The following is a 42,655-nucleotide window of genomic DNA, read 5'->3' on the forward strand; positions in this document are numbered from 1 at the left end:
AGCTTTTTTTGCCTATTAAACAACCAACATATGAGCAGTTAAACTACGTGCATACATAAAACTACAATATTAGGTGCTGTTAGGCTAAGCCAACTACATTTTTTAGTTGGCGTTTAATAAAGTATTACGTATGCAGTTAATTAAAAACTATAATTAAAGCCTGCGTAATAGCGTCGCCCTGAATAGCTTGAGTTAAGTAATCGTGCATCTGTATCATCACCTAAACGCGTTACCGATTCCGACTTAGTTAAATTAATAACAGCAGCTGTTAAGCTTAGCCCTTCATACAAATTAACCGATGCATTAACATCAACTTGCTCGTACGGGTCTTGATATACATTTAACCCACTATTAAGGCCTAATACTGTCTCCCCTCGTTTGTTATATGAAGCACGTATATTAAAAGCGTCACCTTCATAATAAACAGAGGTGTTGTACTGATACTTTGCACTGCCTATTAATGCCGACTGACCAAACTCTTCACCATTTACTGTTACATCTGCTTTATTGGTTTTGTTATAGGTGTAATTTGCGTAAAAACCAAAGCCATTATCAAAGGCATGCTGGATAAATACTTCCGCGCCTTTAGATATTGCATCGGTACCATTACCTACAGTGCTATACGGAGCTATATTAATGGTTCCTGCATCTACTATATTATTTTTACCGGCAAAGTTTTGCTCTACATCAATTACCAATGGCACAACAAAGTATCTACTTTCTTATGAAAAAGTGCCAATCCAATAGCAGAACCCTCGCTGTAATAATACTCAATAGATAAATCAGCTTGCACCGATTCAAATGGCTTCAAGTTTTTATTACCACCACTGCCGCTAAAACCTGGCTGTTCATTAAATGCAGCTCTATCATTTGCCCATTCATCCGATACAAACGTAATACGCTGCTGCGCACCTAAATCGCTGTAATCAGGACGAGACATTACTTTTGCTATTGCCGCCCGAATAACTAAATCGTCAGTTGCATCCCACGCTATATTAAAGCTTGGTAGTATTTGAGTGTCTTCGTTTTCTTGAGTGACTAATTGATAGTCTTCTACAAAGCGTGCGTCACCAGTTACTGGCTCGCCTGTTTCGTCATTTGTGTGATCTAATTGGTAGGTATATAAGTCAGTAGATGAAGTAAGTGTTTTTGTTTGCACAACACGCACGCCCAAATTACCTCTTACTTCACTAAACTCAAAATCACCTTGAATATAAAAAGCAGATATTTTCTCTTCAATGTCGTAAACAAAGTTATCTTCAATACGTGTATAAGGTACATAGCTAGCAGTGACCATATCGCGATATTTATCCCAGTCGATACTTGGCATTTGGTTTATACCAAAACCACCAACAATATTACTCTCACTAGTAAATACATTTTGAGCTAATGGCATTCCACCATTCCATTGGTAGCTGTCGAAACGCGTAATACCTTGCTCGCTTGCTTCGCCCGCAGTAATATCAAAATTAGGATCTAAAAAGAAGGTATTGCCAGTTTCACGATGAAGCGTGGAGTTACGATATTTGACACCGGTTCTAATTGTTTTTAAAAAGCCCCAATCAACATAAAAATCCACATCAGCTTGGTAATAATCTTCTTCTAACTCACTGCGTACAAAACTTGAGTTTGAAGAGCCCGCATCACGACCGCCTCCAATTCCACTTTGCAAGTTAGCTAGTGTATTAGGGTCAATATTAAGTGATACATTATTTTGGTTGAGTGACCAGCCTGCCATTTGAGCAGCATTTTGAATAGCAGTGGCGTTTTCGCCCGCGTTTGAACTTTTATATGCAGCTTCCCAGCTTTCTTCCGGCCCCCCTTCTGATTTTGTATTACCCACAACAAAACGCGCTTTAAAATTATCGCCTTCATAAGTTAAATTAAAATCAAAGGTATCGGAGGTGGATTCTTCACGTACATAACTGCCGCGCATCCACGGAAACTGCATATCACTTTCAATACCGCTTGCCATCGCATCGTATTGCATACCTGTAACAATACTTCCCGACTCATCAAGATTTACATCAGTTAAAAAATCAGAATTTAAAGACCACTCAGGTATATCAATCACAGATTCAGTTCTGTCTTGGCCGAGTGTAAAGCCAAAGTAATTAAATCCAAGCTCTAAACGATTTGTTGGTCGCCACTGTGTACTAACTTGAATTCCTTCGCGCTCACGTTTTTCGTTAAGAACTGAACCTCGCACAACTTGTGGAAACCAAACTCCATCGTAACTGTTGCCGTTTGCATCATTAATAGTATCCCAACCATTATTGTTATTAACTGCGTTACCGTTTATATCTGTAGGTTGTCCACCGCCAGTGTAGCGCCATACATTTGCATCAGTTCCGCCCGAAAGTGTCCTGTTTATTCGTTCCTGATACGTATAGCCAACTAATACACCAAAGTTTTCGTTGTCGTTTTTCCATGAATATAAACCCGTAAACTGTGGTTCATACTCTTTTGTAACATCAGCGTAAGTACTCTCTACATTAAATACACCCGAGTTTACATCCATACTCAAAGGTTTTCGGCTATGCATTAATACAGTACCACCAACCCCTCCTTCATCTAAGCGTGCCTCTGGCGATTTATAAACCTCTACACTTTCAATCATCGAAGACGGTAACAAAGCATAATCAAACGAACGGGAAGGTTCACCCGGAGAAGACGCAATAAAATTACCATTAAGCTGTGTAAAAGTTAGCGCCGACGACAAACCACGAATACTGACTGATGAACCTTCTCCGCCGTCACGCTCAATTACCACACCAGGTACACGCTGAAGAGAGTCGGCAACGTTTTTATCAGGGAATTTTCCAATATCTTCAGCGGTAATTGCATCAACCACAGAGCCTGACATACGTTTTACATCTAAGTTTTCGGCCATGCTTGAACGGATACCACGTACTTCTATTACTTCCATATCTTTTGTGTGCTGCGAGTTTTTGTTTTCTTGCGCTGCAAAAGCATACGTAGAACCCAAAGCAGAAAAAATTGATACATAAAGTGACGACTTACAAAACGTTGAAAAAGGGAAAGGGTATATGCTTGCTAATATCATGTGAGAGGCTGTTCCATTTAAATCTGCTCATAAAACTAAAGCGAGAAGTTAGTCCTTTTACGCAAATTATTCACGTAATGGCAAAAATTGCTCCCAATTCTACACAGCCAAACTTAACCGTTTGTTAACCAACAATATTAAATTAAATAAACGTCTCTTTTAACTGTATTTATACCTATTAAATGAAAGTTAAAACCCAGCCCACACATCAAATCCGCTCTCAATTAACAAACTAAGAGCGGCTTTGTGGTATTTAATAGCTTAATGAAATAATTACAGTGCAAAAATCATCATAAAGTGTATACAAAAAAACGAAGGGGATAATTAGATGAGGTAGTCAGCAGTTTATACTTTAAAAAGCAAAACTGCCGGATGATATTTGAAAGAAGCAACAATTGCTAAATAGCGCTTGGTTAATCAAGCGTAGTAATAACCTCTGAAAGCTCGAGTAATGTCGGCTTTCCACCATAATAATTGGTATCTATGTGATAGCTATTACCCACCCAGAAAGGTGCTTTAGTTGAGTTATGTCCATGTATTGAAAAGTCGACTCCATGACTTTTAACTACCTTATTTTGTTTAACCACTTCGCGATCCCACAATAAAGATTGCACAATCACCGATTTATCATCAGGGTAATTTTCCCAATCCCACGATTGTGCAAATGTATGAGACAACCCAACTTTATAACCGCGATATTCAAGTACTATTGAAAGAGGTTTAGTTAGTAACTCATCGCACATAACATTGAGCTTTTCACTCGATACCGACTTGTGCCAATTGCCACCATTGTCAGTCCATAATTTAAAAGCCGCTTTATCATTACTTAATAATGATTCCAACATTAAATGCTCATGATTACCTAATATCATACATGCCCTAATGGCTTGTAAGTGTGTAAATAAGTCATATGTTTTATCCCCGCGATCAACAAAGTCGCCTAGGCAAAACAAAGTATCTCTTTCAGGGTTAAAATTTACGTTATTAAGTGCGTTTTTTAAGGCAGGTAAATCACCATCAAGATCGCCAATTACAAATACTCGGCACTCATCATTAATAAATATTGCTTGTTTTGAAGATACAGCCTGAATAGCGTTAATACCTATATGCAAAATAGACTCCTATAGAATGCAATCTAAAACTTAGATTAATACTTGAGTTTATAAAGCCTTAAGGTAACACAATATAATTGATAATTAATGAAGGTAATAAAATTTGATTGAAACTAAAAATGCATGACGGCGGACTTTAGCTACAAGCTAAATAAGTAATGTAGATAGTTTTTAGCCGATAGTAAAAAGCGGCTTAGCAAAATACCTGAACAAGTTATAAGTTCGTTAGCAGCACAAACTTATCAGCCAGCTCACCTAAACTTTCACGCTTATTAGGATCGGGCTTTATACAGTCAATAGGGCAAACACTTACACAAGTAGGTTTATCATAATGCCCTACACACTCAGTACATTTACTAGCATCTATTTGGTATATTTTAGCGCCCATATAAATAGCCTCATTAGGGCACTCTGGGTCACACATATCGCAGTTAATGCATTTACTATTTATGAGTAGAGCCACTTTTTAGCCTTTCCAATTAAAGTCCTATAAAACAAAAAATGAAAAAATAGAGCATTTACTGCTTTATTTTAAATTATATGATTAACAGCGTTAAATTATGCATTTTATTGACTTTTTCTTTGTTGATCTTTATCAATAAAAACTTCTGGCTTCTCTAATGAAATTTTAAAGCGTCGCTGTTAATATTGTCTACATCCTAAACAATAAAGTAGTTCTGATGGCAGCTAATTATTCTCTCGATGATTTACGTTACTTTTGCACCATAGTAAAACTAGGTAGCTTTAAAAAAGCATCAATAAGCCTTGATATGTCACTATCAACTTTGAGCCGTAGAATACGTTTATTAGAGCAAGCTCTGCAATTAACGTTACTAAATCGAGATGCCCATCGAGTTACACTTACGCATACTGGCGAGTTATATTACGATCGCTATCGTAAACTGTTCGATGAAGTAGAGTGTATAGAGCAAGCACTTTGTGATGAGAAAGACCAACCTAAAGGGAAAATTAGGATCTGTGCACCCATTTACATGGGTAAACATTTTTTAAGTGCTATTTTTTGTGATTTTTTACTGCAGTATCCCGATATTCAACTAGATTTACGCTTTTCAAATAACCTTATTGATATTGAAAAAGAAGGGATTGATATAGCGTTTAGAGTAAGAAATCCTGCCATTGATAATTGGGTTATTAGGGAGCTTAAGCTTACTCATAATGTATTGTGTGCTCATCCTGACTATGATTATCAATCCATCACTCATCCTGAGCAATTAGAAGAGCAACCAAAAATTACGTGCGTTGGGTTGGTACCGTGGCAATTAAAAAATCAGCACACGAACGAGGAATATAGCTTCAACCCAAACACACATGTTCGATTAGAAGTTGATGAAATTCAAATGATGAAACAAGCAGTTGAGTCTGGTGTGGGTATTAGCTACATCCCTGATTATATAGCATTACCACTTATTAAAGCCGGAAAGCTTAAACACATTCTTCCTGATTGGCAAAGCAAAGGGCAGCCATTTTCTATGCTTTATCGCGACAGAAAACAAATCCCTTATCGAGTGCGATTACTTATAGAGCATACACTGCAACACTTCACTAAAATGTAGCAGTGTAGGCTTTTCACAGCAAAGTAATTAAGCTAATTCATCTTTTAAAAACTAAGCCTTAGTACGATTACACCTAAAAATGCCGTTGTTAATCCTATAACTTCTTGGCGTGTAAAAGACTCTTTTAGAATGATGCGTGAATACAACAAAATAATTAAAATATTCATACCTGAAATCGCTGAAACTAGCCCTGTATTACCAATAGCAAAAGCCGATATTATTGCAACCATGCCAGCTACATTTGTTAAACCAATAAGTAACCCGCACGAAAATGTTTTACCGGCAGACCAATACGCTTGAGAAGAGCCTTGCTCTGCTAGCATTTTTTTACGCTTTACTAACCAACTAACGGCAAAAAGAAAGCTACCAAAACCAAACATAGACGTTAAAGTTGCAAACGTATCAGCCTCAAGAAGCGTTGATTGCTTCCCCATTAAATCATTAAATGCAAAAGACAGTGCCGCGAGTAATCCCCATTGCGCGCCTTGTAAATTACTTAATGAGATATCGCTGGAGTAGCGAATAATATAAAGGCCGCCAAAAATAATAAAAAAGCCGATTAATTGAATAACAGTTAAGGTTTCTTGCCATAATAAAAAGGCAAATAAAAGTACAAATAAAGGCGTTAACCCCGACAGGATGCTAATTAAAGACGCTTTCCCAACCGAAAACCCTTTGTGCAAAAACCCATTAGCCGCAAAAGATCCAAAACCTAAAGCGAGCCCAACCGTAATATCAGCCCAGCCGTACCATGTGTGCTCAAACACCACAGTACCTAGCGCACTAATTATAAATCCCACAAAAAAAACACCGAATAATAATAGATTACGATTAATCTTTTTTTGTGACGTCCATTGGTACATTATTCCTCGCGCACCAAAAAAAACAGTGGCGAGTAATGCAAAAATTATCCACATATAAGTGAGACCCTTTATAATTTACTTTGATAAACCCGAATAAAAAGTGGTTATTTAACATTGTTGAATGCAATGACTATTACATAAAGGTTCAACAGTAAAGCACCTAGCCACTACAAGAGCGTTACCCGATACCTAGCTTCTACTCTATAAAATAAGCAGCTTAGGCTTCACATAATAAAATACTAGCCACACAATTACACTTTAATAAACAACAACACCAGTATATTTAATCTATAAATATTATAAACAGGCATAAGTGGCACTATAGATCCCATAAATAGCATTTAACTATTTAGTCGCTTAGCTTCAATCACATAGTGAGCAACTAACACACAGAGATAACAACAATTTAGTGAAAAAAACGAATTTATAAAAACATAAAAAACAGTTTTAAACTGTCATTTTATCGACAATATATTTTTAACCTAAAACTCAATTGACTTTATTTTTAAACTCAATATGATTGATTTAAACAAAGAGGATAATATGTTTACTTTAATCACATACCTGCTAAAAACAAATACCACCTTCGGAATTTAAGCCGAGTGTAACCCTTACACTCGGCAGTTACACTGTACCTTTATATATTTAAATTCGATTTAGTTTTTGTGGGGATTAGTCCGTGCTTTCTTTTCTGTTCGAGCGTAAAAAATCTTTCCTGTCTAAAAATAACTTCACAGACGCAGCGGTACTATTACAACCGCTGAAGCTTGCGTATTTACTACAAGAAGTCGAGTATTCACAGCGGCCTTGGTCAAAATTCAATCCGCATGTACAAATTAATAGCACGGTGGTTATTAAAAATATAACCACCGGTTTTAAGCGCCGCATAACTTTAGTGCCTCCAAGCCAACGAAGGCACTTTATTAGTGACGTATCATTTCACTCTCCTCTTGGGGTCGCTCTTTTAGGGCATAAAATAAATCATATTATTGAATATAAAGAAGCTGGGGAATCCCACCTTTGGGAAATAATAGCCATTAATATTAAGGAGGAAATATAGAGTAAATTATTTCAATTTTTATTTATTAATTTTATATATTTAATTGGAGTTATTTGTAATGAGTAAAGAAAAACCTAAAAAACATGCAAGCAAAACATTAAAACAAAAACGTAAAGAGCGAAGAGATAAGCTAAAGCAACTTGAAAAATAATTAATATTATTTTAAATAAAGTCGCAAACTCGGGGTTTTTATAACCCCGAGTTTTTTGAAAAAACTATATTCAGCTGTAGCTAAACAGCTTGTTTAAATGGATTACGAGTATCTTGTTGTTCCTCAAGATTACGCATTAAAATAGCGTGCGCTAAGTTGATGCCTTCATTTAGCGGTATTTTTACAATGTGACCAGAGCCTTTAGCATCGCTAATAGTTTCCCCCTTTTTGTTTTCCATATATTCAAGCTTAAAAGTAATGTTACCTTGTGGTGTCATAAGCTCTAAGGAGTGACCTGTACAAAATTTATTTTTAACGTCTATTTCAACTAATCCATTTTCGCAGCGCTCAAGTACTTCTCCCACAAATTGCTGCTTAGTTGATACCGAATGACCGTATTCATAATTTTGATAATCTTGATGGGCATGGCGTTTTAAAAAGCCTTCGGTATAACCACGATGTGCTAGATTTTCGAGTGTTTTAAATAAGTTAGTATCAAATGGTTTACCCGAAGCTGCGTCGTCTATTGCTTTGCGATAAACTTGTGCTGTGCGCGCTACATAATAAAATGACTTAGTACGCCCTTCTATTTTTAAACTATGTACACCCATTTTTGTTAACTGCTCTACGTATTGCACAGCGCGTAAATCTTTTGAGTTCATAATATAGGTGCCGTGCTCATCCTCGAATGCAGGCATGTACTCACCAGGGCGGCCTTGTTCCTCTAGCATAAATACATCGTTACTTGGCGCGCCTTCACCCAGTGTAGGAATCACCTGTTTGGGGTCAATTTTATGCACCATTTCGCCGGTTTCGTTCTCAACACCAGGTTTTACATCGTAATCCCAACGACATGCATTAGTACACGTGCCTTGATTTGGATCGCGCTTATTTATGTAACCAGAGAGCAAACAACGCCCCGAATACGCCATACACAGTGCGCCATGTACAAATACTTCAAGTTCGGTGTCTGGGCAGAGTGTGCGTATTTCGGTTATTTCTTCGAGCGACAGCTCCCGCGATAAAATAACGCGTTCAATTCCCTGCTTTGCCCAAAATTGCACGCTTGCGTAGTTAACTGCATTTGCCTGCACTGATAGATGAACCGGCATAGTCGGCCACTTTTCACGAACCAGCATAATTAAACCAGGGTCTGACATAATTAGCGCATCGGGTTTCATCGCAATAACCGGTTCTATATCACGTAAATACGATTTAACTTTGGCATTATGCGGCGCAATATTAGACACCACATAAAACTTTTTATTTTGCGCATGCGCCTCACTAATGCCTACTTTCAGAGTGTCTAGGTCAAACTCATTATTACGCACACGCAAACTATAACGAGGCTGCCCCGCATAAACCGCATCTGCGCCATAAGCAAACGCGTAGCGCATGTTTTTTAAACTGCCTGCGGGGCATAATAATTCAGGAATAAAAGGCATTGAAGAAATAACGGGTGACATGTGCGCTCCATACATCAAACTGGGTTTAAGCCAGTTGCATAAGTAGTTAACCTAAACTCTGAAAAATAAATCTATCCCAAGCAGAATTCAGATTAGTCATTAACAAATAAGTAAACAGAAGCGCGGCAGTATAAATGCGGTCAATAATTTGCGTTTGATCGAGATCACAAAACGGCAACCAAACTGGTTTTTAATAAAATTAGGATTTTTCACTTAAAACGCGTATAATTCGCGCCCGTTAATATTCACACTTTTACTTAAAATTATTGGAGCATAAAGATGGCTTTAGAACGTACTTTTTCAATCGTAAAACCTGATGCAGTTGCTAAAAACCACATTGGCGCTATCTACAACCGTTTCGAATCTGCTGGCCTTAAAATCGTTGCAGCTAAAATGGTTCACCTTTCACAAGAGAAAGCTGAAGGTTTCTACGCTGAACATAGCGAACGTCCTTTCTTCGGTGCTTTAGTATCTTTCATGACATCTGGTCCAGTAATGGTTACAGTTCTTGAAGGCGAAAACGCTGTTCTTAAAAACCGTGAAATCATGGGTGCTACTAACCCTGCTGAAGCACTAGCTGGTACTTTACGTGCAGACTACGCTGATAGCATCGACGAAAATGCTGTTCACGGTTCTGACGCTGTTGAATCTGCTGCTCGCGAAATCGCGTACTTCTTCGCTGACGAAGAGCTTTGTTCACGTACTCGTTAATTCGAATTCGTTAACATATTGAAAAGGGCTTTCGGGCCCTTTTTTAGTCATTACGTAAAGTATTAATCAGAAACTCATGATGTTTTACTTAATGATTAAAGTGAGTGAATTGTGTACAATTCGTCCTCGTAAATTTTATCTCCACCGTCACCGATTGAGGTTGTTTCATGACCGAGCAAAAAAAGATTAACTTATTAGATTTAAACCGAGAAGCAATGCGCGAGCTATTTGCATCGTTCGGTGAAAAGCCGTTTCGTAGTGACCAGGTGATGAAATGGATTTATCATTTTGGCGTAGATAACTTCGACGATATGAGCAACGTAAACAAAAAGCTTAAAGAAAAACTTAAAGCTGAGTGCGAAATTGTAGCGCCAGAAATCACTGTGCGCCAACAAGCAAGCGACGGTACTATTAAGTACGCACTTATTCTGGAAGGCGGCCAAGAAGTAGAAGCCGTTTGGATCCCTGAAAAAGAGCGCGCTACGTTATGTGTATCATCACAAGTGGGTTGTGCTCTTGAGTGTACTTTTTGTTCTACCGCTCAACAAGGCTTTAACCGTAACTTAAAAGTATCTGAAATTATTGGTCAAGTTTGGCGTGTAGCTAAAGATATAGGCCTTGATGGTCATAGCGAAAAGCGCCCAGTAACTAACGTTGTAATGATGGGTATGGGCGAGCCTTTACTTAATCTTAAAAACGTAGTGCCAGCAATGGAACTAATGATGGACGATTGGGGCTTTGGTTTATCTAAGCGCCGCGTAACATTAAGTACTTCAGGCGTTGTACCTGCACTTGATTTACTAAAAGAGAAAATTGACGTAGCACTGGCTATTTCACTTCACGCACCCGATAACGCACTGCGTGACATTTTAGTGCCAGTTAATAAAAAGTACCCTATTGAAGAATTTTTAGCCTCGTGTCGTCGTTATATCGATGGCTCAAAAGCAAATAAAGATGTAACGGTTGAATACGTGATGCTTAACGGTATTAACGACAGCACCGATCAGGCGCATGCATTAGTGCAAACGTTAAAAGGCACACCTTGTAAGGTCAACCTTATTCCGTTTAACCCGTTCCCGGGTAATGAATACACGCGCTCAAGCAATAGCCGTATTGACCGTTTTTCAAAAGTATTACAAGCAGCAGGCGTTACCTGTATTGTGCGTCGTACTCGCGGTGACGATATTGACGCTGCTTGCGGACAGTTAGTAGGTGATGTAGTTGACCGTACTAAACGTTTAGCTAAAAAGAAAATGCGTGACGATAACGCAATTAGCGTTAATATCCACCAAGCATAATCTGTAACCACCCTATGTGAATTAGTCATGTAGGGTGGTTAAGTTGTTTATTTTTAAATAAATGATGCAACAACAAAGGTTTTAGGTAAGATAGGCGCCATGGACTAAAAATAAAGAGATAAGGTAATGCGATCTATACTTGCTATAACACTATCAACACTTGCCTTAAGTGGCTGTGTTAGCGAAAGTAGTTATAACGGCAGTAATAAGCCCGTCGTCGAAAATAAAATTAATAATACTGGCGCAGCACGAACACGAATTGCTTTAGCCTTACAGTATTTAAAAACGGGTAATAACTCTCAAGCCAAATACAATTTAGAACGTGCAGCTGCATTTGCTCCTGACCTGCCTGAAGTACATTACTCTCTTGCTTATTACTATCAACAAGTAGGCGAGAACCCGCTAGCTGATAAAGCATACCAAAAAGCACTCGAAATAAAGCCTGACGACCCTAATACGCTTAATAACTACGGCGTGTTTTTATGTGGCATTGATGAATACGATCGTGCAACTGATCAATTTTTAAAAGCCATTGAAGTACCAAGTTATATTCGCGTTGCCGAAAGTTACGAAAATTTAGCCTTGTGTGCTATTGAATTTGATGATTTCGAAAATGCAGAAAGTTATTTTCAACAGGCACTTAATCACAGCTCTCAGCGTACATCTACGTTAATTAGTTTAGCAGCGCTGTATTACGCAAAAAGTGACTTATACAAAGCCAGTGAACTTTTAAAACGCTACGAAAGCACAGGTCGAGTATCTTCTCGCGCATTAATGCTTAGCTACCTTGTAAAAAACAGAATGGGCAGAATAGAAGAGGCTGAAAAAATTTCCAGCACTATTTTACAAACTTACTCTAGCAGTAACGAAGCCTATGCATTAAAAGAGAAAAGAACACGTTTTAATGAGTTTGAAATACTGCGAGAAAAATACCGCAAAGCGCAGTTAAAAGAACTAAAAAACGACGAAAGCGGCGCGCACGTTAGTTCAAAACCAAAAATAAAAGTAATCAGAAAGAAACGTTCACTACAAGACGGTTTAACAAGCTTGGTAACAAACGACGAGCAAAAAACAGATAAAAAGATCGCAATAGCAAATAACCAAGATGTAAATCCAGTTATAGTAAGAGAAAAGCAAGCTAAGGCGGTACAAAACACGGTCAGTAAGCAAGCCGACGAAGCAACCGTAATAGCAAAACAAGTAACAACCCAAAAAGAAGAAGCTCCTAAAGTCGTCGCACCAAGCAACCCTACCGATACATCGGCTGTTATGCTTGCACTTACTACTGAGCACGACTCTGCAGATTCCGTAGTAGCTGCACCTAAAAAAGCTAAGTCCGTTTACGAACCTCAAAAAGAAGTTATAGCAACAAAACAACCAGCTAAAGCCGATGACGAGGTAACAATAATTTCGTTTGGCGCACCTAAAACAGGCCAGTTTAATTCGCAGCAAACTAGTAACTATAGTAATTCAGTTCCTGCAGTTACCGCTCAAAAAAATAGTAGTGACGTGGTATTCTACGAAGCGACTAAAAATACAACTGTATTTGAAAATAGCAGCTATCAAAATGATGCCGATATTGAATTTAAAAGTTACGAAGCAGTACAAAAAACAGAGATCCCAATGCTTAACCCTAAAGTATCGCCTTTACGCGTGCCATTTCACGTAATTGCTGTTGGCGAAAACCTATTTAGCATTTCGGTGCGATACAATGTTAAACTACAAAAGCTCCTGCAATGGAATGGTCTAAAAGAGTCGGATCGGGTAATGAATGGAAGTAAAATATACCTAAACGATCCAAATATTTATTACGAAATTAAAGCTGGTGATTCCCTTTACGATATAGCTACCCAGCGGCATGTATTAATTGATGAATTAATGCGATGGAATAAATTAAGTCCTGATATAGCACTAAAACCAGGGCACAAACTTTTACTAGTGGATCCAGACTCATACACATTATGAATGAAGAAAATACGCAAACACAGAGCGAACAGCCAACTGTAGGCCAGATATTAAAAAATCACAGAGAACAAGCGAACGTTAGCATAGCGACTATTGCTGCACCGTTAAAGCTGTCTGAACTTCAAATTAAGCGCCTTGAAAATGATGAATTTACATTACTCGGCCCTATTACTTTTGTTAAAGGCTATATAAAAAACTATTGCCGTGAATTAAAAGTAGATAGCGCACCTATATTAGCAATGATGCCAGCCCCACCGGAGCCGGCTAAACCCGCTAATATGCAGAGTTTTTCACGCCGTACAGAAAAAGAAGCAAACGACAGCCGTTTAATGTTTTTTAGCTATTTAATTTTAGCGATTGTTATTGGCTCATCTGCTTTATGGTTTTGGCAAAACGCGACACCTATTGAAGAGCAAACGAGTAACATAAACGTTGCCAACTCAAAAATGAGCGAGCGCCAAGCCGCTCAACCCAGTATTTCAGAGCAACAGCAACAAGCCGAAATTGACGATGAATCATTATTAGAATCACAAAGCACGTCTAGTGAAACATCAACAAGCCCAGAAATAGTTAAAGAAACGGCTCCTATTGCTTCTAACAATGCAAGCCAAGAAGATGCTAGCAGCACAATTGTCATGAACTTTAATGGCGAAAGTTGGGTTGAAATTTACGACGGCGAAGGCGAAAAAATAGCATTCGGCGTTAAAAAAGCAGGCTATATTATGACCGTAAGCGGTACGCCTCCTTTTTCAGTTGTGCTTGGTAAGCATGACGCTGTAGACATTACTTTAAACGGTGAACCTGTAGATGTTTCTGCATTTCCTCAAAACCGTTTAGCCAAATTTACATTACCACTAGCAGAGTAGTCGCTATGTTTTCAGAATCTCCAATTAAACGCAGAAAATCCACCCGAATCAATGTAGGTAACGTCCCTATTGGTGATGGTGCCCCTATTGCAGTGCAATCAATGACCAACACCGACACCATGGATGTTGATGCAACTGTTGCACAAATACAGGCAATACAAGATGCAGGTGCCGACATAGTCCGTGTATCAGTACCAACAATGGATGCAGCCGAAGCGTTTAAAAGTATAAAAGAGCAAGTAACGATTCCGCTAGTTGCAGATATTCACTTTGATTACCGTATAGCCTTAAAAGTAGCAAAATACGGTGTAGATTGCCTGCGTATAAACCCGGGGAATATAGGTAGTGAAGAGCGTATAAGAGCTGTGGTCGATTCTGCACGCGAGCACAACATTCCTATTCGTATTGGTGTAAATGGCGGTTCACTAGAGCGCGACTTACAAGAAAAATACGGCGAACCAACACCAGAAGCCTTATTAGAATCAGCAATGCGCCATGTAGATATCTTGCGCCGCCTTGATTTTGACCAATTTAAAATATCAGTAAAAGCGTCTGACGTATTTTTAGCTGTAGGTGCATATCGCTTACTCGCTAAAGAAATAGACCAACCACTGCATTTAGGTATTACCGAAGCGGGCGGCATGCGCTCAGGCTCTGTTAAATCTGCAGTAGGTTTAGGTATGCTTCTTGCCGAAGGTATTGGCGATACCCTGCGTGTATCACTTGCTGCCGACCCGGTACAAGAAATTAAAGTAGGCTTTGATATCTTAAATTCATTGCGCATTCGTTCGCGTGGAATTAACTTTATTGCCTGCCCTAGCTGCTCACGCCAAGAGTTTGATGTAGTAAGCACCATGAACCAACTTGAAGAGCGCTTAGAGGATATTATCGAACCTATGTCAGTTTCGGTAATTGGTTGCGTTGTAAATGGACCAGGTGAAGCGCTTGTGAGTGATATAGGGCTTGCCGGTGCAAATCGTCGTTCTGGTTTGTATATAAATGGCGAACGCCAAAAAGCGCGCATTGATAACAACAACATTGTTGACCAGCTTGAAGGTTATGTACGCGACTTTATAGAAAAAAAGCAGAACCAAACACCGATTGACATAAAAATAGTCGAATAAATACCGCATAAAGCGCCAAACAGCGGTGTTTGGCGTTTACCTTTATAGCTAGTGGATACCCAAACGACCCCAAGATACAGAATTCAGCGTTTCACAGGCTCTTAATATCAAGGCGTTACTTTGCAAGAATGGCAATCCCTTTTAAAAAGTAACAACGATGAGAGTAAGTGTCTGTGAAACACCCAACGGGTTGGTTTAAAAGCGATTTATACTGCGTTATTGATTTTAACAATAGAACCACTATTACTTTCAATCAATGCCTTGCCTAAATCGCTTTTAATTCCAACTGAAACTCGCATCATGGGGTCATTTGGGTATATAATGACGGGTCAATTTTTAGCATTCTTGTTGTGTAAGCATTTTTCATTACACAAAAAAACAGCATTTAGGATTTATCAGTGGCAAAACAAATTCAGGCAGTTCGCGGTATGAACGATTGTCTGCCGGGCGATACACAAGTTTGGCAGAAAGTAGAAAACATTTTACGCGAGACAGTAGCATCGTTCGGTTATCAAGAAATTCGTTTTCCTATTGTAGAATCAACCGACTTATTTAAACGCTCTATTGGTGAAGTTACCGATATAGTAGAAAAAGAAATGTACACCTTTGCCGATCGCAATGGCGACTTATTAACACTTCGCCCAGAAGGCACCGCAGTATGCGTACGTGCTGGCAACCAAAATGGCTTACTATACAACCAAGAACAACGCCTTTGGTACATGGGTCCAATGTTTCGTCACGAGCGTCCGCAAAAAGGTCGTTACCGTCAGTTTCACCAATTTGGTTTAGAAACATTTGGTATTGCTACAGCAGATATAGACGCAGAAGTTATTTTATTAACAGCGCAACTATGGGAAGCCTTTGGTATTACTGACCACGTTCGTTTAGAGCTAAATTCTTTAGGATCTAACGAAGCGCGTGCAGATTACCGTGATGCTTTAGTAGCCTACCTTGAGCAACACATTGATGTGCTTGATGAAGACTCAAAACGTCGTATGTATTCAAACCCATTACGCGTACTTGATAGCAAAAACCCAGACGTACAAGCAATTTTAACTGATGCACCTAAATTGTCTGAAAATTTAGATGCTGAATCAAAAGAACATTTTGAAAATTTATGTGAACGTTTAGACGCTGCTGGCGTCTCATATACGGTTAATGAAAAGTTAGTACGTGGTTTAGACTACTACAACCGCACTGTATTTGAATGGGTAACCGACAGTTTAGGTGCACAAGGCACTGTATGTGCTGGCGGACGTTACGATGGCTTAGTTGAACAACTTGGCGGCAAAGCAACGCCAGCAGTTGGTTTTGCAATGGGTCTAGAGCGCTTAGTATTATTACTACAAGCACTTGAGTGTGTAGGTGACATTCGTCGTAATGCTGATGTATATTTAGCAGCAATGGGCGACAAAGCAAGCATTCAAGCTCCTGCAATTGCAGCGCAACTACGTAAAGACGTACCGGGTTTACGCGTTATGGTACATGCGGGCGGCGGAAACTTTAAAAAACAATTAAAACGTGCTGATAAAAGCGATGCACTTGTTGCAGTAATTATTGGTGAAGATGAATTAGAAAAAGGCGTTGTGACCATCAAGTATTTGCGCGAGCGTAAAGAACAAGTCACATTAGAATTAGAACAAGCTAAAGCGCTATTAGCTGAGCTTATTAACGGCTAAGCGAACATTAGAGGTAAGAATGGATATTTATTCAACAGAAGAACAACAAGCAGAAGCCATTAAACGCTTTTTCCGTGAAAACGGCATTTCACTTGCGCTAGGTATACTTGTTGGCCTAGGTGGCTTATATGGCTGGAAAGCATATAACCAAAACCAAATTACTACCGCTGAAAAAGCATCAGATTCATATACAGCGCTTGTTGAAAGCGACGATGTATTATCTTCAGCTGATGCGTTTATTAGCGAAAATAAAGACACAAACTACGCAACACTTGCTGCATTCGTTGCTGCAAAAGACGCAGTAGAAGCGAAAAAACTAGACGTAGCAAGCGAAAAGCTAAGCTGGGTTGTGTCTAATACGCCAAATACAGAATTAAAAGCAATTGCGATTACACGTTTAGCACGTGTTCAAATTGCGCAAACTAAATATGACGATGCATTAACGACATTAAATGCACCATTACCTGAAGCGTTCAATGCAAACGTGGCCGAGCTTAAAGGCGACATTTACACTGAGCAAGGTAATAAAGATCAAGCACGTACTGCATACCAAGCAGCAATAGATGCGGGTGGATTAACAAGTAACCCACTATTACAAATTAAGTTAGATGACCTAGCAGTAACTAGCCCAACGGCATAAGGTTTTAGGCATGAAAAAATTTACAACAGCAGCCCTTGCCCTATGTATGGCAACATTGATGGGTTGTTCATCAAGTGATGATGAAGATGAACTAGTACTTCCTGAAATTGTAAACCAATTTGAAACTGACGTTGTTTGGCAAGAATCTGTAGGTGATGGCGTAGAGCATTATTTTTCTCGTTTAACACCCGCAGTTTACAAAGATACTGTGTATGTTGCTAGCCGCGAAGGCCAAGTAGAAGCGCTTTCACTTGATAATGGCGATACAAAATGGGAAACCGATGTACGCCAAGATTTATCGTTTTGGCCTTGGGCTGACAACGGTAATGCAAAATTATCAGGTGGTATTTTGCAAGCCTATGGTAAAATTTATATTGGTTCTGAACACGGCTTTATTATTGCTCTTGATCGCGAAACTGGTGAAGAAGTTTGGCGTAAAAACGTACCAGGCGAATCTCTGTCTAAACCAACAGCAGGCGATGGCTTAATATTTGTAAATTTAGGCTCTGGTAAATTGTTAGCCCTTCACCCAGATACAGGCGAAGAGCGTTGGAGCTTTGAACAAGAAGTTCCACCACTAACATTACGCGGACAAAGCTCGCCAACCGTTGCTAACGGTGGTGTATTAGTAGGCCTTGAAACAGGCAAGCTAAGCGTATTAATTTCAGACAGTGGTTACTCAGCATGGAGCGCAGAAATTGCGGTTGCTAAAGGCGCATCAGAATTTGAACGCCTAGTTGACGTAGACACTCAACCACTTATTAGCGGTCCATACGCTTACGCTATAGCTTACAACGGCAACTTAGCCGCTGTAGATATTCGCTCTGGCAATGTTGTATGGAAACGCGAGTACAGCAGCTACCGCGAAATTGCGATGGATGCACAAACAATTTATTTAGTAGATAGCGATGGTGTTATTTACGCATTAGATAAAAATTCAGGTATTGAACGTTGGAGCCAACCCGCTCTACGCGGTTGGTACCTAACAGGCCCTGCAGTTGCAGGTAGCCACTTAGCTTTAGGCGACCAAGAAGGTAACCTACATTGGCTAAATAAAGAAACTGGCGAGCTAGTATCTCGTGAAGACTTTGACAGCTCGGGCTTTTTTGTTGAGCCAGTTGTTGCCGACGATAAGCTAATTTTATACACCCGTGATGGTGAAGTTAGTATGGTAAAAATACCAAACTAAGTTACTAATAGTCATATGGTTTTTTTAAGGCTTCGCACTGCGAAGCCTTTTGTTGTTTTTTAAAGAGGTAGTTTATGCTTCCCGTGATCGCTCTAGTTGGGCGACCCAATGTGGGCAAATCCACATTATTTAACCGTTTAACACGTACTCGTGATGCACTCGTAGCCGATTTTCCAGGTTTAACACGAGATAGAAAATATGGCCAAGCTAGTTACGATGGCTATGAATTTATCGTGGTAGACACGGGCGGTATTGATGGCTCAGAAGAAGGCATCGAAATCGAAATGGCAGATCAATCTCTGCTAGCTATTGAAGAAGCTGACATTGTTCTGTTTTTAGTAGATGCTCGTGTAGGTATGACCGTAGCTGACCAAGCAATTGCTAATCACTTGCGTAAACAAGATAAAAAGTGTTTTGTTGTTGCCAATAAAACCGATGGTATTGATGCAGATTCAAACTGTGCTGAATTTTACCAATTATCATTAGGTGAAATTCATCACATTGCTGCATCGCATGGCCGTGGTATTACGTTATTACTTGAGCAAACACTTCAGCCGCTTATTGCTGAATTAGCTGCACAAGACGAAGACGTAACAGGCGATGACGAAGAGCTTATTAATCTTTACGAAGAAGATGAAGACAGCGATACCGATCACCAGGCATTTGCAGACAAACCTGTAAAGCTTGCAATTATTGGTCGTCCTAACGTTGGTAAGTCAACGCTTACAAACCGCATACTAGGTGAAGAACGAGTAATTGTATACGACATGCCAGGTACAACACGTGACTCTATCTACATTCCGATGACGCGAAATGAAAAAGAGTATGTGTTAATTGACACCGCCGGTGTTCGTAAGCGTAAAAAAGTAAGCGACGTAGTTGAAAAGTTCTCTGTAATTAAAACGCTTCAAGCAATCGAAGATTGTAACGTTGTGTTATTGATTGTTGATGCTCGCGATGGTATTTCAGATCAAGATTTAAGCTTATTAGGCTTTGCGCTTAACTCAGGTCGTTCATTGGTAATTGCTGTGAACAAATGGGATGGCTTAGACGATTACGTTAAAGATCGTATTAAATCAGAACTCGATCGCCGTTTAGGCTTTATTGACTTTGCACGCCTCCACTTTATATCTGCACTACACGGTACAGGTGTTGGTCATTTGTTCGAGTCTGTTGACGAAGCGTATGAATCAGCGACTAAACGTATAAGTACTGCAATGTTACGTCGTATTATGGACATGGCTCAAGCCGATCACCAGCCGCCACTTGTTCGTGGTCGTCGTGTTAAGCTCAAATATGCGCATGCCGGTGGTTATAACCCACCACGTATTGTTATTCACGGTAACCAAGTTAAAGATTTACCAGATAGTTATAAACGCTACCTGATGAACTACTACCGTAAAGCGCTTAAAATTATGGGCACACCTATCAAAATCGAATTTAGAGAAGGTGAAAACCCATTTGCTGGTCGTGTTAATAAAGTAACACTGTCGCAAAAGCGTAAAATACGTGCATTTGCTAAAGAAAACCGTAATAAATAAACTTTTCAAGAGTTAGTTTATTACAATAAAAACGGCGTACTTTTTAGTACGCCGTTTTTGTTTTAATATGTTATTAAGAGTTACAAACCAAGTAAAGCTAAGCGAACCAAGTTCTCAACGGTGGTTTCATGCGCACTTTTATTTTTATTAGTTGGCGTAAACCTAGAAGTAGGTGATTTAATAGTTATAAACCCATGATTGGTGGCCATTTCGTGGGCTAACAACTTTCGCTCTCGGGGTGTTAGGTGGTTTTCGTGTATTTTTGCCAGCTCGCCGCTATCAAGCCATATTCCTGCACAGCCTGGGCATTCATCTATTTCGACAGCCTTAACTGGCGAAAAATACCTGCGCATCATCACAATACTTTTGCACTGTGGGCAGTTTATTCGTAGCGATACATCGTATTCACTCTCGATATGATCACTCAAATATTTTAGCAATACCTGACCATGTTTTAATGCTGGTGAGCTAAATTTAAAAATTTGGCTGTTATCAAAAAATACGCCGCCTTGCACTGAAGTGTAAACAGTAATACCGCCAATTAATAATGGCTCAAGAGAGGCATTTGTACGTGGGCATAACATTCTAAAAGTCCTTTTTATTATAATACCTAGCTTACACTACTTTACTCAAGCGCTTTATGAATAAGCCCAACAAGCGGCGTTGGTAATGTAATATTACCTGCAAGTACAAACTCATGCGCTTCATCTGACATTTTTTGCCATGTACGACGAATAATACCAATCCATTTTTCTTCATTGTAATCTGGTTTTGCATTGGCAAACCCAAGCATGTAGTGTTCAATAAACACCAAACTTGCTACATCTTCAACTAATTGGCTATCTGGATTGCGCTTAATATCTTTTTTAGCAACAGCGTTATAAACACGGTTTTGGTCCGTATCGTTAAACCCAGCCTGTTTCATTAATTCAACGGCTAGTGACGCATGAAAAATATAAAGTGCGCTACGCCATTGATGATAACCCTGCTTGTTCATTTCAAAGTCGCTACGTGGCGACTTCCAACGCTGAATATGCTGTGCACGCGCTGCAATTTGCATGAGTGCATCGGCATCAGGTTTAAAACGAGTTAGCATTTCGCTCATACGCTGTGAGTATAAATACTCTTTTGGAAAACTTTCTCCATTGTGCTGCTCAGTATTAGGATCTTGGTTATTAGCTTCATCAATCAGCGTTATTACTTTATTAAACATGACGGTCATTTTTTATAATTAGTTTTAATCATTCTAAACGCTGATAAAACAATAAACTAGTGGCCCACTCACTTCAGCGGTGAAATTTGTTCAATCAAAAAGTAAAACCAATAGATACAGGTATAAAATTAAGCGCATTAATAAAGTTAACTTGTTATTATCTTAGAAACAAAAATAACATATGTGCGTAAACTAATAAAAATTAACGCGCTAAAAATGAGAATTATATGTTTAAAAAGACAATTTTAGCTATTTGCTTAGCTGTAGCTTCACTGCCGAGCGCAGCCGATAGTAATGCAGATTTAAAAACCATTATTGATAACCATTGGCAAAATGCAAAAGCCGAAAAAATATTTTTTCGTACCGACCCTGATGGTTGGAAACCCAGTGGTACATTACCAAATTGGACCGAGCAAGCCATTGCAAACCGCCAAGCATATAATAACAGCGTATTAAAAAGCTTAAATAAAATAGACTCTAAAACGCTGAGCAGCTCGCAACTAATGAACTACCGCTTATTTAAATATGAGCGAGAAACAGAGCAGCAAAGCTACCTTTTTCAAGATAAGTATTTTCAGGTTAACTTTTTAAGTGGCTGGCATACCTACTTTGCCGAAGCACCAGCTAATATGGCATTTTTAACAACCGATGATTACAACGCATTTTTAGTAAGCCTTGCCGACTACCCTCGCTTTAATCAAGAAAACATTAACTTGATGAAGGAAGGGATTGAACTAGGGTATACGCACTACTGCAAAACATTTGAAAATTACAGCCAGAGCATTAACGCTCATATAGTTAAGCAACCTGAAAACAGTGCCTTATACGAGCCCTTTACACGTATACCAAATACGTTTACAGCAGAGCAAAAGGCCACATACCAAAACAAAGCAAAAGCCTTAATTAGCTCAAAAGTAGTCCCGGCTTATCAGCACTTTTACGACTTTTTTGAAAACGATTACATGCCTAACTGTAGAGCAGAGCCAGGTATTTCAAGCGTTAAAGACGGGCTTGAGTATTACAAATATGCAGTTAATTACTACACCACAACCAATGCCACACCAAAGCAAATTCATGAGCTTGGCTTAAAAGAAGTGGCGCGTATAAAAACGCAAATGCAAAACATCATTGATAAAGTAGGTTTTGATGGCACGTATGCTGAGTTTTTAGAATTTTTAGCGACCGACGAGCAATTTTACGCAACAGACGCGCAAGACTTGCTTGAAAAAACAGCCTTTATTACACAAAAAATGTATGGCAAGTTACCCACCTACTTTGACCATTTACCGCGAAACACCTTTACTATAAAAGGCTCAGCGAGTCGCGGCGCGTTTTATATGCCACCTGCTGATAACCGATCCCCTGGCACTTACTTTTTAGCCTCAACACCTAAACTACAGCCTTTGTATAATTTAGAAGCTCTTAGCCTGCACGAGGCAATACCAGGTCATCATTTACAAAACGCTATTGCAATGGAGTTAGATGTACCCCAGTTTAGACGCACACTTAGCCACTCAGCATTTGGCGAAGGTTGGGCACTTTACACCGAACGTTTAGGAAAAGAAGCCGGCTTTTATCAAGACCCATACAGCGACTTTGGTCGTTTAGGTTACGAAATGTGGCGTGCCGTGAGGCTTGTTGTTGATACCGGTATTCATGCATTTGGTTGGAGCCGCCAAAAGGCAATTGACTACTTGGCAGATCACACTGCTTTGCCACAAAGTGCGGTGGAGGATCAAATAGATCGTTATATATCATGGCCAGGCCAAGCGCTTTCGTACAAAATGGGCGAAATAAAAATACGCGAACTGCGTGCAAAAGCCGAAAAAGAACTCGGGGCTAAGTTTGATATACGCAGCTTTCACGACACCGTAATCGGCCAAGGATCACTTCCTATGGAAGTGCTAGAAGACGTAATAAACGATTGGATAGCAAAACAAAAATCAGCGAGTTAAAACAATACTTTTACAAACTAAGGGGCGGTAAGTTTGTCGCTCCTTTTTAAAACCTTATTAAACACCTCAAAACTAATCCCTACCCGCTTTTGCTTCGTAAACTTAATGATTACAAAAACCAGAGCAAACCTATGAGCAAACGCATTTTATATTGGCTACAAAACGATTTACGAATAGACGACAATCCTATTTTAAGTGAACTTGCTACTGGGCAATGTACGCTCGATATTGTATTTGTAATAAACCCACACTGGTTTAAAAATAATAACTACCAACAAAAGCCATATGGTGTGCATAAACAACAGTTTTTAATGCAAAGCTTGTATGAGCTGCAACAAGAGCTTATTGAGCGCGGGCAAACACTGCACGTACTTGAGGGCGAACCTGTTAGTGTTTTAAAGCAGCGCATAGCTGAGCAACACATTGATGAAGTAGTGTGCAGTGAATTCGTTGGAACCTATGAGCAGCGCCAACTCGCGCGACTAAAAGCACATTGCCCACATGTCATATTTAAAACAACTCAACAAGACACCTTATTTCAACAAAGCGACCTCCCTTTTGATTTAGACGAGCTGCCTGAAAGCTTTACCCCATTTAGAAAAATGGTAGAGGCGATAAACATACCTATAACAATCTCAGCTCTACCTAAAGGTTTACTCCCTCAGCCTATAACATTATGTGCTGCAAAACCAATTGAGCTTAATGAGCATACTAATTATAACAACGCAGTAATGCATGGCGGGCTTAAAAGTGCGCAAACACATTTAAAGCAATACTTTTCAGGTTTACTACCAAGTACTTATAAAATAACTCGAAACGAGCTTGATGGCTTTAACAACACCACAAAATTTAGTACCTGGCTTGCTTTTGGCTGTGTAAGTGCGCGGCAAGTTTATAAAGCCGTTGAGGCGTACGAACATAATCAAATAACAAACGAGTCTACCTACTGGATTAAATTTGAATTGCTATGGCGAGAGTATTTTAAATGGCATGCACTTAAAGCAGGCAACAGCCTGTTTAGTTTTAAAGGTCAAAAGCAAACAAAACCCCTTACAACGTTTATGCCAAACAGATTTGCTGCGTGGTGTAATGGCTCAACACCCTACCCATTAGTCAATGCCATTATGAATGAGCTTAATGAAACCGGTTACATATCAAATAGAGCAAGGCAAATTGCAGCGAGCTGCTTAGTTAACGAACTTGGCCTTGATTGGCGCTATGGCGCAGCTTATTTTGAACAACAATTGATTGATTACGATGTAGCCGCTAACTGGGGTAATTGGCAATATATAGCAGGTGTAGGCGTAGATCCGCGTGGTGGTAGGCACTTTAATATTGAAAAACAAACGTTACAATTTGACCCGCACGCTTTTTACACTAATAAATGGCAAGGCAATGAAAATACCAGCAAACAGCTGGATACTTTAAACGAAGTTGATTGGCCGATTTAAGCCGCCAATCAACTTTTACCAAGTAACGTTTAAAACAGCTCAGCAATGCCTATATTAATTACGTAACCGCCTAACGTTAAAAACAAAAACAAGCACAGCGCCAGTAACAGCGGTTTAATACCCGCTTGGCGAATTGCCCCAACATGTGTGCGTAAACCTAAAGCCACCATCGCAATGGTTAGTAATATATTATCAAACCAAACAACTGCGCTTGTAGCCACTTGAGGAATAATAGAGAGTGAATGTACACCACTTGCCACAATAAATAACACTGCAAACCAAGGGATGCTAATACCTGATTTATTATCCTCATTACTTATAGTATTACCTGCCTTTGCTCTTTTTTTACTTTGCCAAAACGATAAAGCGACTAAAAATGGCGCAAGCATCATCACGCGTAGCATTTTTTCTATAACGGCGGTATCTGCAGCATTGGCGCTTACGGCTGTACCCGCTGCAACCACTTGCGCTACTTCATGAATAGTTGAGCCTACAAAAATACCATATGCGTGCTCACTCAGCCCCATATACTCAAACATGATTGGGTAGGCAAACATACTCAACGTACCAAATACCACCACCGTTGCTACAGCTACCGATACTTTATGCGCCTGCGCTTTTATTACAGGCTCGGTTGCCATTACAGCTGCTGCGCCACAAATAGAGCTACCTGCACCAATTAATATTACTGTTTGCTCATCAAGTTTAAATACACGTTTACCAAGCTGCATTGCTAATATAAACGTACCGCTGAGCATAACAATGTCTGTTAGCAATCCACTCCAGCCAACGCCTGCTACCTGTGCAAAGGTAATTCTAAAACCAAATAAAATAATACCCGCTTTGAGTAAAATACTTTTAGCGTAATCAACACCTATATCGGTTTGCGTAGCAATACGCGAAAACACACTGTTACCCACAATAATGCCAAGCACTATACCAATAGTTAAAGAGCTAAACTGGGCACTTTGCATTACCGGCAACTTACTCAGCGCAACAGCAACACCCGCTAAAACAATAACCAATAGCATTCCTAGCCACCAACGCGAGTTGGTATACTGCTTAGTATTAATACTAAAAAGCTGTGGCATATCTTTAATTGCACTAAGCATAGTCATCCCTTAATAAAGTCATCGTGATTAATTGACTTCATTTTAAGAAAGCGCAAAATATAACTCCAATACATTAAAATCATGATTCGATAACTTAAGGTTATGTGATTTGAGAGGCACAATGAACTTGCATGCACTACGAGTGTTTTATACGGTAGCAAAGCTTGGTAGTTTTTCAGGCGCAGCTGAAGCGCTTTTTATAAGCCAACCTGCTGTATCTAAAGCTTTAAAAGAGCTTGAGTATCAGCTAAATATTCAACTTATAGAGCGTGCATCTAAGGGTAAGAAACTCACCTTAAGTGAAGGCGGACAAGCACTTTTTGAACATGCTCGTAGTATTTTTGCTATTGAAAAGGCAGCCATTGAAGATATTAAATCACGCACAGGGCTTAAGCGCGGCACACTCGTTATAGGCACCAGTACAACCATTGCCAGCTATTGGCTACCGCCCTATTTAGCCAATTTTTGCGCACAATACCCCCATATAAAAGTAGAAGTACAAGTTGCTAATACCGCGCAAATTGAGCACGCCCTACTTGAATGCACTATAGATTTAGCATTGGTTGAAGGCACACCTACCGAGCCGCATATCATAAGTAAACACTGGCAAAACGATTTAATGAGTGTTGTTATACCGAGTAACTTAAAACCCGCTAAAAACTTAAAAGCATGGTTAAACAATCAATTTTGGCTACTGCGCGAACCTGGCTCGGGTACTTTAGAAATGTCGGTTAAGTTATTAGCAGAGCATGGCGTACAAGCAGAGCAAAGTATGCAATTAGGCAGCAACGAAGCCATAGCAAGGGCCGTCGCTCAAGGTATGGGGGTCGCTTTATTGCCAAATGTAGTTACTGAGGATTTAGTGCAGCTAGGTAAATTAACACGCCTGAGCCAAAAAAATAACGAACAACTCTCTCGGCCACTTTATCAATTGCATTATAAAGACAGACCGTCTTCACATGCTGCGCAAGCATTCGAAAAAAGCCTGTTTAGTGAATAGTGATTATGTGAGTAAAATTAGAATTGAGCTGAAAGTAGCCTATGTACAAATAGTAAGCGTTGATAAATCGTGGTGAATTAATTTAATATTTACACTCTATTATTTTGTTGTTTGTTTTGCCCCATTAAGCTTTATCTCCATAGGTTGATAGACTAAACCCGCTGATTCTTTCGCCTCGCCCTTGCACTCAAACCCATACTTCTCGTAAGCAGGTATTGAAGACAGAGACGCACTCACAGTGACAGTGTCAACCTTTGCATGCTTTAGGGCTGATGAAAGCAGATTTCTGCCAATGCCTTTTTTCTGACGATCAGGGCTAATAAAAAGCATGGCAATATGACGACCTTCCTTTAGCTCAATTATGCCCTCAATTTTCTTATCGTTTTCGGAAACTAACATTAAGTTGTCGCCTTTCATTCTACCAAGAAAAGCATTGTTCGCAGCAATATTCGCAAAGGTTTCCTTCCCCTCCTCTGACAAAGTGTCTGCAATAGAGTGAGAAAACGAAGCACAACAAATTGCACTTACAGCTTCAATATCCTTCACATCCATTTTCCTAACAATCACCGAAACCTCCCAAAAAACTTAACAGCCGCATTTTCGGCTGGTTTGGAGCATAGCGGAAAAGCAGTTCTTCAACATGCGATTGTAAAATCAATATGGCCTCTCTACTTTGTCAAATGCTTTTAATAGTTCTGTCTCAAATTCATTATTAACATAGTCTATCTGAAAACCCGCCTCGCATAGAACCTTATTTAGATTCGATACATTGATATCTTTTTCCGAGATGTTCAAATTAATCTTCTTACATTGCTGCTTGGCGACATTAAACTCTTCTTTATAAGAAGAGTAAAAGAATGTATTTTTAGGAAAATAAAGAGCGGGATCACCTTGATATGGCTTAGTCATCATCAATGCGTTATCGGAAATATCATACCTGGATATTGAAACCCTATCTGTTACATATAGACCGATTTCGATAAATGGTGATTTATTGATTTCTAGGCAACACAAAAAAGTTGTAAGCAGTTCAATTCTTACATCTGTTGCTGTCTGTATTTTTCTACCTTTGTTTCTTTCGCCATGCCCGAATGAAGCGTAGAGATCACAAGCACTTGCATCATCAGGGTCGATTATTATCAAATCAATATACTTAGTAACTCTTAAATCTTTGGCCTGCTCTAGAATTTTGGGGAATGTAACAGCTCTGTTCCACCTAGCCGTATGACCATAGTACGAAAAGCGTTCTGTTCTATTGAGCATGGAATTAAGAGAATCTTTAATATCATGCGAGGAAATTACATTCACATCACTACTATCTAGTCCACTGGGTGTCAAAAACCATATAAATCCTGAAGCAATCAAGCTTGAACCAAGTAACGCTATTAAATTATTTATAAATGAAGGAATCGCACCATCATATTGTCCTCCAAAGTAAATAAATGCCTCCGGTAACAAGTAATAATTAGCAACAATCATGAATACTAAAAACACTGCTAGACCAATAAAGTAAGCTCTTAATTTTGCGGGACTTTTTATTATATCTTTAACGATCAAAACAGCCTCCGATCTAGAAATGAGGATAATTTATCTTGTAAGAAAGCACTCTCGACAGGGGAGTTTTTAAATATAGAGCTACACATCATATTCCTATTTGTAATCACATTTGCACTTAACCCGACTGACTCACCAGTTATGACTATTGATTCTGCAGGTTGGGAGTTTTCTTTTCTTACACTATGGTATTGTGTCTGAGGAAATTGAAAAATATCACCTTCTTGAAAGCTTATTTTATCTACCTGATTCAAAATAACCTTATCAAGATTGTGGAACGAATGTCCTGAGTAATCTTCCAAATACCGGCACTCAAATAAATTAAGACTTTCACAGCTTCCCAAAGCTTGATTGAAGGTATAAATTGGCCACTCATATGAACCATTCAAAAGTAACCCCGTCATATCCCAAGGATGATTATGAACGTCAGGTGCTTGAAAAGACTCTTCTGGCCAAATGTGAAATCTAACTGAGTATTGAGGTCGCTTTTCTATTAAAACAACCTTTAAAAACCCGTTGTTGTGATAATAGGATCTGCTTGCTACTTCGTTAAGCTCTCTTTCATTACCTAATAAGCTTTCAATAACTTTTGACAATAATCCAGCATTTAACAATCGAAGAAAGTCTGTTCTGCTTTCTTCGTTATTTATCGAGAGCTTTTCAGATGCTAGAGCTTCAAACTCAATCAGCGTCATAGAATTCCTTTAAAATTTAACGCCGCATAAGGGGCTAAAATGTTGAATGAAGTCACAACAGCATAGTTCGTTCTAGTGCGTTTGTTATGTGTAAGTTACCAAAAAAATTAAGAAAAATACCTTGATGCTACATCAATGCCGATAAGTAAAATAATTAATAAAACCCAATACCTTTTTGAACCATCTAAATTTTCACCGCAGACTGGGCAAGATGATGATGCGTTGGAGTCCCGTTAATATTTGTCGTTTTAACAATTGGGGAGGTAATTCCTGATTTACACTTTTTGCACTTCATAAATATCCATATTAATTATAAATAAAATCGAGGGTTGATGCTCACATAACGCTTACCTAATTGACGTTAAATGACTGGCTATAATTAGCAGCAAATCACAGAAAACCAAACTTTATACATCCTTTTAATTGAATTGCCATAACAGAAGAATAGACCTTACAAACCCTGCGCTAAGTCTTGTGCTAACGTACCCGTTGGTTTTTCAACTACACGCACTAACTCTTTACCATCGTCTTTTACTATAAACGTTGGCGTGTATTGCAAGTCGTGAGCCTGTGCAATGCCTGCATCGTCTTGCTTGTTGTAACCCACGGCCACATATTCAATGCTTGCAAGTTGTACCTTTGATGCATCAATTAACTTAATCAGCTTTGGCACTTCGCGCTCGCTGTCGTGGCACCATGTTCCAAATAATACAATAAGCTCTTTGCCTTCTAGCTTTTGCATTAGGGCAATGTCTTGTGCTGTAGGCGTAAACGCTTTGTATTGTTCGTTAAACTTGTCGTAGTCGCTTAGCAGTGCTTGCGTACTTATCTCGCCCGAAAATGGCGCTGTAGCAGCGCAGCTTACAAGCGGCATGCTTAAAGCACACAGTAAAATTAATTGTTTAAACATAAGGTTGCTCTTAATTTAGGTATTAATTTAGGTATTAATTTAGGTATTAAACGACTATACCCAATATTGAGCGTGGAGTGAATAATTCTCAGGCGTTACTTTTTATCCATAAAAAAGTTTACTTGCGATAAGTTAGTTAAATATTCTCGCCTTACGTCTTTATTCTCAGCTAGCTTGTCTAAGTCACCAATTAAGGTAACTAGTTTATTATGAGAATGGCTGCTTGTTTTTTTAAACTCATCTTGTTTTTCATCGCTCTCAACACGCTCTTTTTTATTCATGTTGTAGCTGTTTTCGTTTTCTTCAAGCCAAATATCATCAATTAAGCGAATGTCACTTTTGCTAATGGTTTGCTCTTGCATCGCCATTTGCAGTTCGTATTGATTAGTTTGCGGATTAAACTCAAACATTTTTGTATCAACATCAACCTCGTGAGACTGTTCAAGCCCCACAAGCTCTTTATTTTTAACGGCGGTGTTTACGTTATAACTCTCTTCTTTGTCGTAATAATCAGGGCGACTGTATTGGTAATCAAAGTGGCTACTTACATTTTTACTTTGCGTTACACCGCTAAGATCCCCTAATTGGGCTTGTTCAGTCGCTTGGTTTAGCTCAATTGTACTTTTAGGTTGATAATCGCCGTTATCAAGCGCATAAGAAAATGTAGCATCAAAATCAGCGAGCTTAGAAATACCCGCTCCTAATGTATTTGGCGCCTTATTACCAAGCCCTTGGTAACGGGCATCGTTTGTAATCATGTTATCAACCAAATCGGCAACCATGGCGCGCCCGTCATTAAAGTGCTGTTCTGCAAGTGACTCCAAATTGCTATAACGCTCAGCAGCCGCCGACATACTCGTAAAAGCACCTTTAAACAATGCAAAACCTTGCTGCATTGCCTCATCGCCTTTGCGCCCAAATGCCGACTCTTTATCGTCCTGGGTGCTGTTTACTCGGCTATCTTCTAGGCTTTGATCTAGCGACGCTAAATATTGCTGCATTTGCTGCGTGTCTTTAGCGCCAATGGTTGACATATCGAGTGCAAAATCAATGTCGTTTTGCCCACCTACTGCTTTAAACACAAGTGCTTGCTGGTTTGATGCTTCATCAATGGAGTAACTTAAATCAAGCGTATTCTCTGCAGTATCAAGCGCATCATTTTGCGTTGTTGAAAACGACACATTAAAACCGGCTAACTGTTCACTATTAAAGCCAGCTAAAAAATCTAAGCTCATGTCTGTTTGATTTGGGACTATAAGAGGATTAAATGAATTTTCACTCACTTTAAAAAATTCATCGGCCATTTCACCAACACCCGCCATAACCTGCGTTAAAGCGCCATGTTCAGCCTCTGATAAATTGCCATTAACTTCGTAACTTATGCCAAAGCCATCTATCGCTTCACCTGTTTCTTCGTCATAACCTTGCGATGAGTTAAAGGTAATGTTTATAACATCGCCTTCTTTAGTTTTTACCGAGAGCTCAAACAGGTAGTTATCGTCATCCTCGTATTTTGCGCGATTAAGGCTTTCCATATAAGGATTAAGCGAGCGCTCTACACGTTGCTGGCTTGAGGCTAAAAACGTTTTTTGCTCATGCCCAAGCTGACCTAAACTCGATAAAATATCGCTGGTATTAGCATAAGCACCCTGAATATTTTTAACTGATGTATTTAATCGCTCAATTAATTGGGTGCTGTTTTCGTTTTTTAATAACCCCTCATGCTGAGAGCTTATTATGGTGCGCAGGGCGAGTTCTTCATCGGAGAGTTTATAGTTAAGCGTGCTCGGCGTGCTTGAAATTGTAAATAACGAGGTAAGTTGCTGCTGTAACACGTCCCCTGCTTTTTGATTACTGGCTAGTGCTTCGTCAATAGTTTCGTTATTTAGCTGGCTTAATAACTCATCGGATATTTTGGGGGCGTTAGTTTGTAAATCATTAATAGCTTGAAGGTCGCTACCGGTTAGTAGCGAAGGACTCACAGAGGTTTGGTTAGCGTTATTAACTGATCGAGCAAGTAAAGTGCTTAAATTAGACTGGCTGCCAAGTGCATTATTAACCATGATTATCCTTAATCGCTAAACCCTATTAAGTAATTTATCGGTCGCAGCATTAAAAGCTTTAGCTTAAGGAGACGTTTTTTACCTATTATTTATACAAACAACCCATTAATAAATTAAATAAGCATAAATCTAAATCGAATAAGCGTAGGTCGGATAAGCGCAGCGCCATCCGACAATTCACTATTCTGTTCGCTTAACACTTTCATCTGTTTCTTTTATTCTTTGTACTAAAAAGTCGACCGCCGCTTTTACCTTTGGTATTAAATAGCGCTGCTTTTGATACAACAAATAAACCGCCATAGTCGCATTTTGGCTTATCGCTAATTCATGCTCAAACTTAAGCTCTTGCAACTGGCCAGACTCAAGGTATGAGTCGAGCGCCCACCGAGTTGACATTAAAATGCCCTCACCATTACATGCTTTTTTAGCTAGCCACGATCCGTTATTTGAAATAGCGACCGCAGGCCCAGAAACGTCGTGCCATTGCTCATCCACTTTACATAACCAAGGCGTTGGTCCCGCTGGCGTTTTAAAATAAAGGCCACTGTGGCCCATTAATTCCATAACATTAGTGGGCACACCGTATTTTTGTAAATAGCAGGGTGACGCAACAGGAATAAAGCCGTTATCCATCAGTTTTATTGCCAACACGCGCTCATTTGGCGCATAGCCACCGCGAATAGCAATATCAACATCGTCACGCCCGAGTGTCGACAGCTCATCACTTAAGCTAACATCTAATATAATTTCGGGGTATAGCGCGCTAAATTCATCAAGCAGAGGCAGTAATATTTTGTCACCAAAACTCACCATTGAACTTATACATAATCGCCCCATTGGTGTTGTTTGATAACTGCGCACAGCTTCGTGGCTTTGCTCTAGCTGATTTAATATTTGCTGAACATCGTTATAGTAAATTTGCCCAACTTCGGTCAATTTAACTATGCGGGTCGAACGCTTTAAAAGCGTCGCCCCTAGGCTTTTTTCTAAATCAGCAACTCGCCGTGACAACGACGAAGGCGGCACATCAAATGCTTTTGCGGCTTTGGTAAAACTGCCCGTTTCAACCACCTTAATAAAATACCGTATGGCTTTTAGTTGATCCAAGTCGCTTCTCCATTCAATAAAACTCTTTATTGTCTTAAAGACAAAAGTGATTCGCATTTTCCCCTATATATAAGTAAATTAAAACAAGTAATAATGTACTCAACCTAAAGACAGGGACTTAAATTGCATTTTTTGACAATTAAACACCTTCACTTAATGATGGAAAGCTGACTTATGATTACTTTGCACGGTTTTGCTGCTAGCAACTATTACAACCTAGTTAAACATGTACTTTTACACAAACAACTGCCATTTAAAGAACACCTTGTTTACGGCGGTAGTGAAGAGTTACTAGCAATAAGCCCTGCAGGCAAAGTGCCTGCAATCACAACAGCTAACGGCCTTAATATTTCTGAGTCGAGTGTTATTTGCGACTTTATAGAAGAGTCGTACCCACAAACCCCGCTATATCCTAAAGATGCAGGTGAGCGCGCAGTTGTACGTCAAATTATGAAAATGGCAGAGCTTTATTTTGAACTGCCAAGCAGACGGTTCATCCCTTATGTATTTTCAGGCGCTGAAGTACCTGAAACAACTAAAGCCGAAGTACGCCAAGTATTAACTCGTGGTGTAACCGCTTTGAGTAGCGTGTGTAAGTTTTCACCTTGGATTGCAGGCGAGCAATTTACAATGGCAGACATTTACGTTTATTACGTAAACACCATTGTTAGCGCCTTTGGCTCAAGCCAGCTTGATTGGGATGTACTTGCACAAGTACCCGGCATGAAAGAGTGGAACGAATCAATGAGCCAATTAGCCATTGCCCAAAGCATAGAGGCCGATCGCCAATCAAATATGGCTGAATTTATGCAAAAAGTGAAAGCGCAAATTCAAGCAGCAAACACTAAATAACGCGTAGCTATAAAAGTATCTATTCTAAATTTTAATTACTAACACAGTATCGCCAATACAATAATGTTATTGGCTTAACAAATTTAATTCTTTGCAGGAGACACCTATGACAGATAAAAATATCCAACTTACTTCAACTATCAGCGAAGACAATAAACTAACACTTGCCTTAAAAAACATCGAGATGCCAAAGCCAAATGCCGATGAAGTAGTTATTCGCATTGAAGCTGCACCATTAAATCCATCAGACTTAGGCGTTTTATTCAGCGCAGCTGATATGTCTACGGCAAAACAATCGGGGACTGATGAAGACCCAGTAATTACTGCCGATGTTCCAGCTCAATTTATGCCATCACTTAAAACCCGTGTTGGAAAAGCAACACCTGTAGGTAATGAAGGCGCAGGCACCGTAGTAGCAGCAGGCTCATCACCAGCTGCACAAGCATTAATGGGTAAAACCGTTGCAGTAATTGGCGGCGGTACGTATCGTCAATTTATATGTGCCAATGTACAAAGTTGCCTAGAGCTAAAAGAAGGGACTACCGCTAAAGAAGGTGCATCATCTTTTGTTAACCCACTTACCGCACTAGCAATGGTAGAAACCATGCGCGCTGAAGGCCATAAAGCTATTATTCACGCCGCAGCGGCTTCTAACCTTGGCCAAATGCTAAACCGTATTTGTATTGCCGATGGCGTTGATTTAATTAATATTGTTCGCAAACCAGAACAAGAAAAATTACTGCGCGATATGGGTGCAAAATATATTGTTAACTCAAGCAGCGACACTTTTCTTGCTGACCTAACAGCTGCAATAATCGAAACCGGTGCAACTATAGCGTTCGACCCTATTGGTGGCGGCCAACTAACAAGTGACATTCTTAACTGTATGGAAGTTGCAGCTGCGCGCGATATGAAAGAGCACACAATTTACGGCTCTGATACATTTAAACAAGTGTACATTTATGGCGCACTAGACCGCGGCCCTATTACATTAAACCGTAACTTTGGCTTTGCTTGGGCTGTAAACGGGTTCTTGTTATTTAATGCCTTAGGTAAATTAGGCACAGATACCGTAATGAAAATGCGCAAACGCGTTGCTGATGAAATCACCACTACATTTGCGAGCAACTACACGCACGAAGTGTCATTAGCTGAGGTATTACATTTACAATCAATCGCGGCTTATTCTAAACAAGCAACAGGCGAAAAGTACTTAATTAAACCTCAAGCTTAATTAAATATTCTTCGTTAAAAATATAAAAGCAGATGCTAATTAGGTATCTGCTTTTTATTTGGTCGTTGTAAAAGCTAGCTCGGAGTATTTACTTTAGCAAATCAATTACATTCGTGGATTTCTATGACTTTTTAGTAAATAGCACTTATTAAATTGGCTAATCGCTAATGTTCATTCTTATTCTCTGTTTTGTAGACATCCCTAATAAATTAAAGACTTCTGCTGTTAATAATCAGTAGGTTTTCATTTATCGGTGTTGCTATTTTTTTTGGTGATGACTTTAATCCAAACGTTAAACTACATTCAAATTTGAGTTCTATCTCTTGTTCTAGAGCTGACCAGGTAATAAGTAATACCGAAGTATCATCAACTAAGTCTCTATCAGCCAAACATACATCAGGTTCATTGATGAAGCTTTGCTGCTGCGCCTCATCTAACTCCATCCAAAAGCCATCTGTTGCTAAAGCAAAAATATTATCAATTGAAAAGTCTAATTCAAACGTTTCAGGTTCAAATTTACGCCTTAAGTTTAAACTCTTAGTTAATATATGGCGTTCAGGAACTGAGCTTATCGAACTTTCAAAATCGTTACCCAATGGGTTCGCCCCAGTATGAACAGGTGATAACCATTGAATACTTTTATTGTTGAATAAACCTAACCGACAATCACCTGCACAGAAGCCATAAATTTTATTGGAGCTACCATTACGGTACAGTGATAAAAAGCTGGCAATACCTATTTTCAATTCTTTTTTAGTTGCGCTGAAAGCCTGTTGGATAATTTGATTACGCTTCTCTGCGTCTTCAAAATAATCCTCTAATTGAGGTTTATCTTGTGCTATTTTTTCTGAAAAAAGCTTAACACTGTTTATAAGTAAGCCTTGGAGGCAAGCATAGAAATGTTCGCTAAACCTTTTAGCTAGGTTTGTTGTAGCGATTGATGAGGTAGATATATCAATTACAAATACCCAAGTACCGAAGTCAGTATTTATTATCGAAAAATAATCTTTGTTTTCTGCTCGTTCGAATCCTTGTTGAGTCCGGTGTATCAGTTTTAGTGAAGAAGGGTCAGCCATACACAATACAGCCTTCGATACGCTCAAAGATCAACTGCTCTCTGTCTAAACTATTCCTAGCAGTTCCCTGAACTGCATACTCAAAATTACCATCTTCCATTAAACTATTAAGCTGTTCGCTAATATAATTTTTCAAGTCTTCTGAGGCTGATAAAATATCATTAACTATTGATGCTCTACCATCGAAAATATTAAGTAAATCTTCAATATCATGACTTGAAAGAGCATCACCCTTCCCTCTTCCTAAATAGGCTTCGAGCTTTGTGGCTACAAAATATTCTGGCGTTATTAATTTAATGGTTAATGCATCATTCAGCACGTAGTCTTCGGCGGTTGCTACTGCGTCTTTATACCATATGTTAGTAAAACCAAGCGCTTTCTCATCAACTGGCATAAAATCAACTTTAAGGTTATCAAGTATCATGCGGCACATAACATCCTCGCCCATGTCAATAGAAAACCCTTTCACTTTAAGTTGTTCCTGCAAATCAGTCCAAGCTGCATACCCCATGATATCAACAATCAAATCAACATCGTCGGTATACCTTATTTGCTCTTTAGTAAACTCATCAGTGACCAATAGCCCTGTGGTGCAACCCCCAACAAATACCATTGATCTTATTAAGTCATCTCCAAGTGCAGTAGCAACTTTTATTAACATCTCTTTTTGAAGGTTGATTGTATTCATTTGGCTACCTTAAATATGCTATTGAGCATTTCTAGTGCTAAATTTCGTTCTCGTGGATGGCCTATTCTTATCGCATCAACTAACGCTAGCATCGCGTACAACTGGGCATCTTGCTGTACTGCTAAAAATACTTTAGGGTGTAATGGCTCAATTAACATGCCTTTAGTATTACCCCTTGGATTTGACCATACAGGCTGAAGCTCTCCAGACGTCATTAACTTACCTCTGAGAACAGGGGCAGCTATCGACGTAGCGATCCCTCTGCCAATCACCCCCTCTTTTGCAGGAAAAACGTATCGAATACCATAGGCAATAAACTCCAACAAAGCCTTAGTATTTGTTTTAGGTACTTGAAGTTTGCGATCTACTTTTGCAAGTCCTACGGAATACATCCGATTAAGGCTAAGACTAATCTGAGATTTACTTATCCCAGTTAAACCTTCTAAGTTTCTTAAGGAAAATCGGCTTTCAATTTGATCCATTTCGGTAAAAGTAGGTTTTAACCCCTTTTCATCCCAATCCTCCCAAGTACCATCCACTTGAATAATGTCCGAATCACCATCTTTCCCATCAAGCCCCACATGCAGCGAAATCAATTTTAGTAATAATAAAACATCTTGACTTTTCATCTACCCTCCAAGTAACGCGTCCCGAGTCCTAGGACTCGGGACAAGTATCTCTTTAGGTATTTAAATAGTCAACAGTAAAAATTGAATAAGTGTATATTTGCTAATTAAAATTTTCGTGCTCGATTCACTTACCTAATCTATCGCTATCGCCTCATTTTATATAAAGCTCTTTCTGAAGAATAATAAGGCAACAAAGGGGTAAACTTTAACTGGTATCGTAATCATTGATCGTTGGGTTATCGCTCATAGCTGCCGTAAATTAACTTGCGGGCTCAACTAAAGCTATTTGTACTTTTAAAAATAAATCATAAAGCATTTATATTATTTCTGGACGTGTGAGATTATCTTACAGAGGTTTGAACACGTAATTCCAGCCCTAGAACAAAAAGATCCTCTTTGATCAAACCACTCAATAATTGTACTAATTAATGCAATTAGTCATAAATCTGTAACCTTGATCCGCGATAATCTCTATCCGATAAATGAATAGACTCAAGAAGACTAAGTAAGATGAGTACACCCTTAGTGCAACTAACATTTGCACTGCAATCATTTGATGATTCTATGTCTGCGGCGATGAGCCACGCTATGGAATATGAAAAGCTATCGCTAAAAGCCAATGCTGCGCATAACATTACGCTGCAGTGTGTGTTGCCTGATGGCGCAAATGAGAGCGATGTTATTTCACTAAGTGCAACGCAGCCCAGTGCGCGTGGGGCGCAGTATTTTACTGAAAAAACGCTGAGCAATGCGGATCTTGAATCTGGTACTGTAAATCTTACTTTAAGTAACATTACACAAAGCCAGTGTTTTGTAGTGCAAATGATGCTGCACGGAAAAAACACGACCTTAAAAGAAAGCCAACAACTCGATGTGTACATTAAAGCATTTGAGCAAGGCTATATTCCTGAGCAAATAAAAACTGAACATACCAAGTCACAGGGCGTTCGTAGCTACTTTGCGAGTATGGGGTCTACGTTTTTATCGCTGTTTTAGTGCTAACTGCACCTAAATTACTCGATGCGACAAGTTATTAATCTGCAAAACTCACTTTACCCATAGTAACTCCCGCAATACCCTGCGCGGTATTACTTAGGTGTTGCTGCTCACCTGCTAAGCATTCGTTTGCTAAAATAGCAAATAACACAGCCTCTTTTGCATCAGGGTTAATACCTAAATCGTCGGTGTTTTTAAAAGCCTTAATACGTGGGCAAAGCACTGTAAGTTGCGCCATTAGTAACGGGTTATGAATACCGCCACCACTTGCATACACCACACAATTTTGTACGCGCTCTGCACACTCGTTTAATGCATTTGCTATAACGGTTGCAGTAAAGGTATTTAAGGTGGCCATTACATCTTCATGGCTTAAATGGTGAGTATTTGTAAGCTGCTGTGCGGCGTTTAAATACGCTAAGTTAAATACCTCAGGCCCTGTGGTTTTAGGCATTGGAAGTTTAAAAAATGCGTTATTACATAATGCATTCAATAATAGCGCATTTACCTTGCCTGCTTTTGCTATTTTTGCGCCATCGTCATAATGCATATCTTTAAAATGTTGCTGTACGTACGCATCCATAATGGTATTACCGGGGCCAATGTCTGAGCTAAACACACCGTTTGCATCGCCATTTTTGGGTAAAAACGTTAAGTTAGCTATGCCGCCCATATTTAGCAAAATCCGACTCTCAACAGCGCTCGAAAAATACAAATAATCGCCATACACAGCCAGTGGTGCGCCCTCGCCTCCTGCGGCTATGTGTTTTTGCCTAAAATCACCAATGGTAGTAATACCCGTTGTAACGGCTATTTGGTCGCTATCGCCAATTTGTAAGGTGCCATTAGTAAAGCTTTTGTGATTATGCTGCGACTGCGGGCAGTGGTAAATGGTTTGCCCGTGGCTGGCTATTACATCAATACTTGCTGGGTTTACCTGCCAAGTATGTAAGCACTGGTTAACCATATCGCCATGGAGTTTACCTACCCACGGGTGCAATAAAGTTACAAGCTCTAAATCGCATTCTCGCTTAGCAAATACCTGCTTTATTTTAGTTTTATAATCGTCGTTGTAATCAACAGTAGTAAAATTTAAAACCTCAATGTGTGTATTTAAGCCTGCGCCCGTTACTTTACACATTGCAACATCAAGCCCGTCCAACGAGGTACCGCTCATTAAACCAATAATTAAACGGCTTGGTTTTTGGGCGCTGTTATAAAGAGCTTTAATGTGAGGGTGCATAATGGCATCTAAAATAGGTGTAATATTTTGCTTATATTAGAGGACTTTAAAACAAAGTAATAGCCGTAAACCGTTTAATTTAGGTTCTGATTGTTTAACTCTTAAATGATTGCTAAGTTAGCGTGCATACTAAAAATTTATGGAAAAATATGATCACCCTCAGAGAATTCAAAACCCAAGACGCGCCTTTTATTATTAACACCTTAAATGATGAACAGGTGACTCGTTACTTATCGTCAAAAATTCCGTTTCCGTATACACAAGCAGATGCTGATTGGTGGATAAACCAAGGCTCAAAAAACGGCGTAATTGATGCAACGGTTAAGGCCATTGTTGTAAATGGGCAATTTGCGGGCTGTATTGGTATAACTCCCGGCGAATTTGAATACAGCCACAGTGGCGAAATTGGTTATTGGCTAAATAAAGCCTATTGGGGGCAAGGCATTATTACTCGCGCTATTGAACTTATATGCAATGAAGCGCTTGCAAGCTCACACATAAACAGAATTTTTGGCGCTGTGTTTGCTGGTAATACCGGCTCTATGAAAGCACTTATTAAAAGCGGCTTTGAGCAAGAGGCTGTGCTTAAACAGGCCATTTATAAAAACGGGGTGTTTTACAATAGCCATATTTTTAGCAAGCTAAAATAAACCATTTAGAATAAATACTCTGCAAAGGTTGAATTATCAACCACCCGCCCAAAACTCCTTTATTAAGGTACGCATTGTACATATCCATACTGCTTAGCCGCGCATTATTGTTTAGCTGAACACGATTTTTAAAGCGTAAACATTCGGTAAGTAGTTTATTTATATTAATAGGAGATCTTTTATGTCTACGACTAGTCGCCAACTTACTCTTGAATCACGCCCTAATGGCGCTCCAACAGATGAAAACTTTAAATTAAAAACGGTAGAGCTTCCTGCATTAAAAGACGGCGAAGTTTTACTACGCACTATTTACCTATCGCTAGACCCGTATATGCGTGGTCGTATGAGCGATGCTAAATCGTACGCTGACCCAGTTAATATTGGCGATGTAATGGTTGGCGCAACAGTGTGCCAAGTAGAAGAGTCTAAAAACGATAAATTTAGCGAAGGCGAGTGGGTCCTTGCCTACACAGGTTGGCAAGACTACGCCATTACCGATGGCGAAGGCTTAATGCAATTAGGTAAAGAGCCTGCAAACCCTTCATACGCATTAGGTATTATGGGTATGCCTGGCTTTACGGCTTACATGGGTTTACTTGATATTGGCCAGCCTAAAGAAGGCGAAACCGTAGTTGTTGCAGCAGCAACAGGCCCAGTAGGTGCAACGGTTGGTCAAATAGCTAAAATTAAAGGCTGTAAAGTAGTGGGTGTTGCTGGTGGTAGCGAAAAATGTGCACACGCAGTTGAAAAACTAGGGTTTGATGCCTGTATTGATCACAAAGCTGATGACTTTGCAGAGCAGTTAGAAAAAGCCTGCGATAAAGGCATTGATGTTTACTACGAAAATGTGGGCGGTAAAGTATTCGACGCCGTATTACCACTATTAAATACCGCAGCGCGCGTACCATTGTGTGGTTTAGTATCGCAATATAACGCAACTAGCTTGCCAGAAGGCCCAGACCGTTTAGGTATGCTAATGGGTCAATTGCTTACTAAGCGTATTAAAATGCAAGGCTTTATCATTTTTGATGATTACGGCGACCGTTATGGCGAGTTTGCACAAGACATGCAAAAATGGCTACAAGACGGAAAAATTCAATACCGAGAGCACATGGTAGAAGGCATCGAAAATACAGTAGGCGCGTTCAACGACATGATATGCGGTAAAAACTTTGGTAAAACTGTGGTTAAAATTAATAACCCACTTTAATTTTAAACGGCTTGTAAGGCCAAGTCCTTACAAGCCAAAAAAGGACTGAGATGATCAAACTACACCATTTAAATAAATCACGTTCTAAACGCGTAATTTGGCTTTTAGAAGAGCTAAATGTTGACTACGAAATTGTGGCTTATCAGCGCAACAAAGACACCTTCCTAGCTCCTGACGAATTAAAGCATATTCATCAACTTGGTAAGTCACCGGTAATTGAAGATGGCGGTTTAATTATTGCTGAATCAGGCGCTATTACCGATTACCTTATTACCAAATACGGTAACGGTAAATTTGCTCCAAAAGTAGATACCGCTGAATATGTTGACTACCAGCAATGGCTGCACTTTGCAGAAAGCTCAGCAATTTTACCGCTTTTACTTAAAATGTTTGTACTAAAAGACGGCGCTAAAACGCAGTTTTTAGAAGGCTATGCTGACGCTGAAACAGCTAAAGTAATTAGCTACTTTAACGACCGCCTTGAAGGTAAACGTTATTTAGTGGGCGATACCCTAACGGGCGCTGACTTTATGATGTCGTTTATTGTTGAAATAGTTAAAAACTCAGGTCAATTAGCGCACTTTAAAAACCTCGTTAAATACGACGAGCAATTACAAAGTCATGAGAAGTTTCATACAGCTAATGAGCTAGAAGCAAAGTACGACTAACTACTTTTATATAATATTTTTATATAACACTAAGGGGCATTTA

Annotated in this window: 37 protein-coding genes and 1 pseudogene; 20 read left to right on the forward strand and 18 right to left on the reverse strand. The window is 39.4% G+C overall.

What is annotated here, in order from left to right:
* Positions 1 to 140: 140 nt before the first annotated feature.
* The 3 genes and pseudogenes from CXF76_RS07245 to CXF76_RS07255 form a co-directional block, all read right to left on the reverse strand.
* Positions 141 to 3,067 (reverse strand): annotated as a pseudogene (locus tag CXF76_RS07245) (TonB-dependent receptor).
* A gap of 413 nt (positions 3,068 to 3,480) precedes the next feature.
* Complete coding sequence (locus CXF76_RS07250; protein ID WP_024591187.1) at positions 3,481 to 4,179, reverse strand: metallophosphoesterase; 699 nt, start codon at positions 4,177 to 4,179, stop codon at positions 3,481 to 3,483.
* Positions 4,180 to 4,393: 214 nt separating this feature from the next.
* Positions 4,394 to 4,642, reverse strand: a complete 249-nt coding sequence (locus tag CXF76_RS07255; RefSeq protein WP_024591186.1) for a YfhL family 4Fe-4S dicluster ferredoxin — start codon at positions 4,640 to 4,642, stop codon at positions 4,394 to 4,396.
* Between the two features lie 217 nt (positions 4,643 to 4,859).
* Between CXF76_RS07255 and CXF76_RS07260 the strand changes: the two genes are divergently transcribed.
* Positions 4,860 to 5,753 carry a LysR family transcriptional regulator gene (locus CXF76_RS07260; protein WP_024591185.1) on the forward strand — a complete coding sequence of 298 codons (894 nt, stop codon included), beginning with the start codon at positions 4,860 to 4,862 and terminating at the stop codon, positions 5,751 to 5,753.
* 44 nt (positions 5,754 to 5,797) lie between these two features.
* Here CXF76_RS07260 and CXF76_RS07265 read toward each other — a convergent pair whose 3' ends face one another.
* A complete protein-coding gene (locus CXF76_RS07265) occupies positions 5,798 to 6,670 on the reverse strand; it encodes a DMT family transporter (protein WP_024591184.1) in 873 nt (290 codons plus the stop codon).
* Positions 6,671 to 7,295: 625 nt separating this feature from the next.
* Between CXF76_RS07265 and CXF76_RS07270 the strand changes: the two genes are divergently transcribed.
* Entirely contained in the window at positions 7,296 to 7,676 is a 381-nt protein-coding gene (locus tag CXF76_RS07270; protein WP_101163344.1) for a GreA/GreB family elongation factor, read from the forward strand.
* A 231-nt stretch (positions 7,677 to 7,907) separates the two neighbouring features.
* Here CXF76_RS07270 and trhP read toward each other — a convergent pair whose 3' ends face one another.
* Complete coding sequence (gene trhP, locus CXF76_RS07275) at positions 7,908 to 9,293, reverse strand: prephenate-dependent tRNA uridine(34) hydroxylase TrhP (RefSeq protein ID WP_024591182.1); 1,386 nt, start codon at positions 9,291 to 9,293, stop codon at positions 7,908 to 7,910.
* Between the two features lie 279 nt (positions 9,294 to 9,572).
* Here trhP and ndk point away from each other — a divergent pair, with 279 nt between their 5' ends.
* The 9 genes from ndk (at position 9,573) to der (ending at position 20,306) form a co-directional block, all read left to right on the forward strand.
* A complete protein-coding gene (ndk, locus tag CXF76_RS07280; protein WP_007377442.1) occupies positions 9,573 to 10,004 on the forward strand; it encodes a nucleoside-diphosphate kinase in 432 nt (143 codons plus the stop codon).
* 167 nt (positions 10,005 to 10,171) lie between these two features.
* A complete protein-coding gene (locus CXF76_RS07285) occupies positions 10,172 to 11,302 on the forward strand; it encodes a bifunctional tRNA (adenosine(37)-C2)-methyltransferase TrmG/ribosomal RNA large subunit methyltransferase RlmN (protein ID WP_007583420.1) in 1,131 nt (376 codons plus the stop codon).
* Between the two features lie 126 nt (positions 11,303 to 11,428).
* Entirely contained in the window at positions 11,429 to 13,267 is a 1,839-nt protein-coding gene (gene pilW / locus CXF76_RS07290; RefSeq protein ID WP_101163345.1) for a type IV pilus biogenesis/stability protein PilW, read from the forward strand.
* On the forward strand, positions 13,264 to 14,133 hold the full coding sequence (locus tag CXF76_RS07295; RefSeq protein ID WP_024591180.1) for a RodZ domain-containing protein: 870 nt from the start codon (positions 13,264 to 13,266) through the stop codon (positions 14,131 to 14,133). Before pilW ends, CXF76_RS07295 begins: the two co-directional genes overlap by 4 nt.
* 5 nt (positions 14,134 to 14,138) lie before the next feature.
* Complete coding sequence (ispG, locus tag CXF76_RS07300) at positions 14,139 to 15,257, forward strand: flavodoxin-dependent (E)-4-hydroxy-3-methylbut-2-enyl-diphosphate synthase (RefSeq protein ID WP_010554970.1); 1,119 nt, start codon at positions 14,139 to 14,141, stop codon at positions 15,255 to 15,257.
* Between the two features lie 398 nt (positions 15,258 to 15,655).
* Entirely contained in the window at positions 15,656 to 16,936 is a 1,281-nt protein-coding gene (hisS, locus tag CXF76_RS07310) for a histidine--tRNA ligase (RefSeq protein ID WP_024591179.1), read from the forward strand.
* Between the two features lie 19 nt (positions 16,937 to 16,955).
* Positions 16,956 to 17,576 (forward strand): YfgM family protein, encoded by a 621-nt coding sequence (locus tag CXF76_RS07315; RefSeq protein WP_101163346.1) that lies wholly within the window; start codon positions 16,956 to 16,958, stop codon positions 17,574 to 17,576.
* Between the two features lie 10 nt (positions 17,577 to 17,586).
* Positions 17,587 to 18,765, forward strand: coding sequence for an outer membrane protein assembly factor BamB (gene bamB, locus CXF76_RS07320; protein WP_007583433.1), 1,179 nt, complete (start codon positions 17,587 to 17,589; stop codon positions 18,763 to 18,765).
* Between the two features lie 74 nt (positions 18,766 to 18,839).
* On the forward strand, positions 18,840 to 20,306 hold the full coding sequence (gene der / locus CXF76_RS07325) for a ribosome biogenesis GTPase Der (protein WP_033017497.1): 1,467 nt from the start codon (positions 18,840 to 18,842) through the stop codon (positions 20,304 to 20,306).
* 80 nt (positions 20,307 to 20,386) lie between these two features.
* Here the strand turns inward: der and CXF76_RS07330 are convergent, their stop codons facing one another.
* Positions 20,387 to 20,890 carry a TFIIB-type zinc ribbon-containing protein gene (locus CXF76_RS07330; RefSeq protein WP_101163347.1) on the reverse strand — a complete coding sequence of 168 codons (504 nt, stop codon included), beginning with the start codon at positions 20,888 to 20,890 and terminating at the stop codon, positions 20,387 to 20,389.
* Positions 20,891 to 20,931: 41 nt separating this feature from the next.
* On the reverse strand, positions 20,932 to 21,519 hold the full coding sequence (locus CXF76_RS07335) for a DUF4202 domain-containing protein (RefSeq protein WP_101163361.1): 588 nt from the start codon (positions 21,517 to 21,519) through the stop codon (positions 20,932 to 20,934).
* A 227-nt stretch (positions 21,520 to 21,746) separates the two neighbouring features.
* Between CXF76_RS07335 and CXF76_RS07340 the strand changes: the two genes are divergently transcribed.
* Together CXF76_RS07340 and CXF76_RS07345 are read left to right on the forward strand one after the other, a co-directional pair.
* Positions 21,747 to 23,474: a DUF885 domain-containing protein gene (locus CXF76_RS07340; protein WP_101163348.1), complete on the forward strand. Its 1,728-nt coding sequence runs from the start codon at positions 21,747 to 21,749 to the stop codon at positions 23,472 to 23,474.
* Between the two features lie 131 nt (positions 23,475 to 23,605).
* Entirely contained in the window at positions 23,606 to 24,925 is a 1,320-nt protein-coding gene (locus CXF76_RS07345; RefSeq protein WP_101163349.1) for a DASH family cryptochrome, read from the forward strand.
* A 29-nt stretch (positions 24,926 to 24,954) separates the two neighbouring features.
* On the opposite strand, the gene CXF76_RS07350 is transcribed toward CXF76_RS07345, so the two are convergent.
* The gene (locus CXF76_RS07350; protein ID WP_101163350.1) at positions 24,955 to 26,037 is read right to left on the reverse strand and encodes a YeiH family protein; all 1,083 of its coding nucleotides are present in this window, start codon (positions 26,035 to 26,037) and stop codon (positions 24,955 to 24,957) included.
* 121 nt (positions 26,038 to 26,158) lie between these two features.
* On the opposite strand from CXF76_RS07350, the gene CXF76_RS07355 reads away from it, so the two are divergent.
* Positions 26,159 to 27,037, forward strand: coding sequence for a LysR family transcriptional regulator (locus CXF76_RS07355; protein ID WP_101163351.1), 879 nt, complete (start codon positions 26,159 to 26,161; stop codon positions 27,035 to 27,037).
* 99 nt (positions 27,038 to 27,136) lie between these two features.
* Here the strand turns inward: CXF76_RS07355 and CXF76_RS07360 are convergent, their stop codons facing one another.
* The 6 genes from CXF76_RS07360 to CXF76_RS07390 form a co-directional block, all read right to left on the reverse strand.
* Positions 27,137 to 27,589: a GNAT family N-acetyltransferase gene (locus tag CXF76_RS07360; protein WP_101163352.1), complete on the reverse strand. Its 453-nt coding sequence runs from the start codon at positions 27,587 to 27,589 to the stop codon at positions 27,137 to 27,139.
* A gap of 102 nt (positions 27,590 to 27,691) precedes the next feature.
* Positions 27,692 to 28,594 (reverse strand): hypothetical protein, encoded by a 903-nt coding sequence (locus tag CXF76_RS07365; protein WP_101163353.1) that lies wholly within the window; start codon positions 28,592 to 28,594, stop codon positions 27,692 to 27,694.
* Entirely contained in the window at positions 28,591 to 29,286 is a 696-nt protein-coding gene (locus tag CXF76_RS07370) for a hypothetical protein (protein ID WP_058550508.1), read from the reverse strand. The genes CXF76_RS07365 and CXF76_RS07370 overlap by 4 nt, the downstream gene beginning before the upstream one ends.
* 451 nt (positions 29,287 to 29,737) lie before the next feature.
* Complete coding sequence (locus tag CXF76_RS07380; protein WP_101163354.1) at positions 29,738 to 30,196, reverse strand: TlpA family protein disulfide reductase; 459 nt, start codon at positions 30,194 to 30,196, stop codon at positions 29,738 to 29,740.
* A 95-nt stretch (positions 30,197 to 30,291) separates the two neighbouring features.
* Positions 30,292 to 32,259 carry a hypothetical protein gene (locus CXF76_RS07385; RefSeq protein ID WP_101163355.1) on the reverse strand — a complete coding sequence of 656 codons (1,968 nt, stop codon included), beginning with the start codon at positions 32,257 to 32,259 and terminating at the stop codon, positions 30,292 to 30,294.
* A 180-nt stretch (positions 32,260 to 32,439) separates the two neighbouring features.
* A complete protein-coding gene (locus CXF76_RS07390) occupies positions 32,440 to 33,366 on the reverse strand; it encodes a LysR family transcriptional regulator (protein WP_101163356.1) in 927 nt (308 codons plus the stop codon).
* A 174-nt stretch (positions 33,367 to 33,540) separates the two neighbouring features.
* On the opposite strand from CXF76_RS07390, the gene CXF76_RS07395 reads away from it, so the two are divergent.
* Both CXF76_RS07395 and CXF76_RS07400 read left to right on the forward strand, forming a co-directional pair.
* A complete protein-coding gene (locus CXF76_RS07395) occupies positions 33,541 to 34,218 on the forward strand; it encodes a glutathione S-transferase family protein (protein WP_101163357.1) in 678 nt (225 codons plus the stop codon).
* Positions 34,219 to 34,324: 106 nt separating this feature from the next.
* Positions 34,325 to 35,452, forward strand: a complete 1,128-nt coding sequence (locus tag CXF76_RS07400) for a zinc-binding dehydrogenase (protein WP_007583457.1) — start codon at positions 34,325 to 34,327, stop codon at positions 35,450 to 35,452.
* Between the two features lie 209 nt (positions 35,453 to 35,661).
* Here the strand turns inward: CXF76_RS07400 and CXF76_RS07405 are convergent, their stop codons facing one another.
* The 3 genes from CXF76_RS07405 to CXF76_RS07415 are packed head-to-tail and all read right to left on the reverse strand — an operon-like array spanning position 35,662 to position 37,845.
* On the reverse strand, positions 35,662 to 36,528 hold the full coding sequence (locus CXF76_RS07405) for a hypothetical protein (protein ID WP_024591166.1): 867 nt from the start codon (positions 36,526 to 36,528) through the stop codon (positions 35,662 to 35,664).
* On the reverse strand, positions 36,521 to 37,216 hold the full coding sequence (locus tag CXF76_RS07410; protein WP_024591165.1) for a hypothetical protein: 696 nt from the start codon (positions 37,214 to 37,216) through the stop codon (positions 36,521 to 36,523). The genes CXF76_RS07405 and CXF76_RS07410 overlap by 8 nt, the downstream gene beginning before the upstream one ends.
* The gene (locus tag CXF76_RS07415) at positions 37,213 to 37,845 is read right to left on the reverse strand and encodes a hypothetical protein (RefSeq protein WP_024591164.1); all 633 of its coding nucleotides are present in this window, start codon (positions 37,843 to 37,845) and stop codon (positions 37,213 to 37,215) included. The genes CXF76_RS07410 and CXF76_RS07415 overlap by 4 nt, the downstream gene beginning before the upstream one ends.
* A 510-nt stretch (positions 37,846 to 38,355) precedes the next feature.
* Here CXF76_RS07415 and CXF76_RS07420 point away from each other — a divergent pair.
* Positions 38,356 to 38,841 carry a hypothetical protein gene (locus CXF76_RS07420; RefSeq protein ID WP_010554987.1) on the forward strand — a complete coding sequence of 162 codons (486 nt, stop codon included), beginning with the start codon at positions 38,356 to 38,358 and terminating at the stop codon, positions 38,839 to 38,841.
* A 37-nt stretch (positions 38,842 to 38,878) separates the two neighbouring features.
* On the opposite strand, the gene CXF76_RS07425 is transcribed toward CXF76_RS07420, so the two are convergent.
* The gene (locus CXF76_RS07425) at positions 38,879 to 40,084 is read right to left on the reverse strand and encodes an anhydro-N-acetylmuramic acid kinase (RefSeq protein WP_101163358.1); all 1,206 of its coding nucleotides are present in this window, start codon (positions 40,082 to 40,084) and stop codon (positions 38,879 to 38,881) included.
* A gap of 149 nt (positions 40,085 to 40,233) precedes the next feature.
* On the opposite strand from CXF76_RS07425, the gene CXF76_RS07430 reads away from it, so the two are divergent.
* The 3 genes from CXF76_RS07430 to CXF76_RS07440 all read left to right on the forward strand — a co-directional run bounded on the left by CXF76_RS07430 (position 40,234) and on the right by CXF76_RS07440 (position 42,612).
* Positions 40,234 to 40,734 carry a GNAT family N-acetyltransferase gene (locus tag CXF76_RS07430; protein WP_101163359.1) on the forward strand — a complete coding sequence of 167 codons (501 nt, stop codon included), beginning with the start codon at positions 40,234 to 40,236 and terminating at the stop codon, positions 40,732 to 40,734.
* 181 nt (positions 40,735 to 40,915) lie between these two features.
* Positions 40,916 to 41,944, forward strand: a complete 1,029-nt coding sequence (locus tag CXF76_RS07435; protein WP_101163360.1) for an NADP-dependent oxidoreductase — start codon at positions 40,916 to 40,918, stop codon at positions 41,942 to 41,944.
* 50 nt (positions 41,945 to 41,994) lie between these two features.
* Positions 41,995 to 42,612 (forward strand): glutathione S-transferase family protein, encoded by a 618-nt coding sequence (locus CXF76_RS07440; protein WP_010554991.1) that lies wholly within the window; start codon positions 41,995 to 41,997, stop codon positions 42,610 to 42,612.
* The last annotated feature ends 43 nt before the right edge of the window (positions 42,613 to 42,655 follow it).

Origin of the sequence: Pseudoalteromonas sp. 78C3, from assembly GCF_002836695.1 — a bacterium.
Lineage (GTDB): Bacteria > Pseudomonadota > Gammaproteobacteria > Enterobacterales > Alteromonadaceae > Pseudoalteromonas > Pseudoalteromonas arctica.

Coding starts and splice junctions, on each gene's coding strand:
- CXF76_RS07260 (WP_024591185.1), top strand. CDS start 4,860: ATGGCAGCTAATTATTCTCTCGATGATTTACGTTACTTTTGCACCATA.
- CXF76_RS07265 (WP_024591184.1), bottom strand. CDS start 6,670: ATGTGGATAATTTTTGCATTACTCGCCACTGTTTTTTTTGGTGCGCGA.
- trhP (WP_024591182.1), bottom strand. CDS start 9,293: ATGTCACCCGTTATTTCTTCAATGCCTTTTATTCCTGAATTATTATGC.
- ndk (WP_007377442.1), top strand. CDS start 9,573: ATGGCTTTAGAACGTACTTTTTCAATCGTAAAACCTGATGCAGTTGCT.
- CXF76_RS07285 (WP_007583420.1), top strand. CDS start 10,172: ATGACCGAGCAAAAAAAGATTAACTTATTAGATTTAAACCGAGAAGCA.
- pilW (WP_101163345.1), top strand. CDS start 11,429: ATGCGATCTATACTTGCTATAACACTATCAACACTTGCCTTAAGTGGC.
- CXF76_RS07295 (WP_024591180.1), top strand. CDS start 13,264: ATGAATGAAGAAAATACGCAAACACAGAGCGAACAGCCAACTGTAGGC.
- ispG (WP_010554970.1), top strand. CDS start 14,139: ATGTTTTCAGAATCTCCAATTAAACGCAGAAAATCCACCCGAATCAAT.
- CXF76_RS07315 (WP_101163346.1), top strand. CDS start 16,956: ATGGATATTTATTCAACAGAAGAACAACAAGCAGAAGCCATTAAACGC.
- bamB (WP_007583433.1), top strand. CDS start 17,587: ATGAAAAAATTTACAACAGCAGCCCTTGCCCTATGTATGGCAACATTG.
- der (WP_033017497.1), top strand. CDS start 18,840: ATGCTTCCCGTGATCGCTCTAGTTGGGCGACCCAATGTGGGCAAATCC.
- CXF76_RS07330 (WP_101163347.1), bottom strand. CDS start 20,890: ATGTTATGCCCACGTACAAATGCCTCTCTTGAGCCATTATTAATTGGC.
- CXF76_RS07335 (WP_101163361.1), bottom strand. CDS start 21,519: ATGTTTAATAAAGTAATAACGCTGATTGATGAAGCTAATAACCAAGAT.
- CXF76_RS07340 (WP_101163348.1), top strand. CDS start 21,747: ATGTTTAAAAAGACAATTTTAGCTATTTGCTTAGCTGTAGCTTCACTG.
- CXF76_RS07345 (WP_101163349.1), top strand. CDS start 23,606: ATGAGCAAACGCATTTTATATTGGCTACAAAACGATTTACGAATAGAC.
- CXF76_RS07350 (WP_101163350.1), bottom strand. CDS start 26,037: ATGCTTAGTGCAATTAAAGATATGCCACAGCTTTTTAGTATTAATACT.
- CXF76_RS07355 (WP_101163351.1), top strand. CDS start 26,159: ATGAACTTGCATGCACTACGAGTGTTTTATACGGTAGCAAAGCTTGGT.
- CXF76_RS07360 (WP_101163352.1), bottom strand. CDS start 27,589: ATGGATGTGAAGGATATTGAAGCTGTAAGTGCAATTTGTTGTGCTTCG.
- CXF76_RS07370 (WP_058550508.1), bottom strand. CDS start 29,286: ATGACGCTGATTGAGTTTGAAGCTCTAGCATCTGAAAAGCTCTCGATA.
- CXF76_RS07380 (WP_101163354.1), bottom strand. CDS start 30,196: ATGTTTAAACAATTAATTTTACTGTGTGCTTTAAGCATGCCGCTTGTA.
- CXF76_RS07385 (WP_101163355.1), bottom strand. CDS start 32,259: ATGGTTAATAATGCACTTGGCAGCCAGTCTAATTTAAGCACTTTACTT.
- CXF76_RS07395 (WP_101163357.1), top strand. CDS start 33,541: ATGATTACTTTGCACGGTTTTGCTGCTAGCAACTATTACAACCTAGTT.
- CXF76_RS07400 (WP_007583457.1), top strand. CDS start 34,325: ATGACAGATAAAAATATCCAACTTACTTCAACTATCAGCGAAGACAAT.
- CXF76_RS07405 (WP_024591166.1), bottom strand. CDS start 36,528: ATGGCTGACCCTTCTTCACTAAAACTGATACACCGGACTCAACAAGGA.
- CXF76_RS07410 (WP_024591165.1), bottom strand. CDS start 37,216: ATGAATACAATCAACCTTCAAAAAGAGATGTTAATAAAAGTTGCTACT.
- CXF76_RS07415 (WP_024591164.1), bottom strand. CDS start 37,845: ATGAAAAGTCAAGATGTTTTATTATTACTAAAATTGATTTCGCTGCAT.
- CXF76_RS07420 (WP_010554987.1), top strand. CDS start 38,356: ATGAGTACACCCTTAGTGCAACTAACATTTGCACTGCAATCATTTGAT.
- CXF76_RS07425 (WP_101163358.1), bottom strand. CDS start 40,084: ATGCACCCTCACATTAAAGCTCTTTATAACAGCGCCCAAAAACCAAGC.
- CXF76_RS07430 (WP_101163359.1), top strand. CDS start 40,234: ATGATCACCCTCAGAGAATTCAAAACCCAAGACGCGCCTTTTATTATT.
- CXF76_RS07435 (WP_101163360.1), top strand. CDS start 40,916: ATGTCTACGACTAGTCGCCAACTTACTCTTGAATCACGCCCTAATGGC.
- CXF76_RS07440 (WP_010554991.1), top strand. CDS start 41,995: ATGATCAAACTACACCATTTAAATAAATCACGTTCTAAACGCGTAATT.